The organism is Enterobacter sp. PL1 (assembly GCF_945957325.1).
Taxonomy (GTDB): domain Bacteria; phylum Pseudomonadota; class Gammaproteobacteria; order Enterobacterales; family Enterobacteriaceae; genus Enterobacter; species Enterobacter roggenkampii.
The window spans coordinates 114,668-160,006 of sequence record NZ_CAMFKT010000011.1 but is presented as its reverse complement, the minus strand read 5'-3'; the positions used below and the strand labels follow the sequence as shown (position 1 = coordinate 160,006).

The 45,339-nt window shown below is 54.5% G+C and carries 40 protein-coding genes, 5 tRNA genes and 1 pseudogene (1 of these 46 running past the window's edge); 12 read left to right on the top strand and 34 right to left on the bottom strand.

The features are described from left to right. Positions 1 to 188: 188 nt before the first annotated feature. On the bottom strand, positions 189 to 2,003 hold the full coding sequence (locus N6P30_RS12520) for a recombinase family protein (RefSeq protein ID WP_023292993.1): 1,815 nt from the start codon (positions 2,001 to 2,003) through the stop codon (positions 189 to 191). Positions 2,004 to 2,034: 31 nt separating this feature from the next. Between N6P30_RS12520 and N6P30_RS12515 the strand changes: the two are divergent. After that, positions 2,035 to 2,652: pseudogene (locus N6P30_RS12515) on the top strand (pyridoxal phosphatase); the annotation flags it as partial. On the opposite strand, the gene modC reads toward N6P30_RS12515, so the two are convergent. The 4 genes from modC to N6P30_RS12495 form a co-directional block, all read right to left on the bottom strand. Then, positions 2,653 to 3,711 (bottom strand): molybdenum ABC transporter ATP-binding protein ModC, encoded by a 1,059-nt coding sequence (gene modC, locus N6P30_RS12510; RefSeq protein WP_023292995.1) that lies wholly within the window; start codon positions 3,709 to 3,711, stop codon positions 2,653 to 2,655. A gap of 2 nt (positions 3,712 to 3,713) precedes the next feature. Beyond that, complete coding sequence (gene modB / locus N6P30_RS12505; protein ID WP_021241005.1) at positions 3,714 to 4,403, bottom strand: molybdate ABC transporter permease subunit; 690 nt, start codon at positions 4,401 to 4,403, stop codon at positions 3,714 to 3,716. After that, entirely contained in the window at positions 4,403 to 5,176 is a 774-nt protein-coding gene (gene modA / locus N6P30_RS12500) for a molybdate ABC transporter substrate-binding protein (RefSeq protein WP_023292996.1), read from the bottom strand. Before modA ends, modB begins: the two co-directional genes overlap by 1 nt. Before the next feature lie 179 nt (positions 5,177 to 5,355). Continuing rightward, entirely contained in the window at positions 5,356 to 5,505 is a 150-nt protein-coding gene (locus tag N6P30_RS12495) for an AcrZ family multidrug efflux pump-associated protein (RefSeq protein ID WP_008501118.1), read from the bottom strand. A gap of 127 nt (positions 5,506 to 5,632) precedes the next feature. On the opposite strand from N6P30_RS12495, the gene modE reads away from it, so the two are divergent. The 7 genes from modE to gpmA all read left to right on the top strand — a co-directional run bounded on the left by modE (position 5,633) and on the right by gpmA (position 13,380). Further along, a complete protein-coding gene (gene modE / locus N6P30_RS12490; protein ID WP_023292997.1) occupies positions 5,633 to 6,421 on the top strand; it encodes a molybdenum-dependent transcriptional regulator in 789 nt (262 codons plus the stop codon). Between the two features lie 67 nt (positions 6,422 to 6,488). Next, positions 6,489 to 7,961, top strand: coding sequence for a molybdate ABC transporter ATP-binding protein ModF (gene modF, locus N6P30_RS12485; protein WP_023292998.1), 1,473 nt, complete (start codon positions 6,489 to 6,491; stop codon positions 7,959 to 7,961). 201 nt (positions 7,962 to 8,162) lie between these two features. Next, positions 8,163 to 9,179, top strand: coding sequence for a UDP-glucose 4-epimerase GalE (gene galE, locus N6P30_RS12480; protein WP_023292999.1), 1,017 nt, complete (start codon positions 8,163 to 8,165; stop codon positions 9,177 to 9,179). A gap of 9 nt (positions 9,180 to 9,188) precedes the next feature. After that, a complete protein-coding gene (gene galT, locus N6P30_RS12475; RefSeq protein ID WP_008501114.1) occupies positions 9,189 to 10,235 on the top strand; it encodes a galactose-1-phosphate uridylyltransferase in 1,047 nt (348 codons plus the stop codon). Between the two features lie 3 nt (positions 10,236 to 10,238). Then, positions 10,239 to 11,387 carry a galactokinase gene (galK, locus tag N6P30_RS12470; protein WP_023293000.1) on the top strand — a complete coding sequence of 383 codons (1,149 nt, stop codon included), beginning with the start codon at positions 10,239 to 10,241 and terminating at the stop codon, positions 11,385 to 11,387. Beyond that, positions 11,381 to 12,421 (top strand): galactose-1-epimerase, encoded by a 1,041-nt coding sequence (gene galM, locus N6P30_RS12465; RefSeq protein ID WP_021241010.1) that lies wholly within the window; start codon positions 11,381 to 11,383, stop codon positions 12,419 to 12,421. Before galK ends, galM begins: the two co-directional genes overlap by 7 nt. A 206-nt stretch (positions 12,422 to 12,627) precedes the next feature. Then, positions 12,628 to 13,380, top strand: a complete 753-nt coding sequence (gene gpmA, locus N6P30_RS12460; RefSeq protein WP_008501111.1) for a 2,3-diphosphoglycerate-dependent phosphoglycerate mutase — start codon at positions 12,628 to 12,630, stop codon at positions 13,378 to 13,380. A gap of 61 nt (positions 13,381 to 13,441) precedes the next feature. Here the strand turns inward: gpmA and aroG are convergent, their stop codons facing one another. After that, complete coding sequence (gene aroG, locus N6P30_RS12455) at positions 13,442 to 14,494, bottom strand: 3-deoxy-7-phosphoheptulonate synthase AroG (RefSeq protein ID WP_023293002.1); 1,053 nt, start codon at positions 14,492 to 14,494, stop codon at positions 13,442 to 13,444. A gap of 304 nt (positions 14,495 to 14,798) precedes the next feature. Between aroG and N6P30_RS12450 the strand changes: the two genes are divergently transcribed. Together N6P30_RS12450 and zitB are read left to right on the top strand one after the other, a co-directional pair. Beyond that, complete coding sequence (locus N6P30_RS12450) at positions 14,799 to 15,176, top strand: YbgS-like family protein (protein ID WP_008501109.1); 378 nt, start codon at positions 14,799 to 14,801, stop codon at positions 15,174 to 15,176. Between the two features lie 106 nt (positions 15,177 to 15,282). Next, positions 15,283 to 16,215 carry a CDF family zinc transporter ZitB gene (gene zitB, locus N6P30_RS12445; RefSeq protein WP_008501107.1) on the top strand — a complete coding sequence of 311 codons (933 nt, stop codon included), beginning with the start codon at positions 15,283 to 15,285 and terminating at the stop codon, positions 16,213 to 16,215. Here the strand turns inward: zitB and pnuC are convergent. The 20 genes from pnuC to mngA form a co-directional block, all read right to left on the bottom strand. Beyond that, complete coding sequence (gene pnuC, locus N6P30_RS12440) at positions 16,212 to 16,931, bottom strand: nicotinamide riboside transporter PnuC (protein ID WP_023293003.1); 720 nt, start codon at positions 16,929 to 16,931, stop codon at positions 16,212 to 16,214. The two genes, zitB and pnuC, sit on opposite strands and share 4 nt — an antisense overlap. Positions 16,932 to 16,953: 22 nt before the next feature. Continuing rightward, on the bottom strand, positions 16,954 to 17,997 hold the full coding sequence (gene nadA, locus N6P30_RS12435; RefSeq protein ID WP_023293004.1) for a quinolinate synthase NadA: 1,044 nt from the start codon (positions 17,995 to 17,997) through the stop codon (positions 16,954 to 16,956). A gap of 191 nt (positions 17,998 to 18,188) precedes the next feature. Beyond that, positions 18,189 to 18,264 (bottom strand) — tRNA-Lys (locus N6P30_RS12430). 24 nt (positions 18,265 to 18,288) lie between these two features. Further along, positions 18,289 to 18,364, bottom strand: a tRNA-Lys gene (locus N6P30_RS12425). Between the two features lie 46 nt (positions 18,365 to 18,410). Continuing rightward, positions 18,411 to 18,486 (bottom strand) — tRNA-Lys (locus tag N6P30_RS12420). 3 nt (positions 18,487 to 18,489) lie between these two features. Next, positions 18,490 to 18,565, bottom strand: a tRNA-Val gene (locus tag N6P30_RS12415). A gap of 27 nt (positions 18,566 to 18,592) precedes the next feature. Then, positions 18,593 to 18,668 (bottom strand) — tRNA-Lys (locus N6P30_RS12410). Between the two features lie 161 nt (positions 18,669 to 18,829). Next, complete coding sequence (gene cpoB, locus N6P30_RS12405; protein ID WP_021241013.1) at positions 18,830 to 19,627, bottom strand: cell division protein CpoB; 798 nt, start codon at positions 19,625 to 19,627, stop codon at positions 18,830 to 18,832. A 9-nt stretch (positions 19,628 to 19,636) separates the two neighbouring features. Further along, positions 19,637 to 20,158: a peptidoglycan-associated lipoprotein Pal gene (gene pal / locus N6P30_RS12400; protein WP_003858578.1), complete on the bottom strand. Its 522-nt coding sequence runs from the start codon at positions 20,156 to 20,158 to the stop codon at positions 19,637 to 19,639. Between the two features lie 35 nt (positions 20,159 to 20,193). Beyond that, on the bottom strand, positions 20,194 to 21,486 hold the full coding sequence (gene tolB / locus N6P30_RS12395; RefSeq protein WP_013097529.1) for a Tol-Pal system beta propeller repeat protein TolB: 1,293 nt from the start codon (positions 21,484 to 21,486) through the stop codon (positions 20,194 to 20,196). 134 nt (positions 21,487 to 21,620) lie between these two features. Beyond that, entirely contained in the window at positions 21,621 to 22,889 is a 1,269-nt protein-coding gene (gene tolA / locus N6P30_RS12390; protein ID WP_023293005.1) for a cell envelope integrity protein TolA, read from the bottom strand. A gap of 28 nt (positions 22,890 to 22,917) precedes the next feature. Next, entirely contained in the window at positions 22,918 to 23,346 is a 429-nt protein-coding gene (tolR, locus tag N6P30_RS12385) for a colicin uptake protein TolR (protein ID WP_003858589.1), read from the bottom strand. A 3-nt stretch (positions 23,347 to 23,349) separates the two neighbouring features. Then, positions 23,350 to 24,042 (bottom strand): Tol-Pal system protein TolQ, encoded by a 693-nt coding sequence (tolQ, locus tag N6P30_RS12380; RefSeq protein ID WP_008501101.1) that lies wholly within the window; start codon positions 24,040 to 24,042, stop codon positions 23,350 to 23,352. Then, positions 24,039 to 24,443: a tol-pal system-associated acyl-CoA thioesterase gene (ybgC, locus tag N6P30_RS12375; protein WP_003858593.1), complete on the bottom strand. Its 405-nt coding sequence runs from the start codon at positions 24,441 to 24,443 to the stop codon at positions 24,039 to 24,041. The genes tolQ and ybgC overlap by 4 nt, the downstream gene beginning before the upstream one ends. 148 nt (positions 24,444 to 24,591) lie before the next feature. Next, entirely contained in the window at positions 24,592 to 24,882 is a 291-nt protein-coding gene (gene ybgE / locus N6P30_RS12370) for a cyd operon protein YbgE (protein WP_008501100.1), read from the bottom strand. Then, complete coding sequence (gene cydX, locus N6P30_RS12365; RefSeq protein WP_003858598.1) at positions 24,882 to 24,995, bottom strand: cytochrome bd-I oxidase subunit CydX; 114 nt, start codon at positions 24,993 to 24,995, stop codon at positions 24,882 to 24,884. The genes ybgE and cydX overlap by 1 nt, the downstream gene beginning before the upstream one ends. Before the next feature lie 14 nt (positions 24,996 to 25,009). Then, the gene (gene cydB / locus N6P30_RS12360; RefSeq protein ID WP_023293006.1) at positions 25,010 to 26,149 is read right to left on the bottom strand and encodes a cytochrome d ubiquinol oxidase subunit II; all 1,140 of its coding nucleotides are present in this window, start codon (positions 26,147 to 26,149) and stop codon (positions 25,010 to 25,012) included. A 15-nt stretch (positions 26,150 to 26,164) separates the two neighbouring features. Further along, positions 26,165 to 27,733 (bottom strand): cytochrome ubiquinol oxidase subunit I, encoded by a 1,569-nt coding sequence (gene cydA, locus N6P30_RS12355; protein WP_023293007.1) that lies wholly within the window; start codon positions 27,731 to 27,733, stop codon positions 26,165 to 26,167. Positions 27,734 to 28,414: 681 nt separating this feature from the next. Beyond that, positions 28,415 to 31,045 (bottom strand): mannosylglycerate hydrolase, encoded by a 2,631-nt coding sequence (gene mngB, locus N6P30_RS12350; RefSeq protein ID WP_023293008.1) that lies wholly within the window; start codon positions 31,043 to 31,045, stop codon positions 28,415 to 28,417. Between the two features lie 23 nt (positions 31,046 to 31,068). After that, on the bottom strand, positions 31,069 to 32,985 hold the full coding sequence (gene mngA, locus N6P30_RS12345; protein WP_023293009.1) for a PTS 2-O-a-mannosyl-D-glycerate transporter subunit IIABC: 1,917 nt from the start codon (positions 32,983 to 32,985) through the stop codon (positions 31,069 to 31,071). 170 nt (positions 32,986 to 33,155) lie between these two features. Between mngA and N6P30_RS12340 the strand changes: the two genes are divergently transcribed. Beyond that, complete coding sequence (locus N6P30_RS12340) at positions 33,156 to 33,872, top strand: GntR family transcriptional regulator (RefSeq protein WP_021241016.1); 717 nt, start codon at positions 33,156 to 33,158, stop codon at positions 33,870 to 33,872. Positions 33,873 to 33,955: 83 nt separating this feature from the next. Here N6P30_RS12340 and sucD read toward each other — a convergent pair whose 3' ends face one another. The 8 genes from sucD to sdhC form a co-directional block, all read right to left on the bottom strand. Next, complete coding sequence (sucD, locus tag N6P30_RS12335) at positions 33,956 to 34,825, bottom strand: succinate--CoA ligase subunit alpha (RefSeq protein ID WP_008501094.1); 870 nt, start codon at positions 34,823 to 34,825, stop codon at positions 33,956 to 33,958. After that, the gene (sucC, locus tag N6P30_RS12330; protein WP_006809579.1) at positions 34,825 to 35,991 is read right to left on the bottom strand and encodes an ADP-forming succinate--CoA ligase subunit beta; all 1,167 of its coding nucleotides are present in this window, start codon (positions 35,989 to 35,991) and stop codon (positions 34,825 to 34,827) included. The genes sucD and sucC overlap by 1 nt, the downstream gene beginning before the upstream one ends. A gap of 95 nt (positions 35,992 to 36,086) precedes the next feature. Then, positions 36,087 to 37,307 (bottom strand): 2-oxoglutarate dehydrogenase complex dihydrolipoyllysine-residue succinyltransferase, encoded by a 1,221-nt coding sequence (gene odhB / locus N6P30_RS12325; RefSeq protein WP_058673589.1) that lies wholly within the window; start codon positions 37,305 to 37,307, stop codon positions 36,087 to 36,089. A gap of 14 nt (positions 37,308 to 37,321) precedes the next feature. Continuing rightward, positions 37,322 to 40,129, bottom strand: coding sequence for a 2-oxoglutarate dehydrogenase E1 component (gene sucA / locus N6P30_RS12320; protein WP_008501092.1), 2,808 nt, complete (start codon positions 40,127 to 40,129; stop codon positions 37,322 to 37,324). A gap of 248 nt (positions 40,130 to 40,377) precedes the next feature. After that, the gene (sdhB, locus tag N6P30_RS12315) at positions 40,378 to 41,094 is read right to left on the bottom strand and encodes a succinate dehydrogenase iron-sulfur subunit SdhB (RefSeq protein ID WP_008501090.1); all 717 of its coding nucleotides are present in this window, start codon (positions 41,092 to 41,094) and stop codon (positions 40,378 to 40,380) included. Between the two features lie 15 nt (positions 41,095 to 41,109). Then, positions 41,110 to 42,876 (bottom strand): succinate dehydrogenase flavoprotein subunit, encoded by a 1,767-nt coding sequence (gene sdhA, locus N6P30_RS12310; protein WP_008501089.1) that lies wholly within the window; start codon positions 42,874 to 42,876, stop codon positions 41,110 to 41,112. Beyond that, positions 42,876 to 43,223, bottom strand: coding sequence for a succinate dehydrogenase membrane anchor subunit (sdhD, locus tag N6P30_RS12305; RefSeq protein WP_008501088.1), 348 nt, complete (start codon positions 43,221 to 43,223; stop codon positions 42,876 to 42,878). Before sdhD ends, sdhA begins: the two co-directional genes overlap by 1 nt. Next, positions 43,217 to 43,621, bottom strand: coding sequence for a succinate dehydrogenase cytochrome b556 subunit (gene sdhC / locus N6P30_RS12300; protein ID WP_020684965.1), 405 nt, complete (start codon positions 43,619 to 43,621; stop codon positions 43,217 to 43,219). Before sdhC ends, sdhD begins: the two co-directional genes overlap by 7 nt. A 639-nt stretch (positions 43,622 to 44,260) precedes the next feature. On the opposite strand from sdhC, the gene N6P30_RS12295 reads away from it, so the two are divergent. Further along, positions 44,261 to 45,339, top strand: partial view of a citrate synthase gene (locus tag N6P30_RS12295; protein WP_008501086.1) — the 5' portion only. 205 nt of this gene lie beyond the right edge of the window; only the first 1,079 of its 1,284 coding nucleotides appear in the window; its start codon is at positions 44,261 to 44,263; its stop codon lies beyond the right edge, outside the window.

Genomic DNA, 45,339 nt, shown 5'->3' with positions numbered 1-45,339 from the left:
TTATCACAAAAATACATGTAACGATTGTTAGTTACATTTTTAAAAGAGAAATACTATCATTACTCAACTTTGTATTTTTCAAAAAATCTTCACGGCTGAAGCAAGATTCTAAAATCGCATTTTTGATGGCTCTGCTGACGTTACAAGTCAATTAAGAGGTTTCTTTCGTTTTATGTTTAGGATACTCGTTACTTAGTGAATAAGAAACTCATATTGTTTCGCATCCAAACACCTACGGCATCACATCGATCTACAGCATCTACATAGTTCAGCAATAGCGAATAATCAATGATTGTAAGATCTTCTTTAGTCTGCTGAAAACGGATCTCACCATCTTTAACACTAATTACGAAAGATGGTGTGTAATAGAATTTAGCACCATCAACATTTTCAATGATCACCTCACTGATTAACTTTTGTTCTTTCTTCTTATTCTCTATAAAAAGGACATGCCTTTTCAGCTCGTTCTGCTTGTAGATAATGTCAATTGTGTAAAAATTGCCGTTACGCTTTAGACGAATATTAGAAACAATCTTGTTAAGTTCATTCTCATAACGTGTGCGTATGTCGACGTTATTCACATTATATAATTCAGTAACGTTAACATCCTGTAGTACTGGTAAATCTACTTGTACTGTAGCTAATGAAGCTTGACGTGCTAATAACTGTTCTAATTCTAACTTGGCATCATCCAATTCTTCCCGCATTTCAAAAGAGACAGCTTTACCAGCACTTTTACGCCGTTCAATACCATTTTCATAGTTAGTGATCTGATCCTTAACTTGATCAATTTGAATACGTATCACTTCAATTTCAGGATTGAATTCTTGTTCTTTAATCACAGTGTTTAGATCCATGCTTAATAAATGCTCTACTACAAAACGCTCTACTGTTTCATAGGTCATAGCTTTATTTTCGCAAAGTCCATCACGTTCATTGAGGCAACGAATGTATCTATATTCCTCGATTTTTGGATCGCCTTTCTTTGGTGTACGTTTAGCACGAACCACATTATGATACATTGGCCCGCCGCATTCAGTACAACGAGCGATACCACTAAACAAATTACTTTTAATCAGTACTTCTTCCTGTCCGTCTTTCTTCACGGTAACACGTCCAGCATTAGGACGACGAGACTTTAGCAATTCCTGTACTAATTCAAATTCTTCTTCATTAATCACTACAGGGTACACGTCCATATCGTACTTTTTCTGAGTTACTGGATTTTCAATATCATCATGGTTACGGATGATTTCTGAAATGAAAATCTTACCAGTTACACGGCGATTAGTAAGAATCTTATGAACAAGTTCACCAGTCCACGGACGATTAAATTTATATTGCTCACCTTCTTTCGTTTGAAGTTGTTTAGCAATCGTGGGGCATCCCATGCCAGTTTGATAAAGAGCAAATATCTCTTTAACTACTGCCGCTTTATGATTAAGCACATACTTATCATTTTCTACTTCGATCCATTGAGGACGTTTATTAGTTACTATAGTACCTTTGTTGAATGCTTGTTCGCGTTTCTTCGCCCACCCTTTACGAATACGATCACTTTTATACTTAGATTCATCATATGCCCGTTGAGCATTCATCATTACAAAAGGTAGATCTTTAGAATTACTACGGCTGATAACTATGTTAGCCATTACATCATGAATAGCTACGTTATGTGCCATTAGAGCATTGATGTAACCCATCACATCAAACGGGTTCTGGCGGCTAAAGCGGTCTATAGATTCCACTACCAATATAGAACTATCCCACATACCATTACGTACTTGTTCCATCCATGCCCCTAACTCACCCTCAGAGATGTTTAAACCCTTAAAGGCTGAGACACCTTGATCCGATAGTACTACTGGGGCTGGATCATCCATTTCCGCACAAATGCCAGTACGCTCTAAGTAGCCTTCTAATAGTTCAGCTTGGCGTGCGATACCTGACCCGTCGAGCTGCTGATCCGAGCTAACACGATGATACACAAATACTTTTTTCATGTTAAACCTTCTAATTTTTGTTTGTATAAGCATAACACATTTGTATGATTATCAGGCAAAAAAGGTTTTAGCCTCCGACCCGCTGCCGGTTCCCCAGGCGCTGCAACTGATTGATCTGCTGGATGAGCATGCCATTCACGGCCTGATGTATGTGGATAACGCAATGGTCTACGAGCGCCCTACCGGCCACGTGGTGCGCACCAGCAACTGGGCGTTGTCCCTGCCTGAAGCGCAGCGTCCGGTCTTTACCCAGGTATCCTCCCTGCGTCAGGCAGCCCAGGACGTTGAGGCTATCTGGAAATTCGCCCTGACGGATGAAGACACGACCAAACTGAATACCTTCGCGAAGCACGTCGAGGAAACGCTGGGTCTGGAGTGCGAATGGTCCTGGCACGATCAGGTGGATATTGCCCGCAAAGGCAACAGCAAAGGCAAGCGTCTGACGCAGTATGTGGAATCACAGGGCTGGTCAATGCAGGACGCGATAGCCTTCGGCGACAACTACAACGACATCAGCATGCTGGAAGCCGTCGGTACGGGCGTGGCGATGGGCAATGCCGACGACGCGGTAAAAGCGCGCGCTAACGTGGTGATTGGCGACAACACCACCGACAGCATCGCGCAGTATATTTATACCCACCTGCTGTAATCAGGCGGTGATCGAGACGCTCTTAATTTGCGCGTAAAGCCACAGGCCGGGTTTGATCCCTAACTCATCCCTGGCCCACGGGCTGATGCGCGCCCAGAGCGTCCGGCTTCCCACCTCGAGCTTCACTTCCACCTGGCCGTTATCATCAAAACACTCCGCGACTTTGGCGCGCAGAATATTTCGAATACTGGTTTGCAGCGGCGGCTGCAGCACCAGCGAGACGTCTGATGCCTGAATACGAATACGCAGCGCGGACTGCAACGGCTTGTCGATCTTATTGACCCACAGGTGCTGATCGCCGAGCGCCAGCGCCGTCATCGCGTAGTGCGGATGGTGTTCCAGCACGCTCACCTTCAGAATGCTGCTCTGCTGTTCCCGGGGCAGCCAGGGGTGCATCACGCTGCTGCCCCAGACCTCTTCCAGGTTGCCGAAGGCCTTGACGCTGCCCTCTTCCAGCACCAGCACTTTGTCGGCCAGATGGAGGATCTCATCCAGCGAATGGCTGACGTAGAGCATTGGAATATTAATTTCCCGCGTCAGGCGCTGCAGGTAGGGCAGGAGCTCACGTTTGCGCGGAATATCCAGCGAGGCCAGCGGTTCGTCGAGCAGCAGCAGTTCGGGCGCGGTCAGCAACGCGCGGCCAATGGCTACGCGCTGTTTTTCTCCGCCGGAAAGCGACGAGGGCAGTCTGTCGAGCAGTGGCTCAATGCCTAAAAGCGTCACCAGCTTATCAAACTGTCCGGCCATGCTTTTCGCCATGCCGTAACGCAGGTTGCCGCGCACGCTGTAGTGCGGGAATAGGCGCGCGTCCTGGAAAACATAGCCGATGCGGCGTTTATCCGGCGACAGATACACCTTGTTTTCCACGTCGTTTAAGACGCGGTTATTCAATACAATCCGTCCTGACTGCGGGCGCGTCAGACCACTGATAGCATTTATCAGCGACGTTTTTCCCGCCCCCGAGACGCCGAAGATGGCGGTGATACCGCTTGCAGGCAGCGTCTCGTTAAGCGTCAGTGTATGGTTGCCCAGCGTCTGGGTGAAATTCAGTTCCAGCATGCTTATTTCCCCATCCGCTCGCGGCTGAGTCTCGCCAGCCATTCCGACACCAGCAGCGATACCAGGGCTAATACGATTGAAATGATACACAGCCGCGCCGCAGCGCCTTCTCCGCCCGGCGTTTGAATCAGGGTATACATGGCCGACGGAATCGTTCGCGTCTCGCCGGGAATGTTCGAGACGAAGGTGATGGTCGCGCCAAACTCGCCCAGCGAGCGGGCGAAGGCCAGTACCGTCCCGACAATAATGCCGGGTAACGTCAGGGGAAGCGTGATGGTGAAAAAAACGCGCCAGCGCCCGGCACCCAGCGTACGGGCCGCCTGTTCGAGCTTCATGTCCACGCCTTCCAGCGCGAGGCGGATCGCCCTCACCATCAGCGGGAATGACATTACCGCCGCCGCCAGTACCGCACCGCGCCAGCTAAACGCAAAGGTCAGCCCAAACCAGTCGTAAAGTTTTTCGCCAATAAAACCGCGTCGCCCCATGGAAATTAACAGCAGATAACCGACCACCACAGGCGGCAACACGAGCGGAAGATGAAGCACGCTGTCGAGCAGCGCTTTGCCGGGAAACCGACGGCGAACCAGTAGCCAGGCAAAGAAGATCCCAAAGGGCAAACTCAGCGCAACCGCCAGGGAAGAGACTTTAAGGCTCAGCAGAACAGCCTGCCATTCAGGATCGGTCAATATCATCAGTGAGTCGTAAATCCGTAACGTTTAAAGATCGCGGACGCCTCCGGCCCCTTCAGATAATCGCGGAAGGCCGTCACGGTCGCATTTTTATGTCCATCAACAATCGCAACAGGATATTCCACTTTCTTGTGGGAGTCTTCCGGGAACGTTGCCACCACTTTCACACCCTTACTGGCAACGGCATCAGAGCCATACACAATGCCCAGCGGGGCTTCGTTGCGTTCCACCAGCGCCAGCGCGCCGCGGACATCTTCCGCCGGGGCCAGCTTCGGTGACAATGTCTCCCATGCGCCCAATTTTTGCAGCGCTTCTTTGGCGTAGATCCCGGCCGGAACGTGCTCCGGATCGCCCACCGCCAGACGCCCGCCGTTCAGCAGGCTTATCCAGTGGGTCTCTTTGTTGATGGTGAAGTCAGCCTGGGCGCTGGCTTTTGGCGCCACGACAACCAGGCTATTCCCCAGCAGCGTTTCGCGGGTTGCCGCATCAATCGCTTTTTTCTCCGCCGCGTAATCCATCCACTTCTGATCGGCCGAGATGAACAGATCCGCCGGCGCGCCCGCTTCTATCTGGCGAGCGAGCGTCGAGGAAGAGGCAAACGAGGAGACCACCTCGACGTTGTTCTCTTTTTTATACGCCGCCGCGATATCCTGCAGCGCGTTAGTCAATGAGGCCGCCGCAAAGACCGTGATTTTACCCTCGTCCGCCAGCGCGTGTCCGGTAAGGGAAAGCGTCAGCGTTGCGCCTGCGAAAAGGCGTACCCAGGTACGTGCCATCTGTAACTCCTGTGAGTATCGTTATATACACATTAATATAACGGTAACGTCAGGGAGATCCCAGCGTTTAATCGTACCGCTGAAGAGGTAAACCGGCGTAGTGCGTTAAAGAGTATCGGCGAAAACGGGAAAATCTTGAGAGCAAAACGCCCGGACAAGCCGGGCGTTTTGGGGGAGAATCAATGCTGCTTTTTAGCCTGGTCTCTGTGACCAATGTTCGAAAAGACGTTGAACACTTCACCCAGGCCGTAGATGGCACCGAGGATGATGGCCATCACTACTGGTACCATGATCACGGCGAATACCAGACTTTTCAACAACTCTAACATGGTTTTCTCCAGATATTGTGAACAGCTTATTCTACCCTTTCAACTGAGAAAAACATCCCCTTTTGTGCGGTACCCTTTGCGCCCTGCACCATTTGGGTCACAATACCCTTTTTGCCAGGACACTGTTATGCAGGCCGAAATTCTCCTCACACTCCGACTTCAGCAAAAGCTTTTCGCCGATCCGCGACGTATCGCCCTGCTTAAACAAATAGAACAAACGGGCTCGATTAGCCAGGGGGCGAAAAACGCGGGCATCAGCTACAAAAGTGCCTGGGACGCCATCAACGAAATGAACACCCTGAGCGAACAGCCGCTGGTGGACAGAGCCACGGGCGGCAAAGGCGGCGGCGGTGCAATCGTGACGCGTTATGGCCAGCGTCTTATTCAGCTTTACGATCTGCTGGCCCAGATTCAGCAAAAAGCGTTCGATGCGTTAAGCGATGACGATAACGTTCCGCTGGACAGTCTGCTGGCCGCCATTTCCCGCTTCTCGCTACAAACCAGCGCCCGCAACCAGTGGTTTGGTACGGTGACGGCGCGCGACAATCTGCAGATACAGCAGCATATTGAGATCCTGCTTGCCGATGGCACCACCCGTCTGAAGGCCGCCATAACGGCGCAAAGCGCGGAACGTCTTGAACTGGATGAAGGGAAAGAGGTGCTGGTGCTCCTGAAGGCGCCGTGGGTCAGTATCACACGCGATCCCGACGCGGCAAAGACAGCAGATAACCAGCTGCAGGGCACCATCAGCCATATCGAACGAGGCCAGACGCAGTGCGAAGTGCTGATGACCCTGGCAGATGGGCAGCCGCTTTGCGCGACCATACCGCTCAGCGAGTCGGGCAACTTAGAAGAAGGTGCTGCCGTCACCGCGTATTTCAACGCGGACCGGGTGATTATCGCCACTTTGTGCTGAGCACATTGACAATCTTACCGACAGTGCGTATCCCTGATATCTGGTGCTGCAAAAACAGGGATAAACCATGTCATCATTGCATATTTCGCAAGGCACGTTTCGTCTTAGCGATACCCGAACGCTGACAATTGCTGATTTGACGCTACGCGCGGGTGAAAGCTGGGCGTTTGTCGGCACAAACGGCAGCGGTAAATCCGCGCTGGCCCGCGCGCTGGCCGGAGAGCTCAACCTCCTCAAGGGCGAATACCAGAGCGACTTTACGCGCCTGACGCGCCTGTCGTTTGAACAACTGCAAAAGCTGGTCAGCGACGAGTGGCAGCGCAACAACACCGATTTGCTCAGCCCTGGCGAAGAGGATACCGGCCGTACGACGGCGGAAATTATTCAGGATGAAGTGAAGGATCCCACCCGCTGCCAGCGCCTGGCAGAACAGTTCGGTATCACCCCTCTGCTGAACCGGCGCTTTAAATACCTTTCGACCGGCGAGACGCGAAAAACGCTGCTTTGTCAGGCGCTGATGAGCGAACCTGAACTGCTTATTCTGGACGAACCGTTCGACGGTCTTGACGTGCAGTCCCGGGCGCAGCTGGCGTCTCTGCTGGCATCGCTGAATCAGCAGGGATATACCCTCGTGCTGGTGCTTAACCGTTTTGATGAAATTCCGGACTTTATCCAGCACGCGGGCGTCCTGGCCGACTGTAACCTGACAGAGACCGGCGAAAAAACCGCGCTGCTTAAGCAGGTGCTGATTGCCCAGCTCGCGCACAGCGAACAGCTCGACGGTATTACCCTTCCGGAACCCGACGCCCCGTCGGCGCGCCACGCGCTTGATCCCCACCAGCCGCGCATCGTGCTGCGCGATGGGGTGGTCTCTTATGACGATCGCGCTATCCTTAATCACCTCAGCTGGACGGTCAATCCAGGTGAGCACTGGCAGATTGTCGGCCCCAACGGCGCGGGAAAATCCACGCTGCTGAGCCTGATTACCGGCGATCATCCGCAGGGCTACAGCAACGACCTCACGCTGTTCGGTCGGCGTCGCGGCAGCGGCGAAACCATCTGGGATATCAAAAAACATATCGGCTACGTCAGCAGCAGCCTGCATCTGGATTACCGGGTCAGTACCACGGTACGTAACGTGATCCTCTCCGGGTATTTTGACTCCATCGGCATTTATCAGGCGGTGTCGGACAAACAGCACAAGCTGGCCCAGCAGTGGCTGGACATTCTGGGCATGGACAACCGGGTGGCTGACGCGCCGTTTCATAGTCTTTCGTGGGGGCAGCAGCGTCTGGCGCTGATCGTTCGCGCGCTGGTGAAACACCCTACGCTGCTGATCCTCGACGAACCGCTGCAGGGACTCGACCCGTTGAACCGCCAGCTTATCCGCCGCTTTGTGGACGTGCTGATTAGCGAAGGTGAAACGCAGCTGCTGTTCGTTTCACATCATGCCGAAGATGCCCCCTCCTGCATCACCCACCGCCTGGAGTTTGTTCCGGACGGTGAGCACTATTACTATCGGCAAAGCAAAATCGATTAATCCCCGGAGGGCACCGCCCTCCGTTTTTCAGATAACCTGCACTAATACATTGCTATCCCGTTGATCTACAATGCCTCACGGTAGCTGAAAATCGGATTTTAAAAACAGTGTAAACGATTCCACTATTTTATCCCATGTCACACTTTTCGCGTCTCTGTTATGCTATGGTTATTACATACCATAAGCCCAATGGAGCGAAATATGCGAGTTCTGGTAACAGGTGGTAGCGGTTACATCGGTAGTCATACCTGCGTGCAGCTGCTGCAAAACGGCCATGACGTCATCATTCTCGACAACCTGTGCAACAGTAAGCGCAGCGTGCTGCCTGTGATTGAACGTCTTGGCGGTAAACACCCGACGTTCGTGGAAGGCGACATCCGTAACGAAGCGCTGATGACCGAGATCCTTCACGACCACGCCATTGAAGCGGTGATCCACTTCGCGGGTCTGAAAGCGGTCGGTGAATCCGTTGCTAAGCCGCTTGAGTATTACGACAACAACGTCAACGGCACCCTGCGTCTCATCTCCGCCATGCGTGCGGCCAACGTCAAAAACTTCATCTTTAGCTCTTCCGCCACCGTCTACGGCGATCAGCCTAAAATCCCTTACGTTGAAAGCTTCCCGACCGGGACGCCGCAGAGCCCGTACGGCAAAAGCAAGCTGATGGTGGAGCAGATCCTGACCGATCTGCAAAAAGCCCAGCCGGAGTGGAGCATCGCGCTGCTGCGCTACTTCAACCCGGTCGGTGCGCATCCGTCTGGCGATATGGGGGAAGATCCGCAGGGCATTCCGAACAACCTGATGCCGTATATCGCCCAGGTTGCCGTAGGCCGCCGCGAGTCGCTGGCGATTTTTGGCAATGACTACCCGACCGAAGACGGCACCGGCGTGCGCGACTATATCCACGTGATGGATCTGGCCGACGGCCACGTTGCGGCCATGCAGCAGCTGGCGGATAAACCGGGCGTGCATATTTACAACCTCGGCGCCGGGGTCGGCAGCAGCGTGCTGGACGTGGTTAAGGCCTTCAGCAAAGCCTGCGGCAAGCCGGTGAACTACCACTTCGCACCGCGTCGTGAGGGCGATCTGCCTGCTTACTGGGCCGACGCCACCAAAGCCGACAAAGAGCTTAACTGGCGTGTTACGCGCACGCTTGATGAAATGGCACAGGATACCTGGCACTGGCAGTCACGCCACCCGCAAGGCTATCCGGACTAAGGATCCGTCATGACGCAATTTAATCCCGTCGATCATCCGCATCGTCGTTTTAACCCGTTAAGCGGGCAATGGATTTTAGTTTCTCCGCATCGCGCCAAGCGCCCCTGGCAGGGGGCGCAGGAGACGCCTGCAAAACAGACGCTGCCGCAGCACGACCCGGACTGCTTCCTCTGTCCGGGCAATACGCGCGTCACCGGGGATAAAAACCCGGACTACAAAGGCACCTTCGTGTTTACCAACGATTTTGCCGCCCTGATGACCGACACGCCGGACGCGCCGGAAAGCCACGATCCGCTGATGCGCTGTGAAAGCGCGCGCGGTACCAGCCGCGTGATCTGCTTCTCTCCCGATCACAGCAAAACGCTGCCGGAGCTGAGCGTTGAGGCACTGAAAGAGGTGGTCAGCACCTGGCAGGCGCAAACTGCCGAGCTGGGTCAAACTTACCCATGGGTGCAGGTGTTTGAAAATAAAGGTGCGGCCATGGGCTGCTCTAACCCGCACCCGCACGGCCAGGTCTGGGCGAACAGCTTCCTGCCTAACGAAGCCGAGCGTGAAGACCGCCTGCAAAAAGCGTATTACGCGGAAAACGGCTCGCCGATGCTGGTGGATTACGCGCAGCGTGAGCTGGCCGACGGCAGCCGTACCGTGGTGGAGACCGAACACTGGCTGGCCGTCGTGCCTTACTGGGCCGCCTGGCCGTTTGAGACGCTGCTGCTGCCGAAAGCGCACGTGCAGCGCATCACCGAACTCAGCGACGCGCAGCGCGACGACCTTGCCCTGGCGCTGAAAAAGCTGACCAGCCGTTACGACAACCTGTTCCAGTGCTCCTTCCCGTACTCCATGGGCTGGCACGGCGCACCGTTTAACGGCGAAGAGAATCAGCACTGGCAACTGCATGCCCATTTCTATCCGCCGCTGCTGCGCTCTGCGACGGTGCGTAAATTTATGGTGGGCTACGAAATGCTGGCAGAAACCCAGCGTGATCTGACGGCGGAACAGGCGGCTGAACGTCTGCGTGCCGTTAGCGACGTCCACTATCGCGAATCAGGAGTCTAAAAGATGAGTCTGAAAGATAAAACACAATCCCTGTTTGCTGAGAAATTTGGCTACCCTGCCACCCACGTAATTCAGGCACCTGGCCGCGTCAACCTGATTGGTGAACACACCGACTATAACGACGGCTTTGTGCTGCCGTGCGCCATCGATTACCAGACGGTCATCAGCTGCGCGAAGCGCGACGACCGCCAGGTTCGCGTGATTGCGGCGGATTACGGTAATGAGACGGACGCGTTTTCCCTCGATGCCCCGATTGTGACGCACGACAGCCAGCAGTGGTCTAACTACGTGCGCGGCGTGGTGAAGCATCTGCAGAAGCGTAACAAAAACTTCGGCGGCGCCGATTTGGTCATCAGCGGCAACGTGCCGCAGGGGGCGGGCTTAAGCTCCTCTGCGTCTCTGGAGGTCGCCGTCGGCACCGTGTTCCAGCAGCTCTATCATTTACCGCTGGATGGCGCACAAATCGCCCTGAACGGCCAGGAAGCGGAAAACCAGTTTGTGGGCTGCAACTGCGGCATCATGGACCAGCTGATCTCCGCGCTGGGCAAAAAAGAGCACGCGCTGCTGATCGACTGCCGCTCGCTGGGCACCAAAGCCGTTCCCCTGCCAAAAGGCGCGGCTGTCGTGATCGTCAACAGCAACTTTAAGCGCACGCTGGTGGGCAGCGAGTACAACACCCGCCGCGAGCAGTGCGAAACCGGCGCCCGCTTCTTCCAGCAGCCCGCCCTGCGCGACGTCACGCTCAATGAATTTAACAAAGTGGCGCACGAGCTGGATCCGATCGTCGCCAAACGCGTTCGTCACGTGCTGACGGAAAATGCCCGTACCGTTGAAGCCGCGTCCGCGCTGGCGAAAGGTGACCTGAAACGCATGGGTGAACTGATGGCGGAATCTCACGCCTCCATGCGCGATGATTTTGAAATCACCGTGCCGCAGATCGACACCCTGGTGGAGATCGTCAAAGCGGTCATTGGCGACAAAGGCGGCGTGCGCATGACGGGCGGTGGTTTTGGCGGCTGCATCGTTGCGCTGGTGCCTGAGGATTTGGTCCCTGCTGTACAGGACGCCGTGGCGAAGCAGTACGAAGCAAAAACAGGTATCAAAGAAACCTTCTATGTTTGCAAAGCATCACAAGGAGCCGGACAGTGCTAAACGAAACACCTACCCTCGCACCGGATGGTCTGCCGTATCGCCTGTTAACCCTGCGCAATCGCGCGGGGATGGTGGTTACGCTAATGGACTGGGGTGCAACCCTTCTTTCAGCACGCGTACCGATGCCGGACGGCAGCGTGCGCGAAACCCTGCTCGGCTGCGCCTCACCCGAGCAGTATGTTAATCAGTCTGCCTATCTGGGCGCATCCGTAGGGCGCTATGCGAACCGCATCGCGAAGAGCCGTTTTGAACTCGACGGCGTGCAGTACACCCTGCTGCCAAGCCAGGGTGAGAACCAGCTGCACGGCGGCCCGGACGGGTTTGATAAACGCCGCTGGAAGATTGTTCGTCAAAACGACGGCGAAGTGCTGTTCTCGCTGGATTCGCAGGACGGCGATCAGGGCTTCCCGGGTAACCTTATCGCCTCCGCGCGCTTTACATTGACCGACGACAACCGTATCGCCATTGAATACCGTGCGACGGTCGACAAGCCGTGTCCGGTCAACCTGACCAATCACGCGTACTTTAATCTGGACGGTAACCAGTGCGACGTGCGGAACCACAAGCTTCAGATCCTGGCGGATGCGTATCTGCCGGTTGATGAGATGGGCATTCCGTACCAGGGCCTCAAAGACGTGAGCGGCACCAGCTTTGACTTCCGCAGCGCGAAATCCATCGCCCAGGATTTCCTGAGCGATGACGACCAGCGCAAGGTGAAAGGCTACGACCACGCGTTCCTGCTGCAGGCTAAAGGCGATGTGAAACAACCTGCCGCACAGGTCTGGTCTACCGATGAGAAGCTGCAGATGACGGTTTATACCACCGCTCCTGCCCTGCAGTTCTACTCAGGTAACTATCTCGGCGGCACGACGGCGCGCGAACACGAAGAGTACAGCGACTGGCAAGGGCTGGCGCTGGAGAGCGAGTTCCTGCCGGACAGCCCGAATCATCCGGAATGGCCGCAGCCGGACTGCGTGCTGCGCCCGGGTGAAGAGTACGTTAGCGTGACGGAGTATCATTTTATTCCACATTAATATTCAGCCCTCCCTCTGGAGGGCTTTTTTCTGTGCGCCTTGCTGAAAATAGCGCCGATCGCAGACAAAATCATAACCCTGGATTCACAAGCATCTTACACTCAGAGACTATTTTCGCTATGGTTAGGGTTAAGCGTTGCTGCTGGCATGGCCACGGCAATATAATGAGAATTGTTATCATTCTAAAAATGCTTGAGGAGTAAGAGATGGCTATTACTAAGCTGGTTCTGGTGCGTCACGGCGAAAGCCAGTGGAACAACGAAAACCGCTTTACCGGTTGGTACGACGTTGACCTGTCCGAGAAAGGCGTAAGCGAAGCAAAAGCAGCAGGTAAACTGCTGAAGGAAGAAGGCTTCAGCTTTGATTTTGCTTACACCTCTGTGCTGAAACGTGCCATCCATACCCTGTGGAACGTGCTGGACGAACTGGACCAGGCCTGGCTGCCGGTTGAGAAATCCTGGAAACTGAACGAGCGTCACTACGGTGCGCTGCAGGGCCTGAACAAAGCGGAAACCGCTGAGAAATACGGTGACGAGCAGGTTAAACAGTGGCGTCGCGGCTTCGCGGTCACCCCACCAGAGCTGACCAAAGATGACGAGCGCTACCCGGGCCACGACCCGCGTTACGCGAAACTGACCGACGCTGAGCTGCCAACCACCGAGAGCCTGGCGCTGACCATCGACCGCGTTGTGCCTTACTGGAACGAAACCATTCTGCCACGTCTGAAAAGCGGCGAACGCGTGATTATCGCCGCTCACGGTAACTCCCTGCGCGCGCTGGTGAAATACCTGGACAACATGGGTGAAGACGAAATTCTCGAACTGAACATCCCAACTGGCGTACCGCTGGTGTATGAGTTCGACGAAAACTTCAAGCCAATCAAACACTACTACCTGGGTAACGCGGACGAAATCGCAGCGAAAGCGGCGGCCGTTGCGAACCAGGGTAAAGCGAAGTAATTTTCGCTGACCATAAAAAAAGCGCGGAACCGTCCGCGCTTTTTTATTTGAGCCGTCAGAATTAACCGCGACGCGCTTTCACCGCATTCGCCAGCTGGCGCAGGATGGCGCCGGTATCGTCCCAGCCGATGCAGGCATCGGTCACGCTCTTGCCGTACACCAGCGGCTCGCTGCCTTCCAGGTTCTGGTTACCTTCAACCAGATGACTTTCGATCATCACCCCAATTACCGCCTTCTCACCGCCGGCAATCTGCTGACAGACATCTGCGCCCACTTCCATCTGCTTTTTAAACTGCTTGCTTGAGTTGGCGTGGCTGAAATCGATCATCACCTGCGGTGGCAGCCCGGCTTTTTCCAGCCCGACTTTGACTTCGGCCACATGCTTTGCGCTGTAGTTCGGCTCTTTGCCGCCGCGCAGAATGATATGGCAGTCACCGTTACCGCTGGTGTTAACGATGGCGGAGTGGCCCCATTTGGTCACGGACAGGAAGCAGTGCGGTGCGCCCGCTGCGTTGATGGCGTCGATAGCCACCTTAATGGTGCCGTCAGTGCCGTTTTTGAAGCCCACCGGACAAGAGAGACCGGACGCCAGCTCGCGGTGAACCTGAGATTCAGTAGTGCGGGCACCAATTGCCCCCCAGCTCATCAGGTCTGCCAGATACTGGGGCGTAATCATATCCAGGAACTCACCGGCCGCAGGCAGCCCGCTGTCGTTAATCTCCAGCAGCAGCTTGCGCGCAATGCGCAGACCGTCGTTGATCTGGAAGCTGTTATCCATGTGCGGATCGTTAATCAGCCCTTTCCAGCCAACGGTGGTGCGCGGTTTTTCAAAATAGACGCGCATCACGATTTCCAGCTCATCCTTCAGCTCTTCACGCAGGGTGAGCAGACGGGCTGCGTATTCTTTCGCGGCAGCAGGATCGTGGATAGAGCATGGGCCAATCACCACCAGAAGACGATCGTCATTACCTTTCAGGATCTTATGGATCGCTTTACGAGCATGAGAAACCGTGTTTGCGGCATTTTCAGTGGCGGGGAATTTCTCAAGGAGTGCTACAGGAGGTAATAACTCATTGATCTCTTTAATACGTAAATCGTCATTCTGATAATTCATCTTCGTTCCAGCTCTGCCATATCTTTAGTAATGAAAGCAATCCTTTCAATCTATCTTGTCGCTCAGGAAGTGTAAACACGGTTTTACACTTCACGCAGATAATTCCTGGAATTCGCCTAAAAATCGCCACAAAATAGCGAAAAACGAGATCTAACCTAAGCTTTTTAACTGTAACAACCATTTTTACACGCTTAAACGCGATTCCCGACTGACGTAAGTCCGTATGGCGGAATCTTTCGCCTCTGAAAAAGATGCACTGTTGGAAAATGTTATCCAGCGTAACGACAAGAACAGGAGCACCATGATGAAAATGACAAAACTGGCAACCCTCTTCCTGACCGCCACCCTCACCCTGGCCAGCGGTAGCGTTCTTGCGGCCGAAACGGGCTCATCGGGTAACGGTGATGCAAACGCGGCTGCGTCAGCAGGCCAGGTCGCCCCTGATGCCAAACAGAACGTCGCCCCGAACAATGTCGATAATAGTCAGATCAATAATGGAAACACCAACACCGGCGGCACCATGCTGCACCCCAACGGTACCGACTCCGGCACCATGAATCATGACAGCATGAGCAAAGATGAAGTTCATAAGAACTCCATGTGTAAAGATGGCAAATGTCCCGACCCGAATGACAAAGTGGGGGATGATGCCAATACCAAAACAGATGGTACGACTCAGTAACCGGCTGTGAAATTAATGATAAAAGGAGAGCTAAGGCTCTCCTTTCTTTTTGAGTAACCTATTAAAAACGCTACACTAAAAACGATAACGAATCAGGAAAGATTACATGGCACACACACATTCCCACGCCGCCGGCGACGACAACGCTAAACGATTGCTGCTGGCCTTCGGCGTCACCGCAACCTTCATGATTATTGAGGTCATCGGCGGTCTGGTCTCCGGCTCTCTGGCGCTACTGGCTGACGCCGGGCATATGCTTACCGATGCAGCGGCGCTACTTTTCGCCCTTCTGGCCGTCCAGTTTGCCCGTCGTCCCCCCAATACACGCCATACCTTCGGCTGGCTGAGGCTGACGACCCTTGCCGCCTTTGTTAACGCGATTGCCCTGGTGGTCATTACCATTCTTATCGTCTGGGAGGCCATTCAGCGCTTCAGACATCCTCAGCCGATTGCCGGGGCGACAATGATGGTGATTGCCGTGGCAGGGCTGGTGGCGAATATCCTGGCCTTCTGGATTTTGCACCGCGGCAGCGAGGAAAAGAACCTCAACGTGCGCGCGGCGGCTCTGCATGTGCTGGGGGATTTGCTCGGTTCAGTCGGGGCGATTGTCGCCGCGCTGGTGATCCTCTATACCGGCTGGACGCCTGTCGATCCGATTTTGTCCGTGCTGGTGTCGTGTCTGGTCTTGCGCAGCGCCTGGCGGCTGCTGAAGGAGAGCGTGAATGAACTGCTTGAAGGGGCTCCGGCATCCATGGACATCGACGAGCTGAAACGCAACCTGCGCCGTACTGTTCCGGAAGTCCGCAATGTCCACCACGTGCACGTCTGGCTGGTGGGGGAGAAACCGGTCATGACGCTCCATGTCCAGGTGATCCCGCCTCACGACCACGATGCGCTGCTCGATCGCATCCAGCACTTCCTGGAACATCACTACGACATTAGCCATGCCACCGTTCAGATGGAGTATCAGCCCTGTAGCGGACCGGACTGCCACCTTAACGAGGCGCAGTCCGGTCATTCACATCATCATGACCACTAGCTGGAAAGCGCGCGAGAGCCTCGCTCACGCGCGCTGTTAATCCACATCCGGCTACCGTTCAGCGCGATGAAGGTCAGCAACAGATATTCCAGCGACATGGCATAGACGCCCTGCAGGGCGAAGATCGCCACGCTGATAACGTTGATGATGACCCACAGCAGCCAGTTCTCAACGTATTTACGGGTCATCAGAATCATCGCCGCAATCGACAGCACCATCATGCAGGAATCCCAGAACGGGAAAGCATCCGGCTGGAGTTCTGGCATCGTCACGTTCAGGCCGATGCCGGACATGACCGAAACGGCAATGCGGGTCAGGAACGCAAACACCGGATTGATGAAGACGGTCATTAAGCCAATGGCCACCACGCAGGCGACAAACCAGGCGATGGCTTTCGGCAAGGGCAACCAGCGAATCTGCAGCTCTGCCTCCTGCTGGCTGTTCTGACGCGACCATGCATACCAGCCGTAAATATTGGCGGCGAAGAAGAACAGCTGCAAAAGCAGGCTGGCGTACAGCTGGATCTGGAAGAAGATAATCGCAAACAGCGTGACGTTAATCAGCCCGAATGCATAATTACTGATCTTCTCAAGGCTTGCCAGCCAGATACACAATAGTCCCGCCAGCGTACCAACGGCCTCAATCCATGACAGGTCATAGCCACCTGCACCAATCGGTATATGAACCAGAATGTTCTGTGTGCTAAAAAAATCCATCTTTTCCCCGGGGCGTAGTGAATTAAGTACGTAGTGTAGCCGCAAAATCCAGCATGCGGTTAAGCGGAATTAACGCGCCTTCACGCAGGCCAGCATCCACGTGGATTTCATGCGCCGCACCACCGGTTTCTAACCCTTCGGCAATCGCTTTCAGGCCGTTCATCGCCATCCACGGGCAATGCGCACAGCTGCGGCACGTTGCCCCCTCACCTGCCGTAGGCGCTTCGAGAAGCTCTTTCTCCGGCACGGCCTGCTGCATCTTGTAGAAGATACCGCGATCGGTCGCCACGATAAGCTGCTTGTGAGGCAACGTTCTGGCCGCGTTAATAAGCTGGCTGGTTGAACCCACGGCATCCGCCATGTCGACAATCGACTGCGGAGATTCAGGGTGCACAAGAATGGCGGCGTCAGGATAAAGCGCCTTCATGCGCGCCAGCGCCTGCGTCTTGAACTCATCATGAACGATACAGGCGCCCTGCCAGCAGAGTACGTCAGCCCCCGTCTGCTTCTGAACATAATTGCCGAGATGGCGATCAGGCGCCCAGATAATTTTCTCCCCCAGACTATCCAGATGTTCAATCAGCTCAACGGCGATGCTTGACGTGACCACCCAGTCTGCCCGCGCTTTCACTGCTGCCGACGTGTTCGCGTAAACCACCACGGTCCGGTCAGGGTGGGCATCACAGAAGGCCGTGAATTCGTCAATCGGACAGCCGAGATCCAGGGAACACTCCGCGTTAAGCGTGGGCATCAGAATGGTTTTTTCCGGGCTCAGGATCTTTGCCGTTTCTCCCATAAAACGCACGCCGGCCACCAGCAGCGTGGAAGCGGGATGTCGTGCACCGAAGCGCGCCATCTCCAGTGAGTCAGAAATGCAGCCCCCGGTCTCTTCCGCCAGCTGCTGAATTTCCGGGTCGGTGTAGTAATGGGCCACCATCACCGCGTCGCGCTCTTTAAGAAGACGTTTAATCTTCTCGCGGTAGAACTGCTTTTCGTCCTGGCTCAGTGGGACAGGCTTAGGCGGAAACGGATAGATTGCGGCTTCAGGATCAAACATCACACTCATTATGGCTTCTCGTTTTACGGGCTTAACAATATTGCCTTTCATTTGCCTGACATAGCAAAACGCGTGGCAATTGTGTTTTGTATACTAAACAAGATAGCGAATCTGGCGTGAAAAGTCACCGGGAATAGATGGGCGGAGCATTTGTTGTACCGCAGATAGCAAAAAGGCGCCTTTAGGGCGCCTTTCTACACTGGTGGGTCGTGCAGGATTCGAACCTGCGACCAATTGATTAAAAGTCAACTGCTCTACCAACTGAGCTAACGACCCCTTGCGGGATTTTTTTCTTCGAAGTGGTGGGTCGTGCAGGATTCGAACCTGCGACCAATTGATTAAAAGTCAACTGCTCTACCAACTGAGCTAACGACCCATTCGGGTGCTGACTTCGAAGATTTTTACTCGGTACCACTTTAAAGTGGTGGGTCGTGCAGGATTCGAACCTGCGACCAATTGATTAAAAGTCAACTGCTCTACCAACTGAGCTAACGACCCGAGTGGTGGGTGATGACGGGCTCGAACCGCCGACCCCCTCCGTGTAAAGGAGATGCTCTACCAACTGAGCTAATCACCCACTCTGTACTGCCGGAACTGCGTTAAGTGGTGGGTCGTGCAGGATTCGAACCTGCGACCAATTGATTAAAAGTCAACTGCTCTACCAACTGAGCTAACGACCCACTTTTATGCTGCTTTCACGTTGTTTGATATCCCGTGGCAACGGCGGCATATATTACTGATTTAAGAATTCTGCGCAACAAAAATTTCGATGAAGATCACTTAACTGCTTAGTAATCATGCTGCACGACCAGAAATAACGCGATTTCTGGTCATGCGATAATCATCCCATCGAATTCAGACGTTTTTGCGCCTGCTTAGCACCTTCGGTACCCGGGAATTTTGCGACCACCTGCTGATAAACCGCTTTGGCTTTCGCCGTGTCGCCTTTGTCCTGCATGATCACGCCAACCTTATACATCGCATCTGGCGCTTTCGGCGATTTTGGGTAATTTTTCACCACTGAGGCAAAATAAAACGCCGCATCGTCCTTTTTACCCTTGTTGTAATTCAACTGACCGAGCCAGTAATTGGCATTTGGCTGATAAGTGGAATCAGGGTATTTCTTAACAAAGCTCTGAAACGCAGCAATCGCGTCATCCTGACGAGATTGATCCTGCACCAGGGCAATGGCCGCATTGTAATCCGTATTCGCGTCACCGCTCTGTACAGGCGCGCCTGTTGAGGCTGACGTATCAGCAGATGGCGCTGGCGTAGACGTCGCCGCACCGCTCTGATCGCCTGCGGCTGGCTGCGCTGCTGCACCACCACCGCTGCTCAGGCTATCTATCTGCAACAAGATTTGCTTCTGACGTTCCACAACCTGATTAAGCTGATACTGGCTTTCCTGAATCTGACCGCGGAGAGAGTCAATATCATTCTGGTTATCGGAAAGTTGTTGCTGGAGTTGGGTTAAAAGCTGGCTGTGAGCGTTAGAAATACGCTCGAGTTGAGTGACCCGGTCTTCTACCGAGCCTGAGCCGACACTACTGATTGGTGCCTGAGCAAAAGCGGCCCAGGGGGCCGCTATTCCAACCAGTAACGACAGACTCAACAGATGATGTCTGAAGTTACTGCTCATGCAATTCTCTTAGTAAACCAGTACGGCACGACGGTTTTTGGAGTAAGCCGCTTCGTCGTGACCCAGTACTGCAGGTTTTTCTTTACCGTAAGAAACGATGGAGATCTGGTCAGCAGAAACGCCTTTACCCTGCAGGTACATTTTAACAGCGTTAGCACGACGTTCACCCAGGGAGATGTTGTACTCTGGAGTACCACGTTCGTCCGCGTGACCTTCTACGGTGACTTTGTAAGATGGGTTGCTACGCAGGAAGTTAGCGTGCGCATCCAGCATCGCAGCGAAGTCAGAACGGATGTCGTATTTATCCAGATCGAAGTAAACGATGTTGTTCTGCTGCAGCTGCTGCATCTGAAGACGCGCCTGCTCTTCAGAAGACATGTTGCCATTGCCGTTCGCGTCCATACCGGTGCCGGCACCCATCATGCCTTCGCCGCTCTGGTCATTGCTGGCGTTCTTGTTAGAAGAACACGCTGCGATTGCCATTACAGGCAGAGCGATCATCAGCCCCTTCAGCACTTTGTTCAGTTGCATTTCTATGATTCCTTTAGTAATCAATTAATTATTATTTACAGATACGGCGACCAGGCAGGTGATTTTACCTGTCCATCAGTTGCCGGAATACGCGCTTTGAAACGCCCATCTGTAGAAACCAGATTCAGCACAGATCCCATCCCCTGAGAAGAGCTGTAGATTACCATCGTGCCGTTAGGTGCCAGACTTGGCGTTTCATCCAGGAACGTTGACGACAGAACTTGCACGCCACCCGCTACCAGATCTTGTTTGGCAATGTGCTGCTGCCCACCATTGGAGCTGACCATTACCATGAATTTACCGTCGCTGCTCACGTCTGCGTTCTGGTTCTGAGAACCTTCCCAGGTAATACGCTGCGGAGCGCCGCCGTTGATGTTCACTTTATAGATTTGTGGACGGCCGGCCTGGTCAGAGGTAAACGCCAGGTTTTGACTGTCCGGGAACCATGATGGTTCGGTGTTGTTGCTGCGACCATCGGTCACCTGACGGATCTGGCCGGAGCCAATGTCCATCACGTACAGGTTAAGGCTACCGGTTTTAGACAGCGCAAACGCCAGTTTAGAGCCGTCTGGAGAGAACGAAGGCGCACCGTTGTGACGTGGGAAAGACGCCACCTGACGAACCGCACCGTTTGCCAACGTCTGGATAACCAGCGCAGAACGGCCGCTTTCGAAGGTCACATACGCCAGCTTAGAACCGTCCGGAGACCAGGCTGGAGACATCAGTGGCTGCGAGGAGCGTTTCACCAGGAACTGGTTGTAGCCATCGTAATCAGATACGCGCAGCTCATACGGGAATTGACCACCGTTGGTCTGCACCACGTACGCGATACGGGTACGGAACGCACCTTTAATGCCGGTCAGTTTTTCAAATACCGCATCGCTGGCAGCGTGTGCCGCGTAGCGCAGGTACTGCTTAGTGACCTTGTAAGAGTTCTGGGCCAGAACGGTACCTGGTGCACCGCCGGTATCCACCAGCTGCCAGGCCACGTTGTAAGAACCGTCCGGATTAGGGGTAACCTGACCCACAACCACGGCATCAATACCCAGTGCAGACCATGCTGCAGGCTGAACTTCCTGCGCGCTACCCGGCTGCTGAGGCAGACGAGAACGATCTAACGGGTTGAATTTACCGCTGTTACGCAGGTCAGCCGCCACGATGCCACCGGCATCTTCAGGTGCAGCGCCAGGACCGGCCCACTGGAACGGAACAACACCGATTGGGCGTGCCGAGTCCACCCCCTGGGTGATCTCGATACGTACTTCTGCGTGCAGTACTGCTGCCCACAGCATTAAAAAACTAAATGCTACACGTAATGCCTGCTTCATCATATCTCCCTTATCCGGGTAACCTTACCCACGATAATTTAGCAGAATGTTAACAAACTCAAATAGACAAAACTACCCGAACCCTGTGACTAAACCTGGTCTATTTTTCCCCGTTTGCACGGGGAAAATGTAACTTAAGGTTTGAAGTCCAGCGGCGCATTTTTGAAGACTTCGTAGACTGCCTGCGAAGGCGGTTTAGGCATCTTCGCCTGACGCGCTGCAGCCAGGGCCGCAGTACATAAAGCCGGGTCGCCACCTTCAGACTTAATATCCAGCAGCATGCCGTCCGGAGCCAGTTTTATACGCAACGTACACGTTTTACCGGTATAGGAAGACGCATCATAGAATCGGCTTTCAATAGCGGATTTAATCTGCGCGGCATAACCGTTGATTTCAGCCCCTGTCGCACCGTTACTCTTAGTGTTACCACTTCCGGTCGGCGCTGCGTTGTTTCCTTTCGCCCCACCGCCCGTTTTCGGCGCATTCTTACCGGAGCTCAAATCGCCGAGCAGATCGTCAACCCCTGCGGCAGCAGCGGCTTTTTCAGCGGCGGCAGCCTTTTTAGCAGCCGCTTTTTCAGCTGCTGCTTTCTTATCGGCAGCGGCCTTCTCAGCTGCAGCTTTTTTGTCAGCAGCGGCTTTTTCGGCGGCTGCCGCTTTTTCTGCCGCGGCTTTTTCTGCTGCTGCTTTCTCTGCAGCAGCCGCTTTCTTCGCGGCCTCGGCAGCAGCTTTCTTCTCTGCTTCCTGAGCGGCCTTCTTCGCGGCTTCCGCTTCTGCTTTCTTCTGAGCATCAGCTGCGGCTTTCTTCGCGGCTTCCGCTTCTGCTTTCTTCTGAGCATCAGCGGCCGCTTTCTTCGCCGCTTCGGCTTCCGCTTTCTTCTGGGCGTCTGCAGCCGCTTTCTTCGCCGCTTCTGCCGCTAATTTCGCCTGGGCATCAGCCTGTGCTTTCGCATCCGCTGCGGCTTTTGCTGCCGCCTCTTCCGCCTGCTTTTGCTGTTCCTGTGCTTTTTTCGCGGCCTCTTCGGCTTGTTTCTGCTGCTCTGCCTGCGCTTTCGCGGCTTCCTGCGCCTGCAAACGTTCTTTTTCAAGCTGCTTCAGACGTTCCTGCTCGGCAGCCTGCTTTTCACGCAGCTCTTCCGCTTGCTGTTGCGCCTGTTTTTCACGCTGCTCTTCAGCCCGTTTTGCACTCGCCTTCTGCTTCTGTTGGCGATTATAGTTCTGTACTACCGCACCGGGATCCACCATGACGGCGTCAATGGAAGATCCTCCACCGCCGCCGGCTGATGCATCAATATGCTCGTCGAACGAACTCCAGATCAGCGCTGCAAAGAGAATAACGTGCAGCACTGCGGAGACGATTATCGCTCGCTTAAGCTTGTCGTTCTGTTCGGTTGCCTTTGACACTATCGGTTCCCAAAAACTACGCGGATGATCAAATAGGTTGGGTCATTAAGCCAACTGACTTAACACCCGCACTATGTAGCAAGTTCAGCGCTTTAATAATTTCATCGTAGGGTACGTCTTTCGCGCCACCGATTAAGAAGACCGTTTTCGGATTTGACTCCAGGCGACGCTGCGCTTCGGCAATAACCTGCTCAGGTGGCAGCTGATCCATACGATCTTTTTCTACCACGACGCTGTATTGCCCTACGCCGGAAACCTCAATGATAACCGGAGGATCGTCATTGGTGCTCACCGCCTGTGATTCTGTCGCATCCGGCAGATCCACTTCCACGCTCTGGGTAATGATTGGCGCTGTTGCCATGAAGATCAGCAGCAGTACCAGCAGGACGTCCAGCAGCGGAACGATATTGATTTCGGACTTGAGCTCGCGACGACCTCGTCCACGCGATCTGGCCATGGTTTACCCCTTGTTGCTCTCGGTGCTGGTAAACGCCTGACGGTGCAGAATCGCAGTGAACTCTTCCATAAAGTTGTCGTAGTTCAGTTCCAGTTTGTTCACGCGCTGGTTCAGACGGTTGTAAGCCATAACCGCAGGAATTGCCGCAAACAGACCGATAGCGGTCGCAATCAGTGCTTCAGCGATACCCGGTGCAACCATCTGCAACGTGGCCTGCTTCACCGCGCCCAGCGCGATAAAGGCGTGCATGATCCCCCACACGGTACCAAACAGACCGATATACGGGCTGATGGAACCAACAGTACCGAGGAAAGGAATATGCGTTTCAAGGTTTTCCAGTTCACGGTTCATGGAAATGCGCATCGCGCGCGAGGCACCTTCCACCACCGCTTCAGGCGCATGATTGTTTGCACGATGCAGACGGGCGAACTCTTTGAAGCCGCTATAGAAAATTTGCTCGGAGCCGGTCAGGTTTTCACGACGTCCCTGGCTCTCCTGGTACAGACGAGAAAGCTCAATGCCCGACCAGAACTTATCTTCAAACGCTTCAGCCTCACGGCCAGCGGCATTGAGGATACGCGTTCTCTGGATGATGATGGCCCAGGATGCGATTGAAAAACCAATCAAAATCAACATGATAAGTTTAACCAGAAGGCTTGCCTTCAGGAACAAATCAAGGATATTCATGTCAGTCACTGCTTAAACTCCGCGACAATAGACTTAGGAAGCGCACGAGGCTTCATTATGGTTGGATCAACACAAACAATCAGCACTTCAGCTGAGTTCAGTACGGTATTCTCTGCGTTGACTATCCGCTGCGTGAAAACCAGTGAGGTCCCGCGCATTGATGTAATTTCAGTTTGGACTTCGAGCATATCGTCGAGTCTGGCAGGCGCAAAATACTCAAGCGTCATCTTGCGTACCACGAAGGCAACTCGCTCAGCCAACAGCACCTGTTGACTAAAGTGATGATGGCGCAGCATCTCTGTGCGTGCCCGTTCATAAAAAGCAACGTAGCTGGCGTGGTAAACCACACCACCGGCATCGGTATCTTCGTAATAGACACGAACCGGCCATCGAAACAGCGTTGTATTCACTTTACATCCCAGTAATGCAACAAAAGTTAGAGCTTTTAAACTTCGCTACTATACGCGCGGGAAAGATGGTTTGGAATGGGGGAAAGTAAACGGAGAGTAAATTTTTATGGGCTCGGGTAAGCCCATAACGTTAACGGACATTTCTTATTCAGAAGAAGAAGAAAATCAAACCGGCGAGTAGCACCAGATCGGCGATTAGCGGGCAAAAAATTCCCTGCCAGTGAACGGCTTTCGGACGAAAGCCCACGCCGTGGATCACACCTGCGCACACCGCCCACATAATGAGGAAGCCGTGCCAGATTTCAAGCTCGCTGGTTTTCGCTGCAAAGCGCGAAGGGTCCCAGAAGATACAGCCTGCCAGCAGTAATGCCATCACTAAAGAAAGCGCCCGTAACGGGCGCTTGTCCATTACCGCGTAAAGTTTCGCGATAATATTCATCAGTGTTTTTCTTCACCCGCTTTGGTCGCTTCAACGTGCTCAAGCGCCAGGGCAGTGATGACACCAAATGCACAGGCAAGAAGCGTCCCTAAAATCCATGCGAAATACCACATATTCAGCTCCTTACTTAATACATAGAGTGGGTGTTGCTTTCGATATGTTCTTTCGTGATGCGGCCGAACATTTTCCAGTAACACCAGATGGTGTAGGCCAGAACAATCGGAACGAACACGCAAGCAACATACGTCATCAGGTTCAGCGTCATGTGGCTGGACGTAGCATCCCACATGGTCAGGCTAGCATTCAGCATGGTGCTGGATGGCATGACGAATGGGAACATCGCAATACCCGCCGTCAGGATGATGCATGCCAGAGTCAGTGAAGAGAACACGAACGCCAGCGCGCCTTTTTCCAGACGAGACGTCAACATGGTCAGCAGCGGCAGCAGCACGCCCAGCGCCGGGATCGCCCACAGCACAGGGGTATTGTTAAAGTTCACCAGCCATGCTCCCGCCTGACGCGCCACTTCTTTGGTCAGCGGGTTAGACGGTGCGGTGTGGTTAATGGCAGACGTCACCACGTAGCCATCAATGCCGTACACCACCCACACACCGGCCAGCGCGAAGCAGACCAGCGTAACCAGCGCAGCAACCTGAGCCGTCGCGCGGGAGCGCAGATGCAGTTCGCCTACGGTACGCATCTGCAGGTAGGTTGCGCCCTGAGTGATGATCATCGCCACGCTGACGACACCGGCCAGCAGACCAAACGGATTCAGCAGCTGGAAGAAGTTACCGGTGTAGTAAAGACGCATGTATTCGTCCAGATGGAACGGTACGCCCTGCAGCAGGTTACCGAACGCCACGCCGATCACCAGCGGTGGAACGAAGCTACCGATGAAGATGCCCCAGTCCCACATGTTGCGCCAGCGGGTATCTTCAATCTTCGAACGGTAGTCGAAACCGACCGGACGGAAGAATAAAGAGGCCAGCACCAGAATCATCGCCACATAGAAACCGGAGAACGCAGCCGCGTAGACCATCGGCCAGGCAGCGAACAGCGCGCCGCCTGCGGTGATCAGCCACACCTGGTTACCGTCCCAGTGCGGGGCGATGGAGTTGATCATGATTCGACGCTCGGTGTCATTACGACCGAGGAAACGGGTGAGCATCCCCACCCCCATGTCGAAACCATCCGTGACGGCGAAACCGATCAGCAGAACGCCAACCAGCAGCCACCAGATAAAACGCAATACTTCATAATCGATCATTTGATGACTCCTGTCTTAGCGTGCCGGCTGAGTAGTCGCAGTGGACTGCTCGTAGTGATAGCGACCGGTTTTCAGGCTGCTTGGGCCAAGGCGCGCGAACTTGAACATCAGGAACAGTTCAGCCACCAGGAACAGGGTGTACAGACCACAAATCAGCAGCATGGAGAAGATCAGGTCGCCTGCGGTCAGGGACGAGTTCGCTACCGCCGTTGGCAGCACCTCACCGATCGCCCATGGCTGACGGCCATATTCCGCCACAAACCAGCCGGACTCAATCGCGATCCACGGCAGTGGAATACCGTACAGCGCGGTGCGCAGCAGCCATTTTTTCTCGCCGATGCGGTTGCGAATCACGGACCAGAAGGACGCCGCAATGATCAGCAGCATGATGATGCCGCTGCCCACCATGATACGGAATGCGAAGTACAGTGGCGCAACGCGTGGAATTGAGTCTTTGGTTGCCATCTGGATCTGCGCTTCCGTCGCATCAGAAACGTTCGGGGTATAACGCTTCAGCAGCAGACCGTAACCCAGATCTTTCTTCACGTCGTTAAACTGATCGCGAACGGCCTGGTCGGTAGAACCGGCACGCAGCTGTTCCAGCAGCGAGTAGGCTTTCATACCGTTACGGATACGCTCTTCGTGCTGCACCATCAGCTCTTTCAGACCCGTCACCTGCTTATCAACAGAACGGGTGGCGATGATACCCAGCGCGTAAGGGATTTGAATAGCGAAGCGGTTTTCCTGCGCGTCCTGATCGGGAATACCGAACAGCGTAAAGGCAGCAGGTGCCGGCTGGGTTTCCCATTCGGCTTCGATAGCGGCCAGTTTGGTTTTCTGCACGTCGCCCATTTCGTAACCGGATTCATCACCCAGAACAATAACGGAGAGAATCGCAGCCATACCGAAGCTTGCAGCGATAGCAAAGGAGCGCTTGGCGAACGCGAAGTCACGACCGCGCAGCATGTAGTAAGAACTGATACCCAGTACAAACATCGCGCCGCACACATAGCCAGAAGCGACGGTGTGAACGAATTTAACCTGAGCAACCGGGTTCAGGACCAGCTCGGCAAAGCTGACCATCTCCATACGCATGGTTTCGAAGTTGAAATCAGACGCGATAGGGTTCTGCATCCAGCCGTTCGCGACCAGGATCCACAGCGCGGACAGGTTCGAACCTAATGCCACCAGCCAGGTCACCGCCATATGCTGGACTTTACCCAGACGGTCCCAACCGAAGAAGAACAGACCTACAAAGGTGGATTCAAGGAAGAATGCCATCAGACCTTCAATGGCCAGCGGCGCACCGAAGATATCCCCTACATAGTGGGAATAGTAAGACCAGTTAGTCCCGAACTGGAACTCCATGGTCAGACCGGTTGCCACGCCCAGTGCGAAGTTGATACCAAACAACTTGCCCCAGAACTTGGTCATATCTTTATAAATCTGTTTGCCGGAGAGAACGTATACCGTTTCCATGATGGCCAGCAGGAACGCCATACCGAGCGTCAGTGGCACAAACAGGAAGTGGTACATCGCGGTCAAGGCAAACTGTAAGCGCGACAGTTCGACTATATCTAACATCATGACTCCTTGCTCATCGCATGAAGACTCCGAGAGTGAACCCCGTCAGAAAGAGATCCACACGCATGCCCCAATACAAATTATTCGCATCCTTGTCGTCGTTATTACCCTGAAGGAGGATAAAAACGATGACGTGAGGTTACAAATACGTTAATAAAAAAACTCAAATTGATACCGCAAATATAATACGCTGCAAAACCCTTACAATAAACAGGTTTTTATTGAATCACATTTACGTTTTTCGACGGTGATCAATTTATAGCAAAATTACCACTTTTCGGCCATTTTGATCGGGAACAATTTAGCGCTTTTCAGCACCTTTTTCCAAGGATTAAACTTTGATTTAAATCAAAAACAAACCTTGATGTTAACTATGTTTAATCGTGGTGAGAATGGTAAAAACCATGTTAATGATATGTGCATGTAAAGATGTGATTGGTTATCGAAGACGAAAAAAAATATAAACAGAAGTGATTTTAATTAACGCGAAACAAAAGCCTCATTTCGATGCGCGGCATACAATAAAGCATAGTCGGGCCGGGTTATTTTTCCACGGCATTTATGCAACCCTTCGCAATTACATTTATTTTACTTTTGTCACCCCATAACTTAACACCGCGGAGTGACTATTTAATGAAAAAGGCCGCAAACAGTGCAGCCTTTTAATGATATCAGCGATTCTCAGGCAAGAAGAAGGCTAAAGGTTCGCGACTGTCCCGGTCTGAACGCCCCGACAATCCCTTCGTCTTCACCGTGGTCCATCAGCCGTTCATTCATGTCCGTTTCGCAGCACCGCTTCACCGCCGGATTGACGGATAGCGTCGCGTCACATGCGCTGGACTGCGAAGGGTTGAACAGACGAAGAATGAGCTCATCACGATCTTCCGCTTTTTTGATCGCACTGAGTACGCATCCCGTTGGCGAAAGCGCTAACAGGCTGTAGCTTTCCGGCGTGGTCAACGACGCGCGATTCAGCTTCATTGCATCCCAGGGGATCTTGTTATAACACTGCACCGGCGTTAACCACGATTGAGCCTGCTGCGCGACACCCGCGTTTTCCGGCGTGCCGCTGAAGCTGAAGAGGCTAAAGCGACAGCTTAGCGGACCACGCACCTGAGCGTCCGGGACCGGCATTTTGATACCGGATGGTCTGCCGGGGCGCAGGAGCAGATCTTCTTTGCCGAGTACCCCCACGCCGCGCAGCAAGGTCAGGGCAAATGCTTTTTGTTCATCGCCCACGACTTCAAATTCACGCAGCCCCTCGGTAAATAGCGCAAGCCCGTTTCGTTTTTCCTGCAGGACGGCGTAGTTGAGTAAATTCCAGACGGGAACCGGCGCTTCTTTCCACCCCTCCTCCTGCCAGTTTTGCATCGCCGCGTCCTGCACCGGACGAGAGATCGTGCCAAACTGCGTATCCGCTAACACCTCCCGGGTCGCAAACGGCGTTGGGATGAGCACGCGAACGCGGTGGTCGTCGGCCTGATTATCCAGGCGCACCGCCACGTCAATGCGTCTGCTGTTGCGGCTTAGCGTAATTTCAAATTCAGCGTCGAGGTAACCGTTTCGCTGGCGCGCCGCGCGTTCCGCCAGGTTCGCCGGAACGGCGATTCGATGGCGGATAACTGCCCTGCTCTGCCAGCCTTCATGCGTAACCTCAAATTCATGCTCGCCCTGCGCGGAAGTGAGTCTCCACTCTTCCCGCGAAGGCGAGTAGTCGTACTCATCGCCATCATCCGAGCTCTCTTCGATTTCCAGCACGCGGTCATAAATAAGCCCGGTTTCTTTGTCGCGCAGGCGCAGCGAACCGTCGTCATTTATGTCAATCTGCCAGAAGGCGTTTTCAAGTAAGGAGGCGGTATTTTCCCCCGGAGAGAGCATCTTCCCGGCCACGTTAGGTTCGATAAACAGCGTACGGTAGCCCATCGACGGCAATATCTGGCTGAGCTGAATATCAAACTCCATAAACGGTTCGTAATTGCCGTAGTGAACAATCTGTCGGTCAATGAGGCCCGGGTCGAGCTCTCGCGCGCTGCGGATGAAATACGGGATCTCGTTGCCTTTGTCATCCCGCAGACGGAACTGGCTGGCGCGCAGTCGAATCGTGGTGTTCATCACCTCCTCACGCGGCCAGGGCATCAGGTTGAACATCACCAGCTTATCGGCATCGCTTTGCGGCATGTTGTCGACAATCTTGCGCATATAGAAACGCGCCAGGTTATCTGCCATGTCCTCAGCCAGTTCAAAGCGGGAGACAATCTCGCGATGCACCTTGTCGCTGCAGCAGCAGCCGATGCTGTCGTGAGCGTGGTTTTTGAGGATCTCTTTCCACATCTTCTCCAGCAGGCCGTGGTGGTAGTCGAAGCCCAGCGTCCAGGCAAGCGTCGCCAGCGGCTCGAGGATGTTAACAATTTTGTTCTCAATACGCGCATGGGCGATTTTGATATCCATGCGCGTGGAGCCGATGGTCCGGTGCACGCGCATGTATTTCCCGTCGATAAACTCACCTTTTAAGGTCGCCAGGTCATCGCGGTGCGCGTCGATGCAATCAAAGACCTCCTCAAACCGGCTCATCACAAATTGACGCTGCGGATAGATTTCACGCAGCTTCTCCATCACCGCGAAAATGTTCTGCTGCAGCGGCATCTGGTCGTGTCCGTTGGGCAGCAAAATCGCTTTGGTGACGGACGCCTTTTCCAGAACCTCGAAATAGCTGTCGAGCCGTTTTCGCAGCCCCGCTTCGTCCTCCGGTAAGTACTTACCAATCGCGTAGCCCAGCGGCAGCACCTGTGCCGTCACTTCACTGCCGTCCTGGCTCTGCCAGAGAAATTCGGTTTTATCGGTCCCGTGGCGTTCAGAACAACCGCGCCAGAACATCGTGCGGGTAATGCCAAACCCGTTATAGATATGCGGAAGCTGGCCGGACATGCCAAACGAATCCGGCAGATAGCCGATCTTCATCGGCTCGCCGAAGGCCATACAATCCCGGATGCCGTACATCAGGTTGCGGACAATCGACTCGCCGCTCACGATCGTGGTATCGGTCTGGGTATACCAGGGGCCGATAATCAGCTTTCCACGCTCGACAAGCGCCTTCACGCGAGAGCGGTTTTCGGGCACAACGGCAAAATAATCCTCCAGAACAGCCGTCTGTCCATCGAGAACATAGTATTTGTACTCATCATCCTGCTCCAGCCGGGTCAGGATTTCTTCCATATTATTGACCAGAAGAATACGCGACTCTTCGGTGGTGAAGTACCACTCACGGTCCCAGTGCATATGCGGCGTGATATGAACGCGAGATACAGCTTTCATCTTCGTTTCCTGTTTGTGCGTTTTTACGATAAGGCGTCTTCAGTGACGTAGTTGCCCTTTTTTACCGCCTGGCGTCGCCAGAGCAGCAGAACCAGGGTGGAGATAGCGGTACCCACCAGCGCCGCGCCAAACCAGCCCGCCGCCGCAACCACACCGCCCAACCCGGCATCGTGAAGTAAAAAGAGAGAGAAAATCCCGGCCCCCGGCGTAGACAACCCGATCCCCATCGCACCGACAGCCGCGCCTGTCACCATGGATCCGAGTACAAATGAGCCAATGACGCGAAGCGGGTCTTCAATCGCCATCGGAATCGCCCCTTCGGTAATGCCCGCGAGGCCGAGCAGCCAGGTCGATTTACCGGTTTCAATTTCAAACGACTTAAACAGCTTCGGTGCCAGCATCGTTGACGCCGTGACGGTGAAGGCTGAGACCATTTTGACGGAAGCAAAGATCGCATAGGGACCGTATACCCCGTTCGCCATCGCCCCCAGGCAAAACGCGTAAGAGGCTTTGTTGACCGGGCCGCCCAAATCGAATGAGCACATAAACCCGAGGATTGCCCCCAGAAGCAGCGCATTCGCGCCGGACAGACCGTTAAGCCAGACGGTGAGCGTGTTATTGAGCCAGGCCACCGGTTCGCCAATCACAAACAGCATCAGGCTGCCCGCGCCCAGCACGCCAATCACCGGATAGAGATAAAAAGTCAGAAAGCCGTTGTAGCGGCTGCTGAGCCGGATGTGGTTTTTCACCCAGCGCATCAGATAGCCCGCGATCAGCCCACCGACGATAGCGCCGAGAAAACCGGAGCCGATCATGTTGGCAGCCAGACCGGCCGCAAAGCCCGGCGTCAGCGCGGGTTTATCCGCCAGCGAGTAGGCGGTGTAGGCCGAGAGAACAGGCACCATCAAAATTCCGAGCATGCCGCCGCCAAGCTTGCGGTACATCCACAGCCACGAGTTTTCCTGGTCAAACAGGTGCTGCAGGCTAAGGATTTGCGCCAGCAGTACCGATACGGCCAGCACCGTACCGCCGGCAACGATCAGCGGCACCGCAAAAGAGATGCCGCTTAGAAGCGCCTGCTTGAGTTCAGTTTTAACGCGCTTTTTCGTTTCGGTATCGGCCTGAGCATAGCGCGCATCGGTAGAAGGCTTTAGCGCCAGCGCGCGCTCAATCAACGCTTCAGCATGACGCAGGGGTTCCGCAACGGGAACGGAAATGGCGGGGATCCCCTGAAAGCGCTCGCTCTCTTTGATCGCCACTTCAGCGGCAAAAATACACGCTTTCGCCTCCAGCAACTGCTGGGCAGTAATTCGCCCTTCGATGCCGTTCGCCCCCTGCTTTTCGACCACCACGTTGACGCCGAGCTTACGTCCCGCTTTCTCCAGGTACTCTGCGGCCATATAGGTATGCGCGATCCCCGCCGGACAGGCGGTGACACAGACGACGGTTGGTGCATTCACAGGCGTATCAGCCTCGTCTTCCTTCGAGACACCGTTCAGCGCATCAAGCAGATCCTCTGCCGTCCCGGCAGCCATAACGCGTCCCCGGAGGGCATCATCGGCAAGGCGAGACGTCAGCGCCGTCAGCACCTGGATATGCGTGGATCCCGCTTCAGCTGGCGGGATGGCAAGCAGGACGATCAGCTCTACGCGTTCAGGGCCGTCCACCCCCTCCCACTCCAGCGGTTCGCGCAGCGTAGCAACCGCAAAAGCCGCTTCGTTCACCGCGTTCGATTTACCATGCGGGACAGCCAGCCCTTCACCCAGTGCGGTTGGCCCCTGAGATTCGCGGCGGTAGACCTCCGCCAGAAATGCCTCGCCATCGGTAATTTTGCCCAGCGCCACCAGCCGCATTGTAAGCTGGCGAATGGCCTCATCACGGCTGGCATAGTGTGCCTGCACGCAGACAGCACTGGTGTGGGTCAGGGTCGTCAGGTTCATAAGATCCTCACACGTACGTTGTTATTGTCTGGCGGCAATTGTGGCAGGTCATACAATACATTTATGTGATCATTTTCACTAACAACGCAAATTTGTATTTAAGTTGTATTATTTACAAATTTTACGCGGGAGGCATAATTCCATGAAAAGGTATTAGAAAGGCAGATTCGATGGGTAACAAACCGATGTACCGGCAAATAGCCGATGCGCTTCGCGAAAAAATCAGTGCGGGAGAGTTAAAGCCTGGCGATGCGTTACCGACGGAATCCAGCCTTCAGGAGGCATTCAACGTGAGTCGCGTCACGGTGAGACAGGCGCTGAAGCTGCTTACGGAAGAGCAAATCGTCGAGAGCATTCAGGGCAGCGGCACCTACGTAAAAGAAGAGCGCGTCAATTACGACATTTACCAGCTCACCGGGTTTTACGAAAAACTGGCGGACCGGAACGTGGATACCCACAGTGAGGTGAGCATTTTCGAAGTGCTGAAAGCCGATGCAAAACTTGCCGAAAAGCTGAATCTCTCTCATGACGATAAAGTCTGGCACGTTAAACGCGTCCGCTTTATCAAACAAAAACCGGTAAATCTGGAAGAAACGTGGATGCCGCTGGCCCTGTTCCCCGACCTCACCTGGGAAGTGATGGAGAATTCGAAATACCACTACGTTGAGCAGATCAAAAAGCTGGTTATCGATCGCAGCGAGCAGGAGCTGGTGCCGATCATGCCGTCAGAGGAGGCGATCGCCGCGCTGTCGCTCGATCCGGCAAAGCCGATCCTGGAAAAAGTCTCCCGCGGGTTTCTGAAGGACGGGCGGGTATTTGAATACAGCCGCAACGTGTTCAATACCGATGATTACAAGTTCACGCTAGTCGCCAGACGCAGGCAATAAAAAAGGCCGCTTTACAGCGGCCAACCATGTCGAAACGGACATTTTTATACTGCAACGCCCCCCTTTCGGGGAGCAGAGAGGACTTACTTAATGATGGATTTCAGTGCTTCGCCGATATCCGCCAGGCTGCGAACGGTCTTCACGCCTGCGGCTTCCAGCGCTGCGAATTTCTCATCAGCCGTACCTTTACCACCGGCGATGATCGCGCCTGCGTGACCCATACGCTTGCCTTTCGGCGCGGTCACACCCGCGATGTAACCCACAACTGGCTTGGTCACGTGTTCTTTGATGTAAGCAGCCGCTTCTTCTTCCGCGCTACCACCGATCTCACCGATCATCACGATCGCTTCGGTCTGTGGATCTTCCTGGAACAGCTTCAGGATGTCGATGAAGTTAGAACCCGGGATTGGGTCACCGCCGATGCCCACGCAGGTGGACTGGCCGAAACCGTAGTCGGTGGTCTGCTTAACCGCTTCATAGGTCAGGGTACCGGAACGGGACACGATGCCCACTTTACCCGGCTTGTGAATGTGGCCCGGCATGATGCCGATTTTGCATTCGCCCGGGGTGATCACGCCTGGGCAGTTCGGGCCGATCATACGCACGCCAGCTTCATCCAGCTTCACCTTCACGGTCAGCATATCCAGCGTTGGGATACCTTCGGTGATGGTGATGATCAGTTTGATGCCTGCGTCGATCGCTTCCAGAATAGAGTCTTTGCAGAACGGCGCCGGAACGTAGATCACGGTCGCGGTTGCGCCCGTCGCTTCTACGGCTTCACGCACGGTGTTGAACACCGGCAGGCCCAGGTGGGTGGTGCCGCCTTTACCTGGCGTTACGCCGCCAACCATCTGCGTGCCGTAGGCAATCGCCTGTTCGGAGTGGAAAGTCCCCTGGCTACCGGTGAAGCCCTGGCAGATAACCTTGGTATCTTTATTAATTAAAACTGACATTATTTCCCCTCCACTGCGGCAACAACCTGCTGAGCTGCATCCGTCAGACTTTTCGCTGCAATAATATTCAGGCCGCTGTCAGCCAGTTTTTTCGCGCCGAGTTCAGCGTTGTTACCTTCCAGACGCACAACCACCGGAACGTTAACACCGACTTCTTCTACCGCACCGATGATACCGTCGGCGATCAGGTCGCAACGGACGATGCCGCCGAAGATGTTAACCAGAACGGCCTTCACGTTGTCGTCGGAGAGAATGATTTTGAACGCTTCGGTTACGCGCTCTTTGGTTGCGCCACCGCCCACGTCGAGGAAGTTCGCTGGCTCACCGCCGTGCAGCTTAACGATGTCCATGGTGCCCATCGCCAGGCCCGCACCGTTAACCATGCAGCCGATGTTACCGTCCAGCGCCACGTAGTTCAGCTCCCACTGAGCAGCCTGCGCTTCACGCGGGTCTTCCTGAGACTGGTCGCGCATTTCGCGCAGATCCGGCTGGCGGAACAGCGCGTTGCCGTCAGCGCCCAGCTTGCCGTCGAGGCAGATCAGATCGCCCTGGGTCGTGATCACCAGCGGGTTGATCTCGATCAGCGCCAGATCGCGCTCCAGGAAAATGGTCGCCAGACCCATGAAAATCTTGGTGAACTGCTGAACCAGCTTGCCTTCCAGACCCAGTTTGAACGCCAGCTCGCGACCCTGGTAAGGCATTGGGCCTGCCAGCGGATCGATAGCCACTTTGTGGATCAGGTGCGGGGTCTCTTCCGCCACTTTTTCGATTTCCACGCCGCCTTCGGTAGATGCCATGAACACCACGCGACGGGAGCTACGGTCAACCACCGCGCCCAGGTACAGCTCTTTCGCGATATCGGTTGCCGCTTCAACCAGGATCTGGTTAACCGGCTGGCCGTTCGCGTCTGTCTGGTACGTTACCAGACGCTTGCCGAGCCAATGTTCAGCAAACGCACGAATTTCTTCTTTGCTCTTAACAACCTTCACACCGCCCGCTTTACCACGGCCACCAGCGTGAACCTGACACTTAACTACCCACGGGCCGGAACCGATTTTAGATGCGGCTTCTTCTGCTTCACGCGGGGTAGTACAGGCATAACCCACCGGAGCCGGTAAGCCATACCGGGCAAACAGCTGTTTGGCCTGATATTCATGTAAGTTCATGTGTTCTATCCATCCTTCAGGGTAATCGTTATCTTCAAACCTGTAGACCGGCGCAGCGTGTGCCGGTCTACGGGGCAGGTGATGCTAAATCGTGACTAGACGTCCAGCAGCAGACGCGTTGGATCTTCGAGCACCTCTTTAATGGCTACCAGGAAGCCCACGGACTCGCGGCCGTCGATCAGGCGGTGGTCGTAAGAGAGCGCCAGGTACATCATCGGCAGGATCTCAACTTTACCGTCTACCGCCATAGGACGATCTTTGATGGCATGCATACCCAGGATCGCGCTCTGCGGCGGGTTAATGATCGGGGTAGACATCAGCGATCCGAAGACGCCGCCGTTGGTAATGGTGAAGTTACCGCCGGTCAGGTCGTCTACGGTCAGCTTGCCGTCGCGGCCTTTCACAGCCAGCTCTTTAATGTTTTTCTCGATGTCGGCCATACCCAGGGTATCCACATCACGCAGAACCGGGGTCACCAGGCCACGTGGGGTCGAAACCGCCATGCTGACGTCGAAGTAGTTGTGGTAAACCACGTCATCGCCATCGATGGACGCGTTCACTTCCGGGTAGCGTTTCAGCGCCTCAACCACCGCCTTCACGTAGAAGGACATAAAGCCCAGACGGATACCGTGACGTTTTTCGAACGCGTCACCGTACTGCTTACGCAGGTCCATGATTGGCTTCATGTTCACTTCGTTGAAGGTAGTCAGCATCGCGGTAGAGTTTTTCGCTTCCAGCAGACGCTCGGCCACGCGCTTACGCAGGCGGGTCATTGGCACGCGTTTTTCGCTGCGAGCGCCCAGAGCAGGCTGTGCTGCCGGTGCTGCCGCAGGGGCTTTCGCTTCGGCCTGAGCAGGCGCTTTCGCCAGATGCTTGTCGATGTCTTCACGGGTCAGACGACCGCCCACACCGGTGCCTTTAATGGCTGCCGGGTCAAGGCTGTGTTCCGCCAGCAGGCGACGGATCGCCGGGCTGAGGGCGTCATTAGACTGCTCTTCCAGAGAGGCCTGCTGGCGCTGCGCTGGCGTAGAGGCTTTCTCTTCAGATTTCGCGCTGGACTCTTTGCCCGCGCTGTTGCCTTCACGCAGGCGACCCAGGATCTGACGAGAGGTGACGGTGGTACCTTCATCTTCCAGCACCGCGTCCAGAACGCCATCCGCCGAAGCCGGTACTTCCAGTACCACTTTGTCAGTTTCGATTTCTACCAGCACTTCATCGCGCTTAACGGCATCGCCTGGTTTTTTGTGCCAGGTAGCGACGGTCGCATCTGCTACAGATTCAGGCAGGTCGGGAACAAGAATATCTACGCTACTCATTATGTATCCTTTAATTAATCGACGTTCAGCGCGTCATTGACCAGATCTTGTTGCTGCTTCTGGTGAACGGACATATACCCTACCGCCGGAGAGGCGGAGGCCGGGCGACCTGCATAGCGCAGGGCTGACCCAAATGGAATCACTTCACGGAAATGATGCTGGCTGCAGTACCATGCGCCCTGGTTGAGCGGCTCTTCCTGGCACCAGACAAAATCATGAACGTGAGCGTACGGTTTCAGCGCTTCCTGCACCGCCTGGTGCGGGAACGGATAAAGCTGTTCGATACGCACGATGGCGACATCTTTCTGATCGTTCTTACGGCGCTGTTCCAGCAGGTCGTAATAAACCTTACCAGAACACATCACCACACGCTTCACGGCCTGTGGATCCAGCTCGTCAATTTCACCGATGGCTGGCAGGAAGGTACCGTTCGCCAGCTCTTCCAGGCTGGACACCGCCAGCGGGTGACGCAGCAGGGATTTCGGCGACATGACCACCAGCGGACGACGCATACCGCGCAGCGCCTGACGACGCAGCATGTGGTAAACCTGAGCCGGGGTGGACGGTACGCAAACCTGCATGTTCTGCTCGGCGCAGAGTTGCAGATAACGTTCCAGACGCGCGGAGGAGTGCTCCGGACCCTGGCCTTCATAGCCGTGCGGCAGCAGCATCACCAGGCCACACATACGGCCCCATTTCTGCTCGCCGGAGGAGATGAACTGGTCGATAACCACCTGCGCACCGTTGGCGAAGTCGCCGAACTGCGCTTCCCAGATGGTCAGGGTGCGCGGTTCTGCCGTGGCGTAACCGTATTCGAAAGCCAGTACCGCTTCTTCAGACAGCACGGAGTCCCAGACCTTGAACTGGCCCTGACCGTTGTGCACGTGCTGCAGCGGGGTGTAGGTTGAACCGTTAGACTGGTTGTGAACCACCGCGTGACGGTGGAAGAAGGTGCCACGGCCCGCATCTTCACCGGACAGACGAACAGGAATGCCTTCGTCAACCAGCGTCGCGTAAGCCAGCGTTTCCGCGCCGCCCCAGTCGAACAGCTTCTCGCCTGCCGCCATTGCCTGACGGTCAGCATAAATTTTCGCCACGCGAGACTGCATCTCGATAGCGTCCGGCACGGTGCTGATGCGTTTAGCCAGCTCCTGCAGGCGCTTCATCTCCACCTTGTTCGGGTAGCTCTCATCCCACTCGTGGTTGAGGTACGGCGACCAGGTAAAGGAGTGCATGTTCATCGGGCGCAGCTCTTTCACTACGCATTCACCCGCGTCCAGCGCGTCGCGGTAGAGGTTGACCATTTCGGTCGCATCTTCCAGCGTCGCTACTTTGTCGCTCTCCAGCTTGTCAGCATAGATTTTGCGCGGGGTCGGGTGTTTTTTGATTTTCTGGTACATCAGCGGCTGGGTTGCACTTGGCTCATCCGCTTCGTTGTGGCCGTGACGGCGGTAGCAGAAGAGGTCAATGAACACATCGCGTTTGAAGGTGTTACGGAAGTCCAGCGCCAGACGGGTCACGAAAGCCACGGCTTCCGGGTCATCCGCGTTAACGTGGAAGATCGGCGCCTGAACCATCTTACCGATGTCGGTGCAGTACGGGGTAGAACGTGCGTCCAGCGGGTTAGAGGTGGTGAAGCCCACCTGGTTGTTGATCACGATGCGAACGGTACCGCCCACTTCGTAACCTCGCGCTTTGGACATGTTCAGGGTTTCCTGCACCACGCCCTGCCCTGTCACCGCCGCATCACCGTGGATGGTGATTGGCAGAACTTTGTTGCTGCTCGGCTCGTCCAGACGATCCAGACGCGCGCGCACGGAACCGATAACCACCGGGCTGACGATCTCGAGGTGCGACGGGTTAAACGCCAGCGCCAGGTGAACCAGACCGCCTTCGGTTTCGATATCAGACGAGAAGCCCATGTGGTACTTCACGTCGCCGGTGCCGAGGTGTTCTTTATGTTTGCCCGCGAATTCATCGAACAGGTCCTGCGGTTTTTTACCCAGCACGTTGACCAGTACGTTCAGACGACCACGGTGTGCCATGCCCAGCACCACTTCACGGGTGCCGCTCTTGCCTGCGTGACGAATCAGCTCTTTCAGCATCGGCACCAGGGCGTCGCCGCCTTCCAGCGAGAAGCGTTTTGCGCCCGGGAACTTCGCGCCCAGATAGCGCTCAAGGCCTTCTGCTGCGGTCAGTTCGCTGAGGAAGCGTTTTTTCTCGTCAGCCGAGAAGGTCGCGTGGCCCGCTACGGATTCGATGCGCTGCTGGATCCAGCGCTTCTCTTCGGTAGAGGTAATGTGCATGTATTCCGCGCCGATGGAGCCGCAGTAGGTTTGCTTGAGCGCGTCAATCAGATCGCCCAGCTTCATCGTGTCTTTGCCGATGGCAAAGGAACCTACGTTAAAGCTTTCCTGGAAATCGGCCTCGGTCAGATCGTGATACGCCGGATCGAGATCGGCCACACGGTCTTGTTTCCACAGTCCCAGCGGATCGAGATTCGCATGCTGGTGACCACGGAAGCGATAAGCGTTGATAAGCTGCAGGACTTTAACCTGCTTCGCATTGGTGTCAGGGTCGGAAATCGCAGAAGAGTAACGTGAGGCATCCTTCGCCAGACGACGGAAATAATCACGTGTTTTGGAATGGAATTGATCCGGTTTGACCCCTGTACCAGGCAACTGCTGGAACATGGAACGCCAGTTTGCGTCCACTGAGTCAGGATCGGTTAAGAAGTCTTCATAGAGCTGTTCTATCCAGCTCTGGTTGGCACCAGAGAGGTAAGAAGAGTCCAGCCAGGCTTTCATTGCGCCGTTCTGCATCGTGATCCCTTAAGCATTTTTATGCTTACTTTCGCCGTAGAAACTACCACGCACACCACGTGTACGTGCCGGGGTTCACCTGCGAGCTCTTTTCATTTGGCCCGCGAAGGAACCTTTAGAAACTGTCTGGACTTCAGGGTAGTACAGGGCAGTTTTTAAAGGTTTCTGCATTTTGCCCGGTGGCGCTACGCTTACCGGGCCTACAGTTTCGTAGGCCGGATAAGCGCAGCACCATCCGGCAACGTTACTTACGCACTGCGCTGCAGCAGCATCGACTTAATATGGCCGATGGCGCGCGTCGGGTTCAGCCCCTTCGGACACACACTGACGCAGTTCATGATGCTATGGCAGCGGAATACGCTGAAAGCGTCACTCAGTCCTTCCAGACGGCTGTCGGTTTCGGTGTCGCGGCTATCGATCAGGAAGCGATAGGCAGCCAGCAGACCGGCCGGGCCGATAAACTTGTCCGGGTTCCACCAGAACGACGGGCAGGACGTAGAACAGCATGCGCAGAGAATACACTCGTACAGACCATCGAGTTTTTCACGCTGCTCAGGAGACTGTAAGTGCTCACGAGCCGGTGGATTTTGCCCATTATTCAATAAGTAAGGCTTAATCTTCTCATATTGTGCATAGAATTGCCCCATGTCTACCACCAAATCACGCACGACCGGCAGGCCTGGCAGAGGACGGATAACAATTTTCTGACCAGGACGCTGCAACGCTGAAATTGGCGTGATGCAGGCCAGGCCATTTTTGCCGTTCATGTTCACACCGTCAGAGCCACACACCCCTTCACGGCAGGAGCGACGGAACGACAGGGTTGGATCTTTTTCTTTCAGCTGGATTAAGGCATCCAGCAGCATCATGTCGCGACCTTCTTCCGCTTCCAGGGTGTAGTCCTGCATGCGCGGAGCGTCATCAACATCCGGGTTATAACGATAAACTGAGAATTCGAGTTTCATTATCCTGTCTCCGCATTAGTAAGTACGAATCTTCGGCGGGAACGCCGGACGCAGTTTCGGTTCCATGTTGACGCTACGACGCGTCATGGTTTCCGACTCTGGCAGATACAGGGAATGGCACAGCCAGTTTTCGTCATCACGTTCCGGGAAGTCGAAGCGGCTATGCGCGCCACGGCTTTCGGTACGGAAGTTTGCCGACATCGCGGTCGCGAACGCGGTTTCCATCAGGTTATCCAGCTCCAGGCACTCAACGCGCTGGGTGTTGAACTCGCTGGAGGTGTCGTCCAGACGGGCATTTTTCAGACGCTCGCGGATCGCTTTCAGCTGCTCAAGACCTTTGGCCATCGCGTCGCCTTCACGGAATACCGAGAAGTTGTGCTGCATGCATTCCTGCAGCGCTTTACGGATTTCCACCGGATCTTCGCCGTTACGGTTGCCGTTCCAGCGGTTGAGGCGCTCAAGAGAGGCATCAATTTCGTCGTCGGTCGCGTCACGCAGCGCGCCCTGCTCGGCAATGGATTCCTGCAGATGCAGACCCACTGCGCGACCAAACACCACCAGATCCAGCAGCGAGTTGCCGCCCAGACGGTTTGCGCCGTGTACGGATACGCAGGCAATTTCGCCCACCGCGAACAGGCCAGGAATGACCACGTCTTCGCCCTGCTCGTTCACGGTCAGCGCCTGACCGGTCACTTTGGTCGGAATACCGCCCATCATGTAGTGGCAGGTTGGGATAACCGGAATCGGCTCTTTCACCGGATCGACGTGCGCGAAGGTGCGGGACAGTTCCAGGATGCCCGGCAGACGGGACTCCAGCACTTCTTTACCCAGGTGGTCGAGCTTCAGCTTGGCGTGTGGACCCCAAGGGCCGTCACAGCCGCGGCCTTCACGGATTTCGATCATGATGGAACGCGCCACCACGTCACGACCCGCAAGGTCTTTCGCATTCGGGGCATAACGCTCCATGAAGCGCTCGCCGTGTTTGTTCAGCAGGTAGCCACCTTCACCACGGCAGCCTTCTGTTACCAGCACGCCTGCACCGGCGATGCCGGTTGGGTGGAACTGCCACATCTCCATATCCTGCACCGGCACGCCCGCGCGGATAGCCATACCGACACCGTCGCCGGTGTTGATGTGGGCGTTGGTGGTGGACTGGTAAATACGGCCTGCACCGCCGGTCGCCAGCACGGTTGCGCGGGCTTTGAAGTAGACCACTTCACCGGTTTCGATGCACAGCGCGGTACAACCAACGATGGCGCCATCGGCGTTTTTCACCAGATCCAGCGCATACCATTCGGAGAAGATGGTGGTGTGGTTTTTCAGGTTCTGCTGATACAGGGTGTGCAGCAGCGCGTGACCGGTACGGTCAGCCGCCGCCGCGGTGCGTGCCGCCTGCTCGCCGCCGAAGTTTTTCGACTGGCCGCCAAACGGACGCTGATAGATGGTGCCATTTTCCAGACGGGAGAACGGCAGACCCATGTGGTCCAGCTCCAGAATCGCTTCCGGGCCAGTTTTACACATATATTCGATGGCATCCTGGTCACCGATGTAATCGGAACCTTTTACCGTGTCATACATGTGCCATTCCCAGTTATCTTCATGGGAGTTACCCAGCGCAACGGTAATACCGCCCTGCGCAGACACAGTATGGGAACGGGTTGGGAAGACTTTAGAGAGCAGCGCACAGCTCTGGCCACTCTGGGAAATTTGCAGTGCGGCACGCATACCTGCGCCACCGGCACCAATCACAACAGCATCAAATTCTCTGACTGGCAGTTTCATTACACACCCCACACCACAACGAATCCATAAATAACGTAAACCACCAGTGCAACCACAATGGCCAGCTGCAGTGGAAGGCGAATCGCCAGCGGTTTAACGTAATCGGTCAACACCTGCCACATGCCAATCCAGGCATGAATAAGGATGGAGAAAAGGGCCAGCAGGGTGAACACTTTGGTGAAGGCGGATCCGAAGAACCCACTCCAGATTTCCCACGTCAGCGTGCCGCTGGTCGCGAAGAAACCGATCATATAGATGATGTAGAGGGTGAGAACGATGGCGGTAGCACGGACCAGAATGAAGTCATGTACGCCGTTGCGTCCTAATGCGGAGGCGTTGCTTACCATACGAGAACTCCTGCGAGAAGTGAAAGCACGACTGTAATCACAAATGAAATGTTAGCGGAGCGTTTCCCGGCTTCGAAGGTCTCTTCCAGGTAGCCAAAGTCCATCAGCATATGGCGAACACCCACCACAACGTGGTACGCCAGTGCGGTCAGAATGCCCCACATGATGAATTTCACGAAGAAGCTGTTCATGATGGCAGAGGCCTGGAGGAATCCTTCAGGGGAAGAGAGGCTGGTGCCCAGTAACCACAGCAGAATACCGACCGCCACAAACGTAATCACACCAGAAACACGGTGCAGAATGGACGCTATTGCTGTTACGGGGAACCGGATCGTTTTGAGATCCAGATTGACAGGTCTTTGTTTTTTCACATTTCTTATCATGAATAACGCCCACATGCTGTTCTTATTGTTTCCTTCCTCCGGACTGCGATGCGGGTCAGACAGCGTTCCTTTTCTATAACTGCGCGTCATGCAAAACAGTGCTTCCAGATGCTTAAACGACACATTACAACGCTGGGTGGCTCGGGATTGCAGGGTGTTCCGGAGACCTGGCGGCAGTATAGGCCGTTCACAAAATCATTACAATTAACCTACATACAGTTTGTCGGGTTTTCTCTGGAACAGTGATCAGGGTCACGATAACAACATCTTTTTAATTTTTAATCATCTGATTTGACAAATGTTAAACAATATTGTTACAAACGTCATCAGAAAAGGCATATAATGCGCAAAAGTTATGAGGTCTCTCTTTCACCTGACAAATAGTTATGTAACAGTGTGATGGTATTGACCGAAGTTATCAGGACAGTTATTAGTGATATACAGGTTTGAATAATTCGGACTGCAAAAACGCTGATTTGCTGTTGTTTCACTGATATTTCATTCGTTTACCTGCAAGGCGCCATAGCTCTGTACCCTGGTTTGTCCTCGTGAGCTGAGCGGTAAGCCAAATAACAATCTGGTAACGGTGATTAACAGCTGAAAGCAAATCCGGTAAAGCGCAGTCTTAAGCATAAGGCGCTAAGGAGACCGTAAATGGCTGATACAAAGGCAACGCTCACCCTAAATGGTGACACTGCTATTGAACTGGATGTGCTAAAAGGCACGCTCGGTCAGGATGTTATTGATATCCGTACGCTGGGTTCCAAAGGGGTATTCACCTTTGACCCTGGATTTACCTCTACCGCATCTTGCGAATCCAAAATCACCTTTATCGACGGTGACGAAGGTATCCTGCTCCATCGCGGCTTCCCTATCGATCAGTTAGCCACCGAATCCAACTATCTGGAAGTGTGCTACATCCTGCTGAACGGCGAAAAACCGACGCAGGCCCAGTTCGATGAATTTAAAACCACCGTGACCCGTCACACCATGATCCATGAGCAGATTACCCGTCTGTTCCATGCGTTCCGTCGTGACTCTCACCCAATGGCGGTGATGTGCGGTATTACCGGTGCGCTGGCCGCGTTCTACCACGACTCCCTTGACGTGAATAACCCGCGTCACCGTGAAATCGCCGCTTACCGTCTGCTGTCCAAAATGCCTACCATGGCGGCGATGTGTTACAAATACTCCATCGGCCAGCCGTTTGTGTATCCGCGTAACGACCTCTCCTACGCGGGCAACTTCCTGCGCATGATGTTCTCCACGCCGTGCGAAGAGTACGAAGTGAACCCGGTTCTGGAACGCGCGATGGACCGTATTCTCATCCTGCATGCTGACCACGAACAGAACGCCTCGACCTCAACCGTTCGTACCGCAGGCTCTTCAGGCGCGAACCCGTTCGCCTGTATCGCTGCGGGCATCGCCTCCCTGTGGGGACCGGCGCACGGCGGCGCCAACGAAGCGGCGCTGAAGATGCTGGAAGAGATCAGCACCGTTGAGCACATTCCTGAGTTCGTGCGTCGCGCGAAAGACAAGAATGACTCCTTCCGCCTGATGGGCTTCGGTCACCGTGTTTACAAAAACTATGACCCGCGCGCCACCGTGATGCGTGAAACCTGCCACGAAGTGCTGAAAGAGCTGGGTACCAAAGATGACCTGCTGGAAGTGGCGATGGAGCTGGAACACATCGCGCTGAACGACCCGTACTTCATCGAGAAGAAACTCTACCC

What these genes read in the sequence shown, in the direction of transcription:
- sdhC (WP_020684965.1), bottom strand. Translation starts at nt 43,621, where the DNA reads ATGTGGGCGTTATTCATGATAAGAAATGTGAAAAAACAAAGACCTGTC.
- cpoB (WP_021241013.1), bottom strand. Translation starts at nt 19,627, where the DNA reads ATGAGCAGTAACTTCAGACATCATCTGTTGAGTCTGTCGTTACTGGTT.
- sdhB (WP_008501090.1), bottom strand. Translation starts at nt 41,094, where the DNA reads ATGAAACTCGAATTCTCAGTTTATCGTTATAACCCGGATGTTGATGAC.
- modE (WP_023292997.1), top strand. Translation starts at nt 5,633, where the DNA reads ATGCAGGCCGAAATTCTCCTCACACTCCGACTTCAGCAAAAGCTTTTC.
- N6P30_RS12450 (WP_008501109.1), top strand. Translation starts at nt 14,799, where the DNA reads ATGAAAATGACAAAACTGGCAACCCTCTTCCTGACCGCCACCCTCACC.
- modA (WP_023292996.1), bottom strand. Translation starts at nt 5,176, where the DNA reads ATGGCACGTACCTGGGTACGCCTTTTCGCAGGCGCAACGCTGACGCTT.
- sucA (WP_008501092.1), bottom strand. Translation starts at nt 40,129, where the DNA reads ATGCAGAACGGCGCAATGAAAGCCTGGCTGGACTCTTCTTACCTCTCT.
- cydA (WP_023293007.1), bottom strand. Translation starts at nt 27,733, where the DNA reads ATGTTAGATATAGTCGAACTGTCGCGCTTACAGTTTGCCTTGACCGCG.
- N6P30_RS12340 (WP_021241016.1), top strand. Translation starts at nt 33,156, where the DNA reads ATGGGTAACAAACCGATGTACCGGCAAATAGCCGATGCGCTTCGCGAA.
- galK (WP_023293000.1), top strand. Translation starts at nt 10,239, where the DNA reads ATGAGTCTGAAAGATAAAACACAATCCCTGTTTGCTGAGAAATTTGGC.
- tolB (WP_013097529.1), bottom strand. Translation starts at nt 21,486, where the DNA reads ATGAAGCAGGCATTACGTGTAGCATTTAGTTTTTTAATGCTGTGGGCA.
- pal (WP_003858578.1), bottom strand. Translation starts at nt 20,158, where the DNA reads ATGCAACTGAACAAAGTGCTGAAGGGGCTGATGATCGCTCTGCCTGTA.
- cydX (WP_003858598.1), bottom strand. Translation starts at nt 24,995, where the DNA reads ATGTGGTATTTCGCATGGATTTTAGGGACGCTTCTTGCCTGTGCATTT.
- pnuC (WP_023293003.1), bottom strand. Translation starts at nt 16,931, where the DNA reads ATGGATTTTTTTAGCACACAGAACATTCTGGTTCATATACCGATTGGT.
- N6P30_RS12520 (WP_023292993.1), bottom strand. Translation starts at nt 2,003, where the DNA reads ATGAAAAAAGTATTTGTGTATCATCGTGTTAGCTCGGATCAGCAGCTC.
- mngA (WP_023293009.1), bottom strand. Translation starts at nt 32,985, where the DNA reads ATGAACCTGACGACCCTGACCCACACCAGTGCTGTCTGCGTGCAGGCA.
- odhB (WP_058673589.1), bottom strand. Translation starts at nt 37,307, where the DNA reads ATGAGTAGCGTAGATATTCTTGTTCCCGACCTGCCTGAATCTGTAGCA.
- zitB (WP_008501107.1), top strand. Translation starts at nt 15,283, where the DNA reads ATGGCACACACACATTCCCACGCCGCCGGCGACGACAACGCTAAACGA.
- galE (WP_023292999.1), top strand. Translation starts at nt 8,163, where the DNA reads ATGCGAGTTCTGGTAACAGGTGGTAGCGGTTACATCGGTAGTCATACC.
- aroG (WP_023293002.1), bottom strand. Translation starts at nt 14,494, where the DNA reads ATGAATTATCAGAATGACGATTTACGTATTAAAGAGATCAATGAGTTA.
- gpmA (WP_008501111.1), top strand. Translation starts at nt 12,628, where the DNA reads ATGGCTATTACTAAGCTGGTTCTGGTGCGTCACGGCGAAAGCCAGTGG.
- mngB (WP_023293008.1), bottom strand. Translation starts at nt 31,045, where the DNA reads ATGAAAGCTGTATCTCGCGTTCATATCACGCCGCATATGCACTGGGAC.
- cydB (WP_023293006.1), bottom strand. Translation starts at nt 26,149, where the DNA reads ATGATCGATTATGAAGTATTGCGTTTTATCTGGTGGCTGCTGGTTGGC.
- sucD (WP_008501094.1), bottom strand. Translation starts at nt 34,825, where the DNA reads ATGTCAGTTTTAATTAATAAAGATACCAAGGTTATCTGCCAGGGCTTC.
- nadA (WP_023293004.1), bottom strand. Translation starts at nt 17,997, where the DNA reads ATGAGTGTGATGTTTGATCCTGAAGCCGCAATCTATCCGTTTCCGCCT.
- ybgE (WP_008501100.1), bottom strand. Translation starts at nt 24,882, where the DNA reads ATGAATATTATCGCGAAACTTTACGCGGTAATGGACAAGCGCCCGTTA.
- modB (WP_021241005.1), bottom strand. Translation starts at nt 4,403, where the DNA reads ATGATATTGACCGATCCTGAATGGCAGGCTGTTCTGCTGAGCCTTAAA.
- sdhD (WP_008501088.1), bottom strand. Translation starts at nt 43,223, where the DNA reads ATGGTAAGCAACGCCTCCGCATTAGGACGCAACGGCGTACATGACTTC.
- tolR (WP_003858589.1), bottom strand. Translation starts at nt 23,346, where the DNA reads ATGGCCAGATCGCGTGGACGAGGTCGTCGCGAGCTCAAGTCCGAAATC.
- modC (WP_023292995.1), bottom strand. Translation starts at nt 3,711, where the DNA reads ATGCTGGAACTGAATTTCACCCAGACGCTGGGCAACCATACACTGACG.
- N6P30_RS12495 (WP_008501118.1), bottom strand. Translation starts at nt 5,505, where the DNA reads ATGTTAGAGTTGTTGAAAAGTCTGGTATTCGCCGTGATCATGGTACCA.
- sucC (WP_006809579.1), bottom strand. Translation starts at nt 35,991, where the DNA reads ATGAACTTACATGAATATCAGGCCAAACAGCTGTTTGCCCGGTATGGC.
- sdhA (WP_008501089.1), bottom strand. Translation starts at nt 42,876, where the DNA reads ATGAAACTGCCAGTCAGAGAATTTGATGCTGTTGTGATTGGTGCCGGT.
- modF (WP_023292998.1), top strand. Translation starts at nt 6,489, where the DNA reads ATGTCATCATTGCATATTTCGCAAGGCACGTTTCGTCTTAGCGATACC.
- galT (WP_008501114.1), top strand. Translation starts at nt 9,189, where the DNA reads ATGACGCAATTTAATCCCGTCGATCATCCGCATCGTCGTTTTAACCCG.